Origin of the sequence: Beduini massiliensis (assembly GCF_000829905.1) — a bacterium.
Taxonomy (GTDB): Bacteria; Bacillota_I; Bacilli_A; order Erysipelotrichales; family Coprobacillaceae; genus Beduini; species Beduini massiliensis.
Genome location: NZ_CDPP01000002.1, coordinates 288,358 through 339,278 on the forward strand (window position 1 = coordinate 288,358; position 50,921 = coordinate 339,278).

The window sequence follows — 50,921 nt, forward strand, 5'->3', positions numbered from 1 at the left end:
AGAAATACAATAAAGTTGTTTTAACGTCAGCCAAGAAAACACAGCGTGTTTGTAAGGATCAAATCCCTTTTCTTTTTCAGCCACTAATTTTCTACCGTCATTATAAGCTTTTTCAAGACTCTCCGCTCCTTTTACATCTCCTGAAGCTCTAATAACTTCCATTAGATCTTCATAAGAATACAGCGACTTGTTGAAACCATCCTCCAAATCCGCGAAGGTATATGCTAAATCATCTGCTGCTTCTAAAATAAATGCCAGTGGATTACGACAATCATAACACCCCGTATTTTCTTTGATTTCATTGAAAATTAACTGTTCACTTTGAAAATAGCCGATTTTTTTTCTTAGTAAATTTCTTTCTTTTTTAGGCAGTTTATCTTCTTCCATCTTAACAAGAGAACTGGTTGGATATTTAATGATGGTATCCATGACACTTGATGTCAGATGCATTCCATTATTTCCTACTAAACGATGCAGTTTAGTGACAATACGCAAAGCTTGAGCATTCCCTTCATAATGAATTAAATCTCCATATTGCTGAGGGGTTAAATATTCTTTTAATATTTTATTATTTAATGTCAGCTTTTCCAAATTTTGCATAAACCAGTCACGTATCGCCGTTTCCCCAAAATGTCCAAAAGGTGGATTGCCGATGTCATGCAGCAGACATGCACAGTTCAATACTTCAATCACATTCAATGGGTCTGGTAAATCTTCTTCTAAATCATTCACCCTAATCTTTGTGCAAACTTGCTTTCCAATTAATTTAGCGATTGCCGCCACTTCTAACGAATGTGTTAAACGAGTTCTGACAAAGTCACTTTTATCAAGCGGAAAGACCTGTGTTTTATCTTGCAGACGGCGAAAAGAGGCACTGCGGATGATACGATGATAATCACTCTCTATCTCACTGCGTAATCCACTAAGATCCTGTTTTGAATTATTTTTCGGAATTCTTTCTTCACTCGTTATTTTGGTCCATTTTAATCGTTCCATCTGTTTATCCCCCCATAATTTCTATTCTTAGTATACCACAATCTTTTGGGGAACTGGTAGAGATTGCTTGCATTCAATCATGAACTTATGACCATATTATTATAAAAGCATTTTAATAGTATTTTAAGAAAGCTTTTCTTATAATCAGATTAGGAGTGTGATTTATATGAATAAAATCTATTTAGCAGGCGGTTGTTTTTGGGGAATGCAATCTTACTTTGACAATATTAATGGCGTTGTTTCCACTAAAGTAGGATATGCAAACGGAACCACGGCAAATCCTACTTATGATATTGTCTGTCATGATAACAGTGGCTTTGCGGAAACCATTGAGGTGCTTTATGACCCTCAAATCATCAGTTTATCATTTTTATTAACCATGTATTTTGAAGTAATCGATCCTATTTCCGTTAATCGTCAGGGCAATGATATTGGCAGTCAATATCGCACCGGAATCTATTACATTCAAGAAAAAGACCAAGACATTATTTTGAATGCTTTAGCCCATCTGCAAGTGGTTTACACCCAACCACTCGCAGTGGAATGTGGACCTTTAATTAATTTTTATCCGGCAGAAGAATATCATCAACATTATCTGCAAAAAAATCCCAACGGGTATTGCCACATATCACGTCAAAAGATTGAATCAGCAAAATACGCAAGACAAGAAAAGAACACCTTTTATAAACCTAGTATACACGTATTAAAAAAGCAATTAAGTGAGCTGGAATATCAAGTTACCCAAGAAAGTAAGACAGAACCGCCTTATCAAAATAAATATTGGAATCATTTTGAAAAAGGAATCTATGTGGATATCACAACAGGTGAACCCTTGTTTATCTCCGATGACAAATTTGATTCCGGCTGTGGTTGGCCAAGTTTCAGTAAGCCCATTGATCGCAAACTGATTAAAGAGCGTCGAGATACTTCTTTTAATATGGAGCGTACAGAAGTTAAAAGTCAGCTTGGCGATGCTCATCTGGGTCACGTATTTACTGATGGACCAATTGAAAAAGGGGGACTTCGTTACTGTATTAACAGTGCATCATTGCGTTTTATTCCCTTAGAAAAAATGAAAGAAGAAGGTTACGAAGCTTATATTCCTTTAATAAAACAATAAATGATATATTGGCATAAAAAAGAATCTCACGATTCTTTTTTGGTAGATAACAGGTACGCTTATGTTAGATCAACAACAGCCATAAAACGTTATTTTGGGTCATATATTATTTTATAAATCTTTATTATTCGCACAACAAATGATCGATATCATTTTAAAATCTTTGAAAAAGGGTTATGATATAGTTAGATATTAGATAAAGGAGGGATTTTATGCATACTATTTATTATAACGGTACCATTTTAACGATGGATTCCCATCAACAAACAGCAACTGCATTATGTGTGGAAGATGGAAAAATTATAAAAGTCGGAGATGATTCAATGATTCTCTCATTAAAAAAGGAAGAAACTCAAATCATTGATCTCCAAGGTAAAGTCATGATGCCAGGATTTATTGATCCCCACAGCCATTTTATTGGAGTCGCAAATTCACTTTCACAATGTGATCTTTCTGAAGCTGTTTCATTTGATGATATTATCAATAAAATGAAAGCTTTTATAAAAGAAAATCCAATCAAAAACGGGGAATGGATTTTTGGCACAAACTATGATCATAATTTTCTTAAAGAAAAAAGACATCCGGATAAATTTATATTAGATCAGATTTCAAAAGATTTTCCTGTTGTTCTTATTCATGCATCCGGACATATGGGAATTGCAAATTCCAAAGCATTAGAACTTCAGCATATTACCGATCAAACGAAAGATCCTGACGGCGGAAAATATGACCGTATTGACGGAACAAATGAACCCAATGGATATATGGAAGAAAATGCGTTTAATCAATTCCGTAATAATACCCCGATGATAGACATAGAGACCATGTTGAAGCTTGTATTAAAAGCTCAGGATATTTATGCCAGCTACGGAATTACCACCGTGCAAGACGGAATGGTTACCCCACCCTTATTCCAATTATTAAAATATGTTGCTGAATCTGATATGCTTCAATTAGATGTCGTAGGATTTGTTGATTTAGATCATTCCCATGACTTAATTCGTGAAAAAGAATATGTAAATCGTTATCATCACCGCTTGAAATTAGGCGGTTACAAAGTCTTTTTAGATGGTTCTCCACAGGGACGAACAGCCTGGATGAGTACACCTTATCAAAATGCTAAAGATGGTTACTGTGGTTATCCAACCCTTAAAGATGAACGTCTCTATTCTTTAATTGAGACAGCTTTATCCGAAGATCAGCAGCTATTAGCGCATTGTAACGGAGACGCTGCATCACAGCAATATATCGATCAATTTGAAAAAGTGCTGCAAAGCCACCCAAATTGGGAAGCACATCGTCCAGTAATGATTCATGCTCAATTAGTTAGAAAAGATCAGCTAGAAAGAATGAAAGAAATCGATATGATGCCTAGTTTCTTTGTTGCTCATACGTATTATTGGGGAGATATTCACATTGAAAATTTCGGTAAGGAAAGAGCAGACCATATTTCTCCAGCAAAAGATGCATTGGATTTAGGTATTCCTTTCACTTTTCATCAGGATAGTCCGGTTCTTCCACCGGATATGATGAAGACCGTTTGGTGTGCTGTAAACCGTCAAACTAAAAATGGTCAATCTATCGGAGACTGTGAAAGAATTGGTGTTTATGATGCTTTAAAAGCCATCACAATCAATGGGGCTTATCAATATTTTGAAGAAGATTCAAAAGGAAGTATCGAAGAAGGAAAACTTGCTGACCTTGTCATTTTAGATAAAAACCCATTGGAAATTGACCCTAAAGATCTTGCGAATATCATAGTTCTTGAAACGATTAAAGAAGGAAAAACCATTTTTAAAAGAAACAAATAAACAAAATGTCTTGCCATCTAAAAAGGCAAGACATTTTTATTTATTTTACTTTTTCTAGGGTTAAAAAACCTAATACAACCCCTACGACGGAAACAATTGCCCCTAAAAGCAAAGATTCATGAACACCGATCATATCTAATAAAATACCTCCCGCCAGACTGGCAAATACTCCCGCTAAAGTCATGGATGTAGTGAGGAAAGACTGTCCTTTAACCATATCATTTTTCTCGATGATCTGATTGACATAGTAAACCGATGCCGGAACAAATAACGCATAGGCTCCCATCTGTAAAACCTGTGCCATATAAATCATTGGCATGTTTGTTGCGACTAACGTAAGAATATGCTTCAATGCAAAACATACTAAAGATATTTTAATAAGCAATGTGCAGTTGACCTTTTCATTGAGTTTGTTGAACATAAACATGATTGGCAGCTCAAGCATTGCCGCTACAAAAACAGCATTTCCCATATCACTGCTGTTTCCACCTACATTGGTTACAATCTGAATAAAGAAGTTATTAATTATACTGTGGGCAAAATAAATACAGACAAACCCTAACAAGAAAACCATAAATTTAATGTATTTGTGTACAAATTGTCCGAATGATAACTGAGATTTCTGTTCTTCTTCATTTGTTTTACTGTCTTTATTGTCATCAACCACTGTATATAATTGAATAATGATGTACAGTAATGTATTAAATAAAACATATGCGAGTGGAATAATTGAACTGTTGATGGCACTTACAACATACCCCAATGCAATAGAGGTTAAAGCATAAGCGGCTGACCCTAATCCTCGGGCAACCCCGAAATTGATCTTATAACCAAACTTTTCAAATACAAAAGCAAACGAATTAATCAATGGCATTAATGAAGTCGTTAGTGAAAAGATAACGATAACAAAGAAAGCCAGAATCTGTTTATTCATAGGAATAAAATATACCGCAACAGAACAGATGATTGTCACTGCCAATAAGATACGAATAACTAGATTGATTTTTGCCGTTGAGGATTTATCAGCAATAGTTGCGATCAACGGCTGCAAGATCACCGCCACAATACTGCTTAGAGCTAAAGTGATTCCAATCAGTGAATTCGAAAACCCTTCTCCCAGTAAATAAACGGAAGCATAGCCCATCATTGCACAGATTGCTGCACAATAGAAAATCTGACTCAATGAATATTTTATATTTAAGACTCTATTCATTTTTCCTCTCCTTCTAAATAGAAAACATAATAGTCACTATTTTTAATATCGTTTATTAAGATAGTATCTCCTATGTTATAGCAGTTGATATTCTCTTAATTGTGCTTCAATCTCATGTTCATCAATTATACAGCGTGTTTCCCCAAGTTCAATAGCCGGTTTAGTTTTTCCATGGTAATCACTGCCACAAGTAATTAATAAATGATGTTCTCTTCCCTTTTTTAAAAAATAATTAACTGTATCTTCATCGTGATAATTACTGAATGCTTCTACTCCCTGAATACCTGCTTTGATCATCTCATCAAACACTTCAAATTGTCCCTTTAAATTATTTCCCGGATGAGCCAAGACAGCCACTCCACCATTTTCATTAATAATTTTAATCGTTTCTTTTAAAGAGGGGAATACCACTTCCGTATAACAAGGCTTTCCCTGAGCATAATAATCCCAATAAAAATTCACATAGGGGTTATCACTTCTCTCTCCGTTTTCTCGATAAGGTTTTAATAATGGATGATCTTGATAACGTGAATCGTTCAGTAATGCTTCAGCGAACATTTCTCCGGTGTAGACTCCATTTGCACTTAAAGCATCTAATTGACTTTTGTCTAGTGCAAAACCAAGCTGGTTTGTAAGCTTTAACTTTTCTTCACTGCATGCTAATTCCTGTTTTAAAATATTTTCTTCCAGTTCATTAAAAATTGGATTTTTATGATCAATTCCATACCCTAATACATGTAAATTAATCCCATTATAGGTGCAATCAATTTCTGTCGCATGAATATAATGTATCCCATACTCTTTTGCTGCTTTCTTTGCTTCATCAATGGCTTTGACACTGTTATGATCTGCTATTGCCATGATTGTGATTTTGGCAGCATGACATTTTTCAACTAATTGAGTGGGAGTAAATTCCCCATCATCACTATACATGCTGTGCATGTGTAAATCGATAAATTTATTCATTATTCTTCCCCTTTTCTTTTAAATTTCTAATCGCAATGCTGTATAACCCTTTCCAGATCATTTCATTCATATCTTTTATTTGTACTAGCTGCGGATAATGGTACTTTGGTATTTCACTGTTAAGATTCAAATTGCCAATTGATTCTACGACCTCACTGCATACACCGATTATTTCCGGATTAAACACACAGCATAAAGTTAAAATTTGTTTGGTCAACAATAACTCCGGATCTTTTCTTAATAACTGATCCTGCTGCTGATGTGTATAAAACGGCAAATAACGCAGCTCTCCGGCAAAATGTGAAAACCCATTGTATAATTTATGATCAATCATCATACCACACCCTACATAGACCACCGCCGGCTGATAAATAAAAGCCAAGTGCGGACTTTGGGGATACATATAAGATAATCCAATACAAGCATTATTCACATCATTTTCAATAATACAATTTATTCCATACCGTTGCTTTATCATTTCTCCTACATGGCATCCATTTAACTGTTCAAAGTCGCAGATATCTATTTTTCCGTCTTGACAGATTCCCGGTATACTAAAAACAAAAAGAGAGATTTTCTTATCATCCTTAATCAGCCGATCCGTTATAATCTTTAATTCATCTAAATTACCGATCTTACTTACCAGTTTTTCTTCGTCAAGGATCATCCCCATCAAGTCTATGGTTCTGCCAATAACCTGATATTGATCATAATCCCGTTTTAAAATAATCATTCCAATATGATAGTAATCCTTATTAAGTCTATACTGTTTTGATTTTCTGCCACCTGTAGATTCGGCTTCCCCAATGTACTCTATTTCTTTCTTTTCGATCAGGTCATGGAGAATATTCGTGATTCCCGCTAAAGACTGCCCAGTTTCTTCCGCCAATTCATTTTTAGTCCAAACTTTAATGTTGTAAAAGCATTCTCTGATCTGTTGAATGTTGCTAAGTTTTAGTTCATTTATTCTTGCCAAATGCTCGCCTCATTTCTTTCGTTACATTATGACGAATGTTACAGGATCAGTATACGCTGATTCAATTTGTAAGGCACTTTATTTTCACAAATTGAAATCATCCCCCCTTGTCAGATGTGACCTTTTCATACTATTATGAATTGAAAAATCAGAATTTCATACACTTATTAAATATTGACCGCCTATTGTTTCAAAGTTATACTAAATGAAATACAGCAAGGAGATCGGACAAATGAAAATCGAATTACATACGCATACCAGTGAAGGAAGTTCCTGTGCCAAAGCAAAAGCCAAAGATATTATCAAAGCCTATCAAGCATTTGGGGCAGATGGGGTTGTGATTACTAACCATTACTCAAAAAATACATATGAACGTTTTAAAGAGGATTTAAAAAACAATTATCTTAAAGGCTATAGGAATGCTTTAAAGCAAGCTGAAGCATCTTCTCTCAAAGTTTTCTTAGGCATGGAGCTTAATCTTTCTTCACATCCCAATGATTACCTAATCTATGGCATTGATGAAGATTTTATTGTTAAATATCCAACTATTTTTAATGAAAGTTTAGAAAGAGTCGCAGAAATTGTTCACCATGAAGGGGGTGTGATTTTTCAGGCACATCCTCTGCGAAAGCCCTGTGAAATAAAAGGCGCCGATGTATTAGATGGCTATGAATTTAATTACACTCCTTTTCACAACAACTATAACGATCACTTAACACAATGGGTCTTAAAACATCAAAAGGATTATCCTTCCTTACAGTATATTTGCGGAAGTGACTGTCATGGTTTAGAAAGTGTTGGCTGTAAACTATTTGAAATAGACGAACCTATCAACAACAACAAAGCACTTGTAAAGGCACTAAAAAATAAAAAATATAATTATTTCACTTTCCTAACAAAGAATGATGACTAAACAAGGAAACAAGACAGGATTGCGCAATTTAAGACAGGACAAAAAGCAGTACCTCTTTTAAAATAGAATTAAATCTAATTTTAAAAGGAGAATAGCATATGGAATTTAATGAAGTGATTCAAAACCGAAGAAGCATCCGTCATTTTACATCACAAGAGGTTGAATCGGATAAGATTAACCAGCTAATTGACTGTGCACGTTTATGTCAATCCGCCAAAAACAGACAGCCTTGGTATTTCATGATTTTAAAGGGACAAGAAAAAGACAAAACAGCAGATATTATGATGGAACCTTTTAGTGAAGAAACCAAAGAAATGATGGGTTATATAAATACTGTGAAATATTCAGCGGACACAATCAAAAGGGCACCGATACTGATTGTTGTTTTTCAGGAAAATGAAGAAGAATGGCTGGCTCCCGACCTTTTATCCGTGGGGGCTACAATCGAACATATTTGTTTAGAGTGTGTAAATCTTGGCTTGGGATCGGTATGGATCGGAGATATCTGTTTTAATGAAAGAGCAGTTTCCAAATACTTAGGACATGAGCACTTTCATATAGTGTCCGCAATCGCTATTGGGGATCCTGCAGAATCTCCTAAACAAAGGCCAAGAAAAACCAGAGAAGAAATTTTGATTCATAAAAAAGGATCAGGATCTGTCAATTGACAGATCATTTTTATTTACATTGCGGATAACTTTTATAAAAAATAATATATAATAGCTTTAAAGCAGAATAACTTAGTCAGAGGAATTGCAGAGGAAAATATGAAAGATTTTATAAGGGAAATCGTTGAACTATTGTTTGAAAACATCCCATTTTCAAAAGATTCAGAAGAAGCAAAATCAAAAATAACAGCAGCTTTAAAAAAAGAATATACAAAAGAAAATGAACGAAGCAGTGCTATTGAAGCCGTTGCCACGATCATCAATCGCTATCCTCATATTCGAGAGGCTGCTCATTTGATCGATTACGATCAAACAGAAATAGCGATGCTGCTTAATCACGATGTAGTATTCAATAAAGGAAGCTTCAAAAAGATATGGAAGAAAACAAAACGATTTATTTTTATGGAGTGCTTTCTTGTAACGTTTATTATTTCCGCTCTTTTGCAATGGATTTGCAATTTTCGAGTTACCCCCATTCTTTTTACTGTTCCCTTTGTCATCATGCTTAGCAGCGGCTTATTTTTTATCCATAAAAAACATAAAAAGTTTGCATCAATGTATGATTTTGAAAAGATAAAACTGGACTCCTCCGGTCGTGACTATGTCAAAACACAATATGATCGTTATTGTAAAAAAGAAATGAATATGATATTTGTATGCTTCACATTTTTATTTTATCTCATTTTTACTACACTATTGTCCGTTTTTAGTTCCTTATATTCATTTTATGATATCCTACAACAAATTACCTACAGTAGTTCTCTCATTAATATTTGTTTATATCTCTTATTTAAGAATATCTATTGCCGCCAGAATATTCGCAGTTTTTTCACAGAAGAGAAAGAAACAAACTATTTAAGCCATCTGCAAAAACTTTCTGTTTTCTCTCTAAGCTATTGGTTTATTACTACTATGGCATTATTTTTTGGTCGTTATTTTACCAAAACAATTATCAATTATTTTATAGCCGCAGCACTTTTATATTTCTTAATGATACTTATTTATAACTTAACGACACGAAAAAATTTAGTTTTTAAAAATATAGTCTTTAATCTAAGAAGAACCATTATGATTTCCCTGGCAATATCCGCTATTATGCTTTATCAGTTAATGTCGATGGATCTCTGGTTAACTCAGCCTTATATCAACACGATTGCCAGTATTCCACATGTTGAAAATACCATAGACTATAATGATGAAAATGGCGTTTATACGATAACTACCGAGAAAGAAGATTTTAAGATCTTGCAGTTAACCGATATTCATCTCGGTGGAAGCTTTTTATCGATCACAAAAGATATAAAAGCATTGGAAGCCATTTATACGTTACTTAAAGAGACAGAACCGGATTTCGTTATTGTCACCGGGGACCTCGTATTTCCAATGGGAGTTATGTCATTTTCACTAAACAATCGAGCTCCTGTAATGCAATTTGCTTCATTTATGCGTAACACAGGAATTCCTTGGGCATTTACCTATGGAAATCATGATACTGAAGCAATGGGATTAATTACTGACCATGAGTTTGATGAACTGTTAAAATCGTTATCATATCGAACTTCTCAGAACCTTCTTTATCCTTATATTCAGCCGGACATTTATGGCAGAAGTAATCAAATGATTGAAATTCGTCAAGTTGACGGCACCTTGATGCAAGCTTTGTTTCTTTTAGACTCCAATGATTATATGGACAGTTCAAAGATCAATGATTATGACTATATTCATGATGATCAGGTGGATTGGTATGAAAGACAAGTTCTTTATTTAAGTGATAAGGAGGGCTATACGATTCCATCCATGTTGTTTTTTCATATTCCTTTGCAGGAATATCGTGAAGCTAATGATCTGCTTGAATCAGGAAGCCATGAAGTTCAATATTTCTATGGAAAAATTGGAGAAACAATGCTCAACAAGATATGCAGTTCTGAATATCCAAGCAAACTTTTTGAAACAGCGGTAAGATTAAACAGCACGAAAGCAATGTTCTGTGGACATGATCATTATAATAATCAATCGATCGAATATAAAGGAATACGTCTTACTTATGGCTATAGTATTGATTATTTAGCTATGCCCGGCATTCAAAATGATATTGAGCAGCGTGGGGCTACTTTGATTACCCTTCATAAAGAGAGGGATTTCTCTATTGAGCCATACCGACTAATAGATATCTCTTAGACAAAATACCATCGCCATTATAACGGAGGTGGTATTTTTACTTTAAATACATAGATGACCGTATTTGAATATTAATAAATATTCTAAGCCGACCTTTTTGAGATTGGATTAATGCAATATTCTACATCTTACTAATGAGTCTATCCTAATATAAAATACAAAAGTTTTCAATTTATGAATAAGCAGTTGCACTTATTAAGTTATTGTAATAATATATAGATATAGAAATAATAAAAATAATTTTTATTATTTTATTTCATATCGATCGGGAGGCGATTTTATGAAAGACAATATCATCACCTTGCAAGAGGTGACAAAAGTTTATGATTTGAATGGTCCTAAGCCGTTTATGGCAATTGATCAACTTAATTTAAGGATTGATGCCGGTGACTTCATCTGCATTATGGGACCATCAGGAAGCGGTAAAAGTACGTTGATTAATTTAATTTCAACGATTGATTATCCTACTTCTGGAGAAGTGATCATTAATGGTAAAAGATCGACTGATTTAGATGAAGTAGCATTGAGCCATTTTAGGCAAACGGAAATGGGCTATATCTTTCAGGAACATCAATTAATCGATTCTATTACCCTATTTGAAAATATCATTATTAAACATCCTATCAGTCAAAAGAAAAAACTGATGGAACAAATTCATCATTTAGCTAAGATTCTTGATATTGATCAAGTGCTTTATCATTATCCAAGAGAATGTTCGAGCGGCCAAAATCAGCGTGCTTCTATTCTTCGAGCACTGCTTGACCAGCCAAAAATCGTTGTTGCTGATGAACCGACCGGCAATCTGGACAGTATCAATACAAGACAGCTGTTAGATCAATTCACTTTGATTAATCAACAGGGAACAACCATTTTAATGGTGACACATGATCCTCTTTGTGCAAGTTATGCTAATAAAGTCTATTACTTAGTCGATGGACGTTTTCAGCATATTTATAATAAAGATGATCTCACTAATGATGAATTCTACAAATTGCTTTTTAATGCCATTGTTCCGGATATGGAGGCGTTATTATGAGAGATTTATTTCATTTTTCCAAAGAAAATTTTATGTTGGATAGAAAAAAGAATCATGTGTATATGTTTATTCTCGCCTTTTGTACAGCTTCTGTTCTCTTGTTTTTCAATTATATGAACAATGATTCCTACAAGGTCGTAAGTATTGGCGGATCATTCTTTTCCGATAATAATGCTAATCTCTTTGTGATGACGGTAGGCCTGATTATGGTTTTAGCAATCGGAGGGTTAATGTATGTCATTTCAAATACTTTTCTAAAACAAAAAAATAAAGAAATCGCTATACTGCATCTTTCCGGTGTTAATCTTGTTAGAATCAGTGTTTATTTTTTAATGCAGATTATGCTGGTACTGATTAAAGCTATACCGCTTGGTATTGTTTTATTTATGATAATGAATCCTCTTTTTAATGGGGTCATAGGTCTGACTACCGGCATGAAAATTCCCCTTTTCTATATTTCCAGCGAAGCAGTTGTCTCAGGTTTGATGGTCATTGGTATTGTTGTTGTTACTTTAGCTATTGCCGCAGTTGGCTTTGCTTATCAAAGTGAACTGATTGATTTATTGAGTGGTCCATCTAAAAATAGTAAGCCATTACCGATATCTCATATACGTATGCCTAAAGTGGTTTGGTGGCTCCTATATGCAATAGCCATATATGAGATCACGACTGTTTCAGGTCAAAGCCGTGCTTTATGCCTTATGTGCGGAATGGGGGCTATCGCATTAAATAAAATTATTAAAAAGGCATTGCCAAAAGTCTTCATGCTTATTCGAACTAAATTCTGCATAAATAAAAAAGAACGTCTGATTGCCATTGGACGAGCTTCGGATTTAATTGTTTATTTAAGCGGTTATATCTGTATTACCTTTATTGCGATTACCTTTTTAATGGCATTCATGATTGAAACTATGTCCGATATAAAAATATTTTCTATTTTATGTATGAGTTATTTTATTATCATTGTATTAATGAACCTGGCTTTATTTTATCGCAATCTTGTTGAAACGCCTAACCAGCTGCATCAATTTAGAACACTCTATTATCTGGGTTTCCAACGTAAACAGCTAAATAAAATTAATCGTTTAGAATTATTTATCCTATTTATTATGATGACAATCTCACCTATTATTTTTGGAGGTGTAATGACAGCAACGAATTTATCATTTATGCCGTTATCTATGGGATTGATTCTTATTGGCTTTAGTATATTATGTACAATCGTCTCGCTGACTGCGACCTACTATTATCGTAAAAGATTATTAATGAAAGAAGGTGCCTTATCATGAGTTCACAAAAAGATGTTATTTTGGAGGCACGTCACCTCACTAAATCATTTGGCTTATATCGAACTAATCGTCATGATGTAATTAAAGGGATTGATTTAAAAATTTACAGTGGTGAATTTGTGTGTGTCATGGGTCCTTCAGGAAGCGGTAAAACAACACTCCTCAATTTATTATCCACAATAGATGCACCTACAACAGGCTCAGTTATCATCAACAATACCAGTGTAGGGAAATTAGGATTAATAGGGTTAGCCGATTTCAGGTATGAACATTTAGGCTTCATTTTTCAAGATTTCTATTTGAATGAACGTTTGAGTGTATTTAAAAATATTGCAACGCCCTTACTTGTAAACAATGTAGATGAAAAAGAAATAAGACATCGTGTTCAAGAGGTAGCCTATTTACTGCATATTGAAGATCAGCTCGATAAAATGGTGGATCAATGCTCCCGTGGTCAAAAGCAGCGTATAGCAGTTGCCCGTGCTTTAGTCACGAATCCAAAACTAATAGTTGCCGATGAACCGACTGGTAATTTAGATCAAAAGAATGCACATGAACTGCTTAAAATACTGCAAAAGTTAAACAAACGTTTAAATTTAACCATTCTTCTTGTTACCCATGATTTATTGGTGGCAAGCTATTCAAGCCGTTTCTTTTATTTGAAAGATGGGCAGATTACGACTGAGTTTGAACGGGGAGAATTAAGTCAGCTGGACTATTTACATCGTATCCGAGATTGTTTCGAAGACAGCGAAAGTTAATCTATCTATAAAAAAGCAGAACCATATTATTGAAAAGAGTACTCTTTTAAGATTCAATGTTGTATTAACATTATCTATTTGGAGTAATCAAATCATTACTGTTCTGCTTTTTTCTTGTTACATAAAGTAAATCTATTATATAATCTGGAAAATATAGAATTTTAAATAAGATGTTTCTTCCATTGTCCATAGAATAGGGTGATCGTGATTTTGCTGTGTAACTGAAACTTGTTTTAATGTAACCCCCACTTCATGGGCAGATTCTCTTAACATTTTTTCAAAATTAGCGGTTTCCATAAAACGTGAACAGCTGCATGTAATGAGGTAACCCCCTCTTTCAAGAAGTTTCATTGCTTTCATGTTGATTTTCTTATACCCATTATAAGCATGATCTATTGTTCTTCTTGATTTAGTGAATGCCGGTGGATCTAACACAATAATATCATATTGACCCGTTTTACATTCATCTAAATATTTAAACACGTCTGCCTGAACAAATTGAATCTTATTTTCTAAGTGATTCAACACTGCATTCTCAAAAGCCTGATCTAATGCTGTCTGTGACAAATCAACTGCAACCACTTCTTTAGCGTTACCGTAAGCCGCATTTAATGCAAATCCACCCGTATGAGTAAAACAATCCAGTACTTTTTTGCCGTGAGCCATTTTTCTTAATAGGACACGGTTTTCTTTTTGGTCTAAGAAATAGCCTGTCTTTTGACCATTTTCCACATCGACATTCAACAAAATACCATTTTCATTGATAACCGTTGCAGTAGGTAAATCAGCATTTTTCCAGTATCCCTTTTCTAAAGGAAGTCCTTCTTTTGTACGCACATTGATGTCATTTCTTTCATAGATGCCGTTTACTTCCTGTCCATCTTCCCGCAACACCTCAAGCAACACTTCATACAACATATCTTTTATTTTATCTAAGCCGTAAGAGCTAATTTGAGTCACTAAAATATCATTATAGCGATCAACAGTTAATCCCGGAAGCTGATCTGCCTCGCCAAAAATCAGTCGGCAATTTGTCATATTTTCAGATTCTAAAGTCTTCCGAAAATCATAGGCAAATTGAATTCTCTTTTTAAAGAAATCTCTTCCAAATGTTTCATTAAGATCTTTGGATAAAATACGAACTGTAATATGACTGTGTTTAGATAAAAAACCGGTTCCTAAATAACGGTCATTGGTTGTCATGATATCAACCAGAACCCCATTTTCAATCGATTCATCTAAATCAACTACATTATTTTTATACATCCACATTTGGCCTTGATCGAGCCATTTTTCACCTTCTTTTGAAATTGTCACTCTAGGATATTTTCTGTTCATTGATTTACCTCACTCTATTTTTTACGAGCTACGCTCTTTTGTGTTCATTTTACACTATCGAGGACATTCTCTCAATAAATTTCACTCTAAAAGAAGATGGATATTTTTGAATTATTGCTTATATGATTGAGATAACATTATTAAGTAAAAAAGATAAACATTATTTATTTAATAATTATTACAAACAAGAAGTTCGTAAGCTATCGGCAGTAAGTGTCTTTGCCTCTGCAATCATCTCTGTCGGTGTACCGGAAAATACTACTTCTCCACCATTTTTCCCACCATCGGGTCCAATGTCTATGATCCAGTCTGCCTGTTTGATCACATCTAGGTTATGTTCTATAACGATGAGTGTATTGCCCTGAGATACAATTGTATCAAACAATTTTAATATTTTTTGAATATCGGACATATGCAACCCGGTTGTCGGTTCATCCATGATCATAATACCGCTTTTCTTTCTCAAATGCTTAGCTAACTTTAGTCTTTGACGTTCCCCGCCGGAAAGAGTGCTTAGAGGTTGCCCTAAAGTTAAATAAGCGAGCCCAACTTGTTCCATTACTTTCAGCTTGTTTTTAATCTTACTGTTATCATTAAATACCGATAAAGCTTCTAAGACTGTCAGATTGAGTAACTCTACAATATTCTTTCCCTTATAAGTACATCTTAGTGCCTCTTGATTATAACGTACCCCATTACATGATTCACATTCTGTAACGATTGGGTCCATAAAAGCAAGTTCAGTCACAATAACGCCTTTTCCACTGCACACAGGACAAGCTCCGATAGAATTAAAACTGAATAATCCTTCCGGTTTTCTACTTTCTTTAGCTATTTGTTTTCTTATTTCATCAAAGAAACCTAGATAAGAAGCAGGGGTTGATCGATTCGTAACGGTAATAGGTCCCTGATCAATCATTACGACCTCTTTTTCGTATTCTTTTGCAAGTACTTGAGAAATTAAGGTACTCTTGCCTGATCCTGCCACACCGGTTACTACTGTCATGATGCCAAGTGGAATATCCACATCAATTCCTTTTAAATTGTGTAATCTGGCTCCTCGAATCGGCAGGCTTCCTGTGGGTTGTCTTGTTTTCTTTTTAATTGGCATTGCTTGCCGCAAAGCTTTGGCTGTTAGAGTATCTGCTTTAAGCAATTCCTGATAACTGCCTGTAAAAACAATTTCGCCACCATTCTTCCCAGCAAATGGACCTACATCGATAATATGATCGGCAATTGAAATTACATCTTTATCATGTTCTACAACCAAAACAGTATTGCCCTTATCTCTTAATTGTTTTAGTAAATTATTCATACGATAAACATCACGGGGATGCATACCGGTACTTGGCTCATCAAAAATATAGGTCAAACCACTCAAACTGCTTCCCATATATCGAACAAGTTTTAGTCTTTGTGCTTCTCCGCCGGATAGAGTCGGAGTTGTGCGGTTTAAATGAAGATATGACAATCCTATAGTTATCATTCGATCGAGTCCTGCTATCAAATTTTGTATCAAGATCTGTACCGTCGGTTCAGCTATTTGAGATAAAACATGACGCAATTGTGTAAGTTCCATATTACACATTTCGGCTATAGAATACCCAAGGATCTTACAATTAAGACTCACCTCATTCAATCTGTTGCCATGACAAGCATCGCATGCTTCTTCCACGATAAAGTGCTGTGACTTTTCTTTTGTGTGCTTACTTTTATCACTGATATCTCGATTCAAAAGTGTTTTTTCATATTTATGATAAATCCCTGTTACTTTAGAATTTTCAGGCTGACTTTTCCCATCACGAGATCCATATAATAAAAGATTGTATTCTTCCTGCGTATAATCCTTAATTGGTTTATCAAGGTCAAACAGACCGGACTTTGCATATTGTTTCCAATACCATGAACCGGGTAAATATAAAGAATCCTTTAAACACCCTTCATTCCATGATTTATTAAAATCGATAATAGCTTCGATATTAATTTTAGTGACCCTTCCCAGTCCTGAACATGTTTTACACATCCCATTAGGATCATTAAAAGAAAAATAAGAGGCTGTCCCCACATAAGGCTTTCCTATTCTAGAAAACAATAATCTCAGACTGGAATATAAGCCACTGATCGTTCCCACTGTTGAGCGTGCATTTCCACCTAAAGGAGATTGATCGACCACCACCGAAGCAGTCAAGTGTTCAATTTTCTCCACTGCCGGTTTAGGGTATTTTGGCAGCCTTGAACGTATATAAGCAGGATAAGTGGCATTCATCTGTCTCTGTGATTCTGCCGCTATTGTATCAAAAACTATACTGGATTTCCCCGAACCGGAAACACCGGTAAAAACTGTAATCTTTTCTTTTGGTATTGTAAAACTTACATGTTTTAAATTATTCTGAGTAAGCCCATGTATCCATATATCTGTCATATTCATAACCCTCTTTCCGTTCTTTTTAACTATAATCTTTACTTATTTTACTAAATCATGAGCAGTCAGACATGATACTTTTTGCTAAGCTGCGTGCACATAGCGATAAACGTGAAGGTATGGTATAATAAATGCATTTAAAGGTGGTGTTAACTTGAAAGAATTGTCTCCCTTAGAAAAAGCGATTGAATATATTGAAGACCATTTGCATGAGGATATTGGGTTAAGTGATGTATCAAAAGCAGCAGGTTATTCCTATTATCACATGACAAGGCTTTTCTCTTGTGTTTTAGGAGAATCAGTTGGAAAATATATGAATCGCCGCAGGCTCTATGAAGCTTCAAAAAAACTTATTTATACAAATGACCGCATTATCGATGTTGCTTTGGAATCTGGTTTTGAAACACCGGAAGCATTTAGTCGGGCGTTTAAATTAATGTTTCATTGCAGTCCTACAAGCTATCGTAAGGTTGGACTTGATCAAGTTACGTTAGCTAAAAGAAAAATACTGCCTGATGATGTCTGCCATATTGCCAATAATATTTCCCACACTCCAAAAATTTGTTGGATCGATGAAATTAGAATTATGGGAATCAGGGGAACCACAATGCTTTCCGATAATAAGATTCCTCAATTATGGGCACAGTTTTTATCCATTTATGATAAGTCTTTCACCCCTAAACGAGCAGGCTATGAAATTTGTGAGACACTGCAAACAACTTATACTAAAGATGGTGATGTATCCTTTTCCGTCATGATTGGAGTTTCAGAAGAAAACTTATATCATGTACCGGAGATGTTTATTGAAAAGAAAATAGCTGGAGGAAAATATGCGGTGTTTACTCATCAAGGAACCTTTGCCAACTTATTTCAATCTTACCAATATATTTATGGAACATGGCTCGCTTCTACCAAAGAAGAATTGGATGACCGTGAAGACTTTCAAGTATATGAACATGAAGTCATTGCTTTTGGTGATCCAAAGAATATAGTGAAAATATTTATTCCTATAAAATAAATAGAATATTATACTCAATAAAAAAATGTAGAGGATACACGAAAAGGTTCCTACTACATTTTTTACAAATACAATAAAACAATCATAGAACCCCTATAAATTGATTTTAGCTTATTGAATCAAACACATCTATAACGGTATATGAATATCTGCAACAGAGTAAATGACAGCTTTTCCACTTAGGATAACTCTGTCATCTTTCATATGGCAATACAACATCCCTCCTCTACTAGATGTCTGATAGGCGGTGATATAGTCTTTATTCAACTTTTTAGACCAATAAGGAATTATATGACAATGTCCTGAGCCACAGACTGGATCTTCTTGGACATTCAGTTTAGGAGCAAAGCTTCTTGATACAATATCTGTATTTTCACTTTGAGCCGTAACGTGCAAAAGCAGACCACCCAAATTCTTCACTAAATCCATTTGGGGATTCAAATTTTTAATCGTCTCCTCATTTTCAAAAACACAAAGTAAATCTCTGCCTATGTATGCCTCGATAGGTTCCTTTCCAATCGCTTCACTGATTTCTTTTGTTATTTGAACAGGTTTTAATGAATAAGCCGGAAAGTCCATTTCATACAATTCACCATTTTTTTGAACTTCTAATATTCCACTTTGGGTCAAAAACTTAATCCTTTGTTTATCTTTTTCATATTCGTTCATAATCACATACGCACACGCTAATGTGGCATGCCCGCATAAATCGATCTCTCCTCCCGGAGTAAACCATCTTAATCTATAGCTATCCGTACCTTTTACTGCAAACGCGGTTTCAGATAAGTTGTTTTCTTTTGCGATATTTAACATTAATTCATCATTCAACCATGTATCTAATATACAAATTGCTGCCGGATTTCCACTAAATATCTTATCTGTAAATGCATCTACTACATATTGCTTCATATTTCTTCCCCCATAAAGTTCAATAAATTAATTTCATATTTTTGCCAATATTGATATACCCTCAAAGTAATTGACAAGGTCAACTTTATATTAGTTTATACTTCCACTTGTATTATTCTTACAAATACCCATAAAAAGAAAAGCATATATTATATAATTTAGGTTACTTAACTTACAATCCAAATTATAAATATATGCTTTTTTTTTATTTTTTTATGGATAAAAAACGTCTTGTAACTTCTTATAAGTTTTTATAAAAACCGACAAAACTCTTGTAAATCAAGCTTTTCTCTACTTCTGCTTAAATCTTGCCATCTCTCTTTATAAGTCCTTTTTGTAAATGCAGGCATCAAAAAAAACGTTAATCGAAATTGTAATGTGACGTTGTCAAAATGCATTTCAAAAAGTCACATAGATAATGCGCTGCCGACATTAAAATCTATTCCAAAAGCCACCTGCAACACGGCTATTTCTCCTCCTACTTCAAAACAAGAAAACTACATAATTGCAGAGAGCAAAAGATTATGTTCATTAGGTTTATCTGTTATATTAGTAATTTGTTTTTGAATAAATTGACATGTTCAATAATATGCCCTATATTACCTTCACCTGCAAATTTACTGACATCAAAAAAATTACAATCTGTTGCTGACCAATACAAATCGTTCTCATCGCCTATGACTGTTATAAACTTATTTAATTTACCAACATAAACTTCAACATAACAATCATCTAAATAATAAGTAAAATCCATTAAATGAGTAAGAATTATATCATTTTGAGATATTGAAGTTTCTTCATACAACTCTCTATAAGCAGCACTAATTCCGTCTTCATCATCTTCTATCTTTCCTCCAACCAAATTAGATAATCCTTTATATGGATTTTTCCTTCTTGTGCACATTAATAATCGGTCAGCTGTTTCGTTATAAACAACAATCACGTTATATCCTTGCATATTGATACCTCCTCGTATAAATAACTTGCATTTTAACTACTATCTTAATAAAAATATGGTATCACATTTAATTTTACGGAAAAGGGTACTCTCTTCCTATGTTTACTCTTCGATTTCTTTGCCGCCAAAGTAGGAAGAGAAAATAGCAGAAGCGCCGAAGTCACATTCTATATGAACCGATGCGGATAATCGCACTCCACAAAAATAAGTAGCCGTATCTTCTTGTTTGTTTTTATAAGTCCTCATAGAGCACGGGCATCAAAAAAGCGTCAATCCACATTTTTAGGCTAACATTGCATGCCCTCACAAAGTCGCAAAAACATAGTATTTATGCGGCTTTTTAGCATTTCTCACTTTTCATAGCTCGAAATCAAATACAATTTTTTATTACTTTATAAAACTCAAAAATAACTTGATTATATCAATACTTTTATTTATTCTTCATATGCGGAAAAAGGATTACTTCACGGATCGATTCTTGTCCAGTTAACAACATTACAAGTCGATCAATTCCCATACCCATACCACCTGTTGGAGGTAAACCATACTCTAAAGCTTCTACATAATCTAAATCCATTTCGTTAGCTTCATCATTTCCTAACTCTTTTTCCTTCAACTGATTAGAGAATCTCTCATACTGATCAATTGGATCATTTAATTCAGTAAAAGCATTCGCATATTCATTACCGCAAATAAACAACTCAAAACGCTGTGTAAAACGTGGATCCTGCATATTCTTCTTAGCCAATGGAGAAATTTCAATCGGATGCCCATAAACAAATGTAGGCTCCACGATTGTTTCCTCTACATATTTTTCAAAGAAAGCATTCACGATATGTCCATAACCAAAATGAGCTTCTACTTCAATATGATGTTCATCAGCAAAAGCCTTTGCTTGATCAAAAGTCAATTCTTCAGCAAAATCAATACCTGTTTTCTCTTTGATCGCATCCGTCATTGAAACACGTTTAAATCCCGGTGCCAAAGAAATCTGATGCCCTTTATATTCTAATTCATATGTTCCACATACTTCCATAGCAGCATTTGAAATAATACCTTCTGTCAAGTCCATCATTCCTTCTAAATCACTGAAAGCTTTATAGACTTCGATCGTAGTAAATTCAGGATTATGAGTTCTGTCCATTCCTTCATTTCTGAATAAACGTCCGATTTCATAGACTGCATCCATTCCTCCAACAATCAATCTTTTCAATGATAGTTCCGTTGCGATTCTCAAATAGAAATTCATATCCAAGGCATTATGATGAGTAGTAAACGGTCTTGCCGCTGCTCCCCCTAAAATCGGATTCAACACCGGAGTCTCTACTTCCACATAACCTTTAGAATCTAAGAAATGCTGAATAGAACGAATGATTTTTGGTCTTGCAAAAGCAATCTTTCTTGCTTCTTCATTCATAATCAAATCAACATATCTTCTTCTATATCTTTCTTCTACATCACTTAATCCATGATATTTTTCCGGCAATGGACGTAATGCTTTCGTTAAATGAATAAATTGGCCAGCCTTAACAGATAATTCGCCTGTATTTGTCACAAAAACAGTTCCTTCGATACCAACAATATCCCCAATATCACTTTTGATAACAATTTCGTAATTTTCTTCACCAATGACATCTTTTCTAACATAGATTTGGATTTGACCATCTCTGTCTTGGATATGCATAAAGCATACTTTTCCTTTACGACGTTTTGTCATAATTCTTCCTGCTACCTTCACAGGTACAGCCATTTCCTCTAATTCTTCATGTGTTTTACCAGCAAACTCTTCCTTAATCTGGCTTGAAAAATGTGTAATATCAAATCTTTGTCCAAAAGGATCAATTCCGGCATCTGCTAATGCTTTGGCTTTTTCGCGACGCACTAATTCTTGTTCACTAAATTCTCTTTCCATAATTTCCTCCTAAAATATAAAAACTCTCGTCCTATGAAATCCTCATAGGGGCGAGAGTTGATTCGCGGTACCACCCTAATTTATTAATATGTCACCATATTAACCTTATTGACTACAAACATAGTCTAGTTCGTAACGTGAACAGACGGCATATCATCCCCCCCAAAGGTTCCTTATGCAGCTCCAAGTCTTTTTTCACTCTACTAGCTAATATCCATTCACACCATTTAGGACTCTCTTTTTTAGCGTCATAAGCTACTCTTCTCTTCATCGCTTTTTATTTCTACGTGTTTGATTATATATAATTTTCTTTCATTTTGTCAAGTAATTGTTTAAATAAACTTGACAATGCCAATGTTTTTTACTTTTTATCTTCTTTCCTTGTCACTCGTTTAAAATAAATATAGGAATCGATCGTTGCCCATAAAATAGTTCCCACTGTCACTCCAACCATAACAATATACGCTATATTCCCCCGCATAAACCCTGCAATCATGGTCACAATCCCCGAAATCACCATCGCCAATCCACCCATTCTTTGAGTACGAATCCAAACTTTTTCATTATCCAAAGCCCAAGGAATCCTAAAACCTAAGAAATAATTTTGAGGAATACGCGGCATATAATTCCCCATTACAATCAGCATCACCCCAATAATAAATGGAACAATCATAGAAATATCAATTCCCTGATTACAAGTACCAATAAGAATAACTGCGTTTAATACGATAAAAATACTGCTGGTCAATACTCTGAAAAACTCATAGACTTCCGGTCTTTTATCAATCTTAGCTTTCTTAGGATCAATTTTCCGAGTAAATCCCATACCAATATAGATAATCATTGGCATTGCCGCAAGAAAAAGCAATGTCCATTTTGAACCATACCCATCAATTTCTCCCGATGCATTCCAATGAACAGGTACAATCGCTGGTAATTGCAGTATAACTGCTAAGGATATAATAAATGAAATTGCAGCAATCAGAATAAACAATTTACTTCTATTCATTTTCGTCCCTCCCCATGAAATCGTAAAACCATTTTATCACATCTTGAAAGATAGTACTATTCAAAGAATACACGATATTTTGACCTTGCCTCTCATCCATGATCAAATCGCAATTTTTTAATATAGATAAATGGTGAGAAATAGAGGGTTTTGTTATATTAAAATATTCGGCTATCTCACCCGCGTTCATTGGCTGTTCCTTTAAGAGTTCTAATATCTGACGTCGGGTAGGATCACTTAATGCCTTAAAAATATTATTCATTTTTCCCCCACCTTTCTTATTTAGATGATCGTCTAAATATCTATTATAATAATACCGATAAAAAAAGGGTTAGGCAACCCTTAAACTCATTTATTTGGAAATAGACTTAAAATTAAGACGTAAATGTTCATCCATTGCCTCATAGGCCGCATTTTCATTATGTGCCTTAATCGCCTCGTAAATTTTACGATGTGTTACTACAGTTTCCTTTGTCAGTGCTTTCTTGTTGGTTTCCATCAATAAAGCAATCGATCCATGAATAATAGGTAAAAGGTTAGAAATAACCAAATTATCTGAACTTTCTGCGATTTTTGTATGAAACAAGCGATCTTCATTCAAGTAATCCTCTTTATTATTAATCTTTTCTTCAACTAAATCGCATAGATGCCCAATTTCACTGATTTGCTGTTTTGTTGCATTTTTTGCTGCTTTTGCCGCTAAACTTGGTTCAATCAACATACGCAATTCGAGGGTATCTAATACAATCTTATATTTATCTTCAATATATTGAAATCCTAAGGGATCTTCGCTGACACCCATATTCTCACAAACAAATGTACCTACCCCTCTGCGAATCTCTACCACATGTAAAGAGGCAAGAATTTTGATGGCTTCACGAATTGTTCCCCTGCCAACACCTAGCATCTCCATCAATTCTCCCTCACTGGGAAGACGTTCTCCTTTTTTCACCGTTCCATGCATAATATATTCTACAATATGATCTGCCGCTATTTGTGCCAACGGTTTGCTTCTCGCTATTTTATCCATATGTTCACCTTATTTCAATTTATCTTTAATGTTAATCTGCTGATTGACAAATTATTCCTCCATGATACAATGATAACAGATAAGACGTCATATGTCTAGGAGGAGAATAATGAGAAGTCAAGAGATCAGAAAAATTGCTCCGGAAATGGACCCACTAAGAATTGGCATGGGTTGGAGTGTAGAAGATTTAGCAAAACCGCAAATTATGATTGAAAGCACTTATGGAGATAGTCACCCCGGAAGTGCCCATTTATTCGAATTAGTATTAGAAGCAGAAAAAGGAGTCAGTCAAGCAGGTGGAAAAGCTGCCAAATATTTTACGACAGATATCTGTGACGGGCAAGCTCAGGGACATGATGGAATCAATTATTCATTAGCGCACCGTGACATGATTGCCGGAATGGCAGAGATCCATGCAAACGCAACACCATTTGATGGCGCAATGTTTGTTTGCAGCTGTGATAAAGGTGTCCCTTCTCACTTAATGGCTGCCGGTCGTATTAATATCCCTTGTATTTTTGTAACCGGTGGAGTGATGGAGGCTGGACCGGATTTGCTCACCTTAGAACAAATCGGTAAATACAGTGCGATGTATTTACGTGGTGAAATCACTAAAGAAAAATTTGAATACTATAAACATCATGCTTGTCCAAGCTGCGGAGCATGCTCATTTATGGGAACCGCTTCTACGATGCAGATCATGGCAGAAGCATTAGGGTTAATGCTTCCTGGCAGTGCTTTAATGCCCGCAACATGTGAAGATTTAAAAACAGTATCCCAAAAAGCTGGCGAACAAATCGTTGAACTTGCGAAAAGAAATTTAACGCCAAGGGAAATTGTGACAATGAAATCGTTTGAAAATGCCATTATGGTGCATGCCGCAATATCCGGAAGTACCAATACATTACTTCATATTCCAGCCATTGCAAAAGAATTTGGGATTGATTTAGATGCCAGAAAGTTCGATGAACTGCATCGCGGTGCCCATTATTTATTGGATATTCGTCCAGCTGGCAAATGGCCTGCCGAATATTTCTATTATGCAGGTGGTGTACCGGCAGTTATGGAAGAAATCAAAGATCAGCTTCATTTAGATGTCATGACTGTCACAGGAAAAACATTAGGTGAAAACTTAGAAGAATTAAAACAAAACGGTTACTATGAAAAATGTCAGCGTTATTTAGATAAAACAGGGTTAAAACGTACAGATGTTATTCGAGATTTAGATCACCCAATTGGAACAGATGGAACGATTGCGATATTAGAAGGAAATTTAGCTCCTGATGGATCTGTCATCAAGCATTCCGCTTGTCCAAAAGAAATGATGAAAGCAACATTAAAAGCACGTCCGTTCGATAGCGAAGAAGACGCCATTGATGCCATTATTCATAAACGTATACAGCCCGGAGATGCAGTATTTATTCGCTATGAAGGGCCAAAAGGAAGTGGAATGCCGGAAATGTTTTACACATCCGAAGCCATCAGTTCTGACCCTGAATTAGCTGCCAGTATTGCATTAATCACAGATGGGCGCTTCTCAGGAGCAAGTAAAGGACCTGTGATTGGACATGTATCACCGGAAGCCCAAACCGGAGGACCCATTGCATTAGTCGAAGAAAATGATTTAATTCAGATAGACGTTGAAAAGCGTCTGCTCGCTATTATTGGGATCAATGGCAAAGAAGAAAGTCCTGAAACTATTGCAAAAATTTTGGCAGAAAGAAAAAGCAAATGGCAGCCAAAACCAGCTAAGTATAAAGAAGGAATTTTATCGATCTATACCCGTTTAGCTGATTCACCAATGAACGGCGGACGAATGATATAAGGAGGAAGCAACATGTATCCAGTTGTAGAAAAACTAGCAAAATACGGAATTGTTCCGGTAATTAAAATAGAAAATTTAGAAGATGCCGTCCCTTTGGCAAAAGCGCTTTGTCAAGGAGGACTGCCAGTAGCCGAAGTAACCTTTAGAACAGATTGTGCCGCCGAAGCGATCAAAGCCATGAAGCAAGCTTGTCCTGATATGCTGATTGGTGCCGGTACTGTTTTAAATGCAGCACAGGTTGATGAAGCGATGAAAGCGGGAAGTGAATTTATTATCTCTCCCGGCTTCAATCCCAATACCGTCACCTATTGTATAGAAAAAAACTACCCCATTATACCCGGTACCTCATGTCCAAGTGATATGGAAAAAGCAATTGAGTTCGGATTGGATGTTGTGAAGTTCTTTCCGGCTGAAGCAAGTGGCGGTTTAAAAAGCATCAAAGCCATGTCCGCACCATATGGACAGTTAAAATTTATGCCTACAGGCGGGATTAATCCAGATAATTTAAACAGTTACCTTGATTTTGAAAAAATAATTGCCTGTGGGGGAACTTGGATGGTACCTGATACCTTAGTAAAAGAAAAACGTTTTGATGAAATTGCGGAATTGACACGTTCAGCGGTTAGAAAAATGTTGAATATTCAATTTGATCATGTCGGTATCAACTCTCCAAAAGATCAATCCAGTTCACAAGTAGCACATCATTTCAGTCAGTTTTTAGGTGCACCATTAGATCCTAAACCAGCTTCCGTATTTGTCGATCGATTAGAAGTCATGCCAGCAGGTTCCCCTGGAAAGAACGGACATCTGGGATTTAAAACGGATGATCTTCAAAGAGCGATCTTTTTCTTGGAAAATGCAGGGTATACCTTTAATTATGATACGGTACGTAAAAATGAATTAGGACAGATTACCTTTATTTATCTAAAAGAAGAAATCGGCGGGATGGCGTGTCACTTAATGGATAAGCAGGTGAAATAATGGCAAAGATACTATTATTTGGCGAACCAATGGCACTTTTTACTGCAACTGAATATGGTTCATTAAAAGATGTCAAAACATTTGAACGTAGTTTAGCCGGTGCTGAGATTAATGTTGGAATTGGTCTTGTTCGTCTCGGACACGAGGTTACTTACTTGACAAGGCTTGGAGAAGACCCTTTGGGTTATGGTATCAGTCAAAGACTTGTAGAGGAAAATATTGATACTTCAATGATTACTTATGATCCGATTTATAAGACTGGCATGATGATGAAGAATATCGTTAAAACAGGAGACCCTGAAATTGCATATTATCGTAAAGGATCTGCTTTTTCTCATATGCATCCTAACATTATTAATACATTAGATCTAAGTCATTACGATTTGCTTCATGTGACGGGCATCCCTTGTGCATTAAGCGAAGATTGTCGCGAAGCTACATTGCGTCTTGTTAGAAAAGCCAAGACAAGCGGATTAAAGATTTCATTTGATCCTAATTTACGTCCGTCTTTATGGTCCAGCGAAGAAATAATGATAGAAACAATTCATGAAATCGCAACTTATGCCGACATGATTCTGCCGGGAATCAGTGAAGCTGAAATATTGATGGGTAGTGATGATCCTGATCAGATTGCCGATTATTATCTTCAAATGGGCATTCAACAAGTCATTATTAAATTAGGAAGCAAAGGCGCTTTTGTTAAAAGTGAGCAAGAACGTTTCATACAGCCGGGCTATAAAGTTGAAAATGTCGTTGATACTGTTGGAGCCGGAGATGGTTTTGCGGTGGGTATGATTAGTGCTGTACTTGAAGGACTTTCTTTAAAAGAAGCCAGTGATCGGGCAAATGCCATTGGCGCAATGCAGGTCAGTGTTCTGGGTGATAATGAGGGTCTGCCAACAATCGAGCAGTTAAAAGCCTATATGAATAAATAAAAACAAGGGATCATTTTGATCCCTTTTAGTCATATAATGTCTCTAACAATTCTAATATTTCCTGTTTGCTTAATCCGCATAGTTTTGCTTTTTCCACGACTTTATTCAAATATTGTTCAATAATTCGGTAACTTTCTTCTTTGAGAAGTTCCGGATTTTTTGCTGAAACAAAACTGCCTTTACCGGTAACCGATTCTATAAACCCTTCTCTTTCAAGTTCTTCATATGCTCTTTTGGTCGTGATAACACTAATCTTTAATTCTTTCGCCAACAAACGCATAGAGGGAAGTGCTTCCCCCTCTTTTAAAACATTGGAAATGATTAATTGCTTAATCTGTGTGACAATCTGTTCATATAATGGCTGATTGCTCGCATTATTTATGATAATATCCATTTCCACACCCCAATCCTTTCTTTAATACAACCAAATATTCTACTTTTTGTCAATTAAAATTCTTTCTTATCAAAAATTTTAAGCGAAAACATATAGGAAATTCCTATCGCAATAATAATCACAAAAGGATAAATTATAGGGTATTTAGCAAGTATTTCAATGAATTGAATGACACTTTCCATCGACACATTCATCGCATTTAGCAAAGCTGCAAATCCAAGTGGAATAACTATAATAGACATCATCACATAACGCCCTTTTTCACTGCCGTATTTAAACGTAAAGGGAATTACCACTGCGATCACTAAACTTATTATTGAAGCAATCAATAGATTTGCCAACATATTTCCATCAGCCATAATATCTTTATTTTGAATTAAATTGACAACAGTGACAGTCACAGCACCGATAATTGTCATGATCAGTACCATACTGTAAGCAAGAATATATTTAGATTTAACAATATCATTTCGTTTGATTGGTAAAGTCATCGCATAATGATCCCACTCTACCTTTTCATCATAACCAAATGTCGCCAGAATAATAACGATACTCAACATTTGGATATAGCCAGTAAAGAAAGCCGGTGACTCATTCATAATACTGATGACTAAAAAAACAGCACACATTAAAGCGATTGATTTAATGTAAGATTTTAAATTTACCAAATCTTTAAATATTAAACCTGTCATTTTATTTTCCTCCCTTACTATGGTATCTCATGATCTGATCCAAATTTACACGTTCAAATATTAATTCCGGATAAGCTTCTTGAATTTCGGATTTATTTTCAACTAAGGCTTCTACACCAAATTGATTTTTCTCATACCCCAAACAAAGCTGTGGATCAAAATGGCTGAATTGTTCTACTGTCATTTTAACAATCGCAAAATTATCTCTGATTTCATCTTTTTCTTTATTAAAAACAATCTGCCCATGATCAATATACACTACATAATCCGCAATCTGTTCTATATCACTGGTAATATGACTTGAAAAGATAATGCCATGTTCCTCATCACTGACAAAATCTGAGAAAATATCTAAGATTTCACCACGTACTACAGGGTCTAATCCGCTTGTTGGTTCATCTAGTATAAGCAATTTCGGATCACAAGCTAAAGCAGTGACAATTGACAATTTCATTTTCATCCCCTTAGAAAATGTTTTTATTTTCTGTTTTCTTGGTAAACCAAAATGCTCAATATAATCATAAAATTTAGCTTCATTAAATTTAGGATGAATTTTTTTAATAATATCGGCAACATCTTTAATTTCTATGTGATCTCCGAATGGACACTGTTCAAAAACAACTCCTAGATCTTTTTTCACATCTTTTTCAGAGTTATTCATATTTTGTCCGAGCATTAAAACTTCACCACTGTCTATATGCATCATATTTAAGATGCACTTTAAAAAAGTCGTCTTACCGGCACCATTTTCACCAATCAATCCTAAAACCAATCCGCCGTCCAACTCTACGTTTATATTTTTTAACTGAAAGTTAGGAAAACGTTTGTTTAAATTTTTCACTGATAGTAGTTGTGTCATTTTTATCTCTCCTCATATATTGTATATATCGTATATATACAATATAACGTCATATCTATTATTTGTCAATAACTTTATATCATAATTCCTATTTTTTTATAAAGGGATTATCTCAGCCTATTGACTTCTAATTAAAATTATATATATTAAAGGAAAGGAGACTCCTATGATAGAAATTAGAAAAGCTACTATAACCGATGCGGAGGATTTAAAAGACTTATATCTTAAACATTTAACTAAAACACCCCAAGAAACACAGGATATACAGGTTTGGAAAGATATGATAGCCGCATTTGAACAAGATCCTAATTACCACTTATTAGTTGGAATTAAGAATCAGCACGTCGTATCATCAGTCACGCTTATTATCATTAAAAATTTAACCCATCATAACCGTCCGTATGCACTTATTGAGAATGTGGTTACGCATAATGCTCACCGTGGTCATCATTATGCCTCAATGCTGATTGACCAAGCTGTTTCGATTGCTAAAGAAGCAGATTGCTATAAAATAATGCTGATGACAGGGTCAAAAGAGGAAAGCACATTAAATTTTTATAAAAACTGTGGTTTTGATCCGAATGCAAAAAAAGCTTTCTTAAAAAAGTTATAAAAAATTGAAACCTACTTACTGCTAGGTTTCAATTAATAATAGAAGCTGCTGATAAAAATAATCGTCATCTTCTCGAGTTCGTTTTTTTGGTCCACGTAAGTGGATTTTTTGTTTTGACTGACGCTGTTTTTTACTCACATAGCGTCCAAACAGCATTTCTTCAATATTATCATTATTATAGAGACGCCCATCAGGATGCAGTGCTTTTGCCTCTTTCGTTAAGACAAGCGTAGCTAAGCCGTAATCCTGTGTTATCACAATATCCCCTTTACTTACTGCCTTTAACAACGCAAAATCAACAGCGTCAGCACCTTGATCGATGATATGCACTTTCCCGATATCACTGTATAAGGCATGGTTCATATCACAGAAAATGTCTAATTCCAATTGTTTAGCTCGTGCTACCTTTTCTATAATGCCTAATACCGGACAGGCATCTCCATCAACTAAGAGGCGCATTGTTTATCCCATTTCTCAATAATGCTTTTATCCCCTGTGGTTAAATACTGTGAATAGTCATTTAAGATTTCTTCTAATTGCTGATAAGTTTCAATCTTTGACAATTGATTTTTTACATAGCTTGCTGATTTTACCCCTTTTATATACCATGGTGCATGTCCTCGCATTTCTCGAATCGCCAAACGCTCTCCCTCAAAATCAATTAATTCCCGAGCATGTTTTAAACATTGGTCAATTCTTTCTTCGTAAGTCGGATCGGCAAGTTCAATCCCATTTTCTACGTAAGCTACCATTTGTCGAATCACCCACGGATTTCCTAAAGCTGCACGGCCCACCATGACAGCATCAACACCGGTTTCATCTAACATACGCTGTGCATCTTGGGCTGTTTTCACATCACCATTGCCAATGACAGGAATACTGACTGCCTCTTTAACCTGTTTAATGATCCCCCAGTCTGCTTTTCCTTCATACATCTGAGAACGTGTACGTCCATGAATCGCAATAGCACTGGCTCCTGCTTTTTCAATAAGCGTTGCTATTTCTACAGCATTAATATGTTCAAAATCAAAACCACTGCGAATTTTTACCGTTACTGGTTTATTTACCGCTTCGACCGTCGCTTTAACAATATCATATATTTTATCAGGATAAAGCAAAAGTTTGCTGCCGGCCTCTGATTTTAAAACTTTATTGACCGGGCATCCCATATTAATATCAATAATATCACAGTTTGAATGCTGATCGATAAATTTAGCCGCTTCAACAATCGATTCCTTATCGCCCCCAAACACCTGCATGCTGATTGGGTGTTCACTCTCATCAACTTGAAGCATTTCCAGCGTTTTTTTATTTCCATATAAGATTGCTTTATCACTTACCATTTCTGAATAAACAAGTCCGGCTCCGAATGATTTAATGATCTTACGAAACGCAATATTTGTAATTCCTGCTAAAGGTGCCATAATAATTCTATTTTTAATCTCAACATTGCCAATAAACAATTTTCTCACTTCCTTTATTTTGAGTCTTAACAAATTATAATATATTTTTAAAAATATGCAAAAACAAATGTATAATAACTTTTCAATCCGGACATAATTAGTACAGATAACTTACCGATTCCCCTCTATTTTTCCTCCCCCAATTTAAAATAGACGTAAGTTATCTAATCATTAGTTTATTCCTAATATAGTGCAAAACCAGCTTAATGCTGGTTTTGTATTTTTTTATTTAATTGAATCTCGAATGGCTGATAGTTCTTCTTCATTAAACTGATAAGCAGTATTACAGAAATGACATTTAATTTCACATCCATGATCTTCATCGATCATCGCTGTTAGTTCCGCTTTGCCAATACTATATAACGCTTCTGCCATTCTTTCTCGCGAGCAGTCACATTCAAAAGAAAGATCTTGATGATCCAATATTTTAACATCAGGAAAAATCATCTCTAAGATTTGTTCTGGGGTCTTTCCATCATGGATCAAAGCAGAAACCGCAGGAAAATCTTTCATTTTTTCTTCAATATACTCAATATCCTCATCTGTCGCATTAGGCAGTAATTGAATAATAAAACCACCGCTAGCTAATATTTCATTTGTATCATTCACTAAAACACCCACAGAAACAACAGAAGGAACCTGTTCGCTGGCTGCGAAATAATAAGAAAAATCATCTCCAATTTCACCAGTCTGTAAAGCTACACGACCACTAAACGCTTCCCTAAGCTGCATATCGCGAACCACTTCCAAATAGCCTTCTTTTCCTACAGCCACACCTACCGCTAACTTACCGGTATCATTATACGTATAATGAACTTCCGGATTGGCAACAAACCCTTTAATTTTACCATCACCTTTGGTACTACAGATCATTGTTCCAATCGGCCCGCCGCCATTAATAGTACAAGATAAGCTCTTTTCACTTTTCATCATACTGCCCATCATTAAAACTACGGACATCATTCTTCCTAGTGCCGCCGAAGCCGTAGGCCAAAGTCCATGTTTTTTTCTTGCCTCTTCTAAAAGGTCAGTCGTAGAACAAGCAAATACACGAACGTTTTTACTATCTACAATTCCTCTTACTAAATAATCTTTCATACTAACCTCCAAATAAGATAATCAAAGCCGAAATCAGGCTGGGAACAACCATTGCGAAAATGATCATGATTACTAAAAATTTATTTACTTTTTTACGATTGTTTTTTGTCATTGTTATCACCTATCTCATTATATACAAAAGTTCATGTAAAAAAAAGTCATTATTGAAATTAATAAGGAGCTGGCTTCGCCAACCCCAAATCTATTATTTCATATCATCAATAAGATCATCTAAATCTTCATAAGAAACAGGTTTGCGTACTCTTGGTTCCTCAGCCGGAGCCGGTTCGCTTTCTTCCGCCTTTTTTTCTTCTTCCTGATCATTAAATCTAATTTCAGCAGGTAAGATAACATCTGTACCATTTGTAGTTTTGCCACTGACTTCCGGCATTTTTCCTGTTGTATATAAAGCTTCGATTTGTTCATTTGCCAATGTTTCATATTCTAGTAAAGCAGCAGCAATTAACTCTAATTTATCTTTATTTTCTGTAATAATACGTGTACATTCCTTATAGCATTCGTCAATAATCTTGCGCACTTGCTGATCGATTTCAAATGCCACCTGTCCTGAATGATCATTGTTCGTTGAAGTATAATCTCTTCCTAAGAATACAGAATCCTGACCACTTCCATATTTGATTGGTCCTAATTCTGACATTCCTAATTCAGTCACCATCAAACGAGCTAAACGGGTAGCCTGCTCAATATCATTTTGAGCACCCGAACTCACATCGCCAAAGAAGATTTCCTCAGCAACACGACCACCCATAAATCCGGTGATACTTGCTTCCAGTTGTGTCTTTGTTTGGAAATAAGTTTCTTCTTTAGGTGTCATCAGATTATATCCACCGGCATTCCCACGTGGAATAATCGTCACTTTTTGTACCTTGTTGGCATCTTCTAAAGTTAACCCGATGATAGCATGTCCAGCTTCATGATAGGCAACTAGTCGACGTTCTTTTTCAGTGTATTTACGAGACTTTTTAGCCGGTCCGCCAATCACACGGTCAATCCCCTCATCAATGTCATCCATAGTAATAACATCGCGTCCTAAACGAACTGCCAATAAAGCCGCTTCATTTAATACATTCTGTAATTCGGCTCCGCTAAATCCTGGTGTACGCGCCGCGATATTATCAAAGTTCACATCCGCTGCAAACTTTTTATTTCTGGCATGGACTTGCAGAATTTGGGCACGGGCACGCTTATCCGGATTGGCAACCTGAATCTGACGGTCAAATCGTCCCGGTCTTAATAATGCAGGATCTAATACATCTGCACGGTTTGTTGCCGCTAAAATGATAATTCCTTCATTTCCGGCAAACCCGTCCATTTCAACTAATAATTGGTTCAATGTTTGTTCACGTTCATCGTGTCCGCCACCGATACCACTACCTCTTTGACGTCCTACTGCATCAATTTCATCAATAAAGATGATACATGGTGCGTTTTCTTTTGCTTTTTTAAACATATCTCTGACTCTTCCGGCACCAACTCCGACGAACATTTCGACGAATTCAGAACCTGAGATAGAGAAGAACGGTACATTCGCTTCTCCCGATACCGCTCTGGCAAGCAATGTCTTCCCTGTACCCGGCGGCCCTACTAATAATACCCCTTTAGGGATTTTTGCACCCATTGCCGCAAATTTCTTAGGGTTTTTAAGGAATTCTACCAATTCTCTTAATTCTTCTTTTTCCTCATCAGCACCCGCTACATCTGTAAAACGTGTCTTTTGATCTTTTTCTAACTTCGCTCTGGAGTTTCCAAATTCAAAGGCTTTCGCATTTCCGCCGCCTCCCCCGATTTTAGTCATCATAAAGAACATAACCCCAATCAGCAAGATCGTTGGCAAGAAAGTCATAATGACTGACATGAACATTCCATCACCGGAAGCATCACGTACTGTATACAACGTTCCGCTTTCTGCCAATGCTGTCTGCAATTCATTCATTTGAGTTTCTGTATTTGGTAAAGTGACAGAGAATTTTACAGGCTTCCCGTCTTCTTTATATACCCCCGTCATACTGATTACGAGATCGCTCGGTGTAATTTCCGCCTCTTCAATCTTTGTTCCGCTATTCACCAATGCTTCATATTCGCTAGTCGTTAAAGTTTTGCTTGTACTAGGATTAAGCATGGTGTATGCAGCGCCAATTAAGATCAAGAGCAACAGCCAAGGCAATATCGTTTTAATTAAACTCGTTGGTTTACTTTTCATACACTTCTCCTTTACTTATAACATGACTCTTTTAATACCCCTACGTAAGGTAATTGTCTATAATTCTCATTAAAATCCAAACCGAATCCGATAACGAATTCATTTGGGCAAACAAAACCATAAAAATCTGCTTTAAAATCGAATGTACGTCCTTCTACTTTATCCAATAAAGTCACTACCGTTACATCCTTTGCACCTCGTTCAACCAGTAATTTTTTCACATTTGATAATGTTTTACCAGTATCCAAGATATCTTCAATAATTAAAACATGTTCACCTTCAACACTCGCTTCTAAATCATGTTTAATCTTTAATTCTTTAGATTCTACACCATCATAACTGCTTGCTTGCATGAAATTCATCGTTAATGGTGTCTGCAAATGTTTACACAGCTCTGCCATAAATGGAATCGATCCTTTTAATAAGCCTACTGTGAAAATATGATCTGCATCTTTATAAAAGTCATCTATCTGACATGCAAGTTCCTTACATTTTTCAATTATTTGTTCTTCCGAGAATAAAATACGCTCTACATCTTTATGCATCCCTAAAAATACCTCCAGTAAATTTATTATTCATTTTACCACAAAAACGTTTGCTTTTGTATCCATATACCTCAAGTTTTTCACAATATGAGGAATTAGTAATATCTCGCCATTTTTATTTACTAAAATTGGCCAAGTTGTCCGTTGAACCTGTGGTATTTTATTATCAATGAATAACCGGCTGACTTTCTTATGTCCAAACTTTGTATGAACGATGTCACCTGGTCTAAAGTTACGAATCGTAATAGGGAAATCCTCTTTAGATAAATAAATTCCTTCATTAAGCTGTCCACTTGCTGCCAACATAAAATAGTCGCATTCAAACTCATAAAAATGAGTAAAATGATACTCATAGTCTGCCTTCTGGCTACTTGTTTGAATGTATCCATTATCGTACTCTTTTATGAACCTAAGATTAACTGGTAAAGTTATTTTTAAATTTGGACGCTTATTTTTTAATGCTCTATACACTTCATCAATCAATGCCCTAGAAATACGCTGATCAGGCAGATATATTTCTAAATAACGATGAATAACTTCGGGTAAATCCGCTTCATTCAAATCTTTGAAATAGAAACGTCCGTCAATCAGATGCATATCTAATAAGGCTTTGCTTCGTTCCCTTTTCAAACGTAATGTTTGATTATGTTCTTCGGCTTCAATCAACAGTGATTCTTTTTCCTGATCACTCATTTTACACAAAACAACATTACGAATATAATCACGCTGATAATGCGTTTCAAAATTAGTATAGTCATCATGATAGTCAATATTATATTTATGACAATACTCTATAATTTCCTTTTTTGTCACCTCTAAAAAAATGCGATATACCTGATTGCCGCGAACTTCACTCTCATTTTTGATGCCCCAATAAAGTTCTTCTCCGCCACGCTTTTTCTGCATGAGGATCGTTTCGTAGACATCATCTTTATGATGACCCAAAAATACTTTATTAGTATGGTAAATTTTACCAATTTCAAAATAAAAATCATAGCGAATATGGCGGGCTGACTGCTGAAAATTATCTTTTTGACAACGCTTTTCTTCTTTATAGTAAAAAGGAATTTGACGCAATTTGCAGTATTCACTGACAATTTGATAATCCCTGTCAGTCTCCGCTTTAGGCCGCAAACGATAATTTACATGACAAACGATAACTTGATATCCTTCTTTGTATAAAATATCTAATAAACACATCGAGTCACATCCCCCCGATACCCCCACAATATAGGGAATATTTTTAGGATATTGTTTTAAATGCTGTTTTACCTTTGCTTCCATAGTCTCTCCTTACATCAGCCAAATGATCGCTGAATCTGATTTTACTGCTCCCACCTTGTTATGTAAACGCACAGATACTTCATTTTGTATTTCTACCTGTGAATACGCTGTCCAGCCCCTTTTTTGGTATTGCACACACATAAAGTTCAGTAAATAGGTTGCATAATGCTTACGCTGATATTTAGGCAGGATTTCTAAAAGTCCCATACTTCCATCCGTATGACGCCCAATAAACCCTGCCAATGTTTTATTTTCATAAAGTCCAAACATCCAGCCACCAGAAATAATTTCTTCAATATATTCCAAATCACTATGATGACTATAATAGTTGCAAATCATCTTTGCATCTTCCAATACCATTGGTCTTATTTCCAATTGCCCGGGCAATGACATTAGCTCCGCTTTAGGAAATATCTCTTGATAACATTCTAATCGTTCACTTACTTTAAAATAGTTTCTAACCACAGGCTCTAATGCACTTTGATGAATCACTATCCCTGTCCCAGCTTTTAAATGTTGTTTAATTAACGCTTCTCCGAGATCTAAATCATCTGTAGACAACATATAAATGCGTGCTGTTTCATTAAAAAGCATAACGCCTTGATCACTGGCATATATCAATTGACAGGGTTCATGACGTATTGTTTCCAGCATATCAATATGTAATTGTTCATTTCTTAATAAATAATCTAATACGATCTGTTCCATCATTACCTCCGAGCATTGCTTCTATTATTATAGTCGATTAAGCAAGGGAATAAAAGAAAAAGTAGAGGTTAGCCCTCTACTCTCATAACCAGCAGTGTCACATCATCGATTGCCGAAGCTTCTTCTAGGGAGGTAGAGAAAGTGGAAGCAATCATTTGTGGATTTTGCTTATTATGTTCAATGATATAATCGATAATACGCGTTTCTTCGCCTTCATCAATTCCATCACTTAACATCACAATATAGTCACCGATACGTAATTCATATTTCTCATGCTTGGTTTCAACTTCACTCATGATCCCAATCGGTAATGTACGGCCTTCAATTTCTACAATCGCTTCATCTCTAATGATGAAGGAATGCATACTGCCGTTTTTATAGAATTCTATCTCATTTTTATACGGATTAAACACAGCTAAATCTAAGGTTGTAAACATATCTGAGCGGTTTTTAATTTTTAGAAGCGCATTCATTGTAGTAATACTTTTTTCAATTCCTACCCCCGTCTTAATCAGTTTCTGCAGAACGTCAAGCAGGAACGAACTTTCATCATAAGCTACTTTTCCATGCCCCATCCCATCACTGATCGCCAATATATTTTTATTGCCATAGTCAAACACGGCATATTGATCACCACAGAATTTATCGTCCTTTGAAGATTGGAATACTCCATAAGTTAAATAAGACAATGTTTTATTTTCCAATACTAAATGAACATACCCCTTATGTTTTGGAATCGTTTGTTTTTTCAGACGGAAAGTCGTATTGTACCCCAAATTTAACAATGGGATCAGATCGTCAATCACCTCATTGGCAGTAATGTTTTTAACACCTAAATCAAGTTCATACTGATTATTCGCAATGGTTTCACAATGCAGATATTCCACATCAAAATGATAGCCTTTCAATAAATCCATCACGTAGTCATCTTGACTCGTATATTGATTGGTCAGATTATTTTGAAAATCTGTCAGCATGCTAGAAACAACCATCAGCTGTTCATATAGATTTTTCTTTAGCAGATCATATTCTTTATTCATTTTTTCTTGCTGTTCAAATAAAGTGGTTTCTACTTTCAGCTGATCCTTATACTGCTTTGCATTTAAACAATAGTTCTGCACATATTTCATCTCATGAAGTTGCAGTTTTGTATCTAAACCTTTCATAAATAACTTAATTAAACGATGGTTTCCGTTATATCGATCGAAACATTGATCTTTACAAGTACATTCCTTACACACTTCATCATATAAGTGTCCCACATATTGTTTGGTGTTGGTCGGTGTTGTCTCGATTTGGAAAGAAGAGGTGATTTTATTGAACAACTCACTAAATTCCAATACTTTTCTTTTCATTTTTCCACGATCGTTTTCTAACTGCGCAGATGTTGATAAACGTGCTTCAAGAGCGCTGTTTTTAATTGCTGGAACGATCAGAAATATTAAGGTGGCAATACCGATTTTTATAGCTTGTATTCTTAAGGTTTCTATTGATAAAAATGGAATCCATGCATTTGATAAGATGAATAAGAAAGCAAATATAAATTTGTTTTTTGGTTTATAAACATTAAATACAATCATTGGGAACATCATTGTGACTAAGTCATAAACGCTTCCCAACTGCATAAAGATAAATAGGAATAAAGAAAATAATCCCAAATACGATGCGCTTGTTAAAGAGAGACTGTAAGCTGAATAAAGAATAATGGCATAAACGAGTGTTAAAACCAGATTTGCATTATAAGGAACTACATTCATTAACGCTACAATTAATAGTGACAGCAGTAATGTATATTCCCGTTTTGTTACCTTTCTTGCATGGGTATGTACAAAGAAATTAGTAAGTTCTAAATTTATGGTTTGTAACATATATTGGGATAAGAGAATAAGTAAACTCTCACTGATACCCGCAATCGAGAAATCAAAATACATTAAGTTGACATAGATCCCGATTAATAACGATACTACAATAGGCACTAAAAAACTTTTTAATAAATGAAGCAGATTCGTTAACTCCAATAATACATATATTCCTACGCTTAGGATAACTAAAGGAACATTAAAAGATAATCCCATCGCTACAAAATACATTAATACAAATTCATAACCTGATACATAAGCGATAGAAAGCATGGTCATCCCTAATAACCCTTTTATCCCAAAAAGCGGTACCTGGCTAAGTAATCCGACGATAATAAAAAATATACCCTTTCTTATTAGATTTTTGACTTTTTTCATCTCAATAGACTTTGTTAGTTGCATGATTCTCACCTCAACTTGAATTATATAGATATGGTTCGTAGTTATTTGTCATATTAAGTAAGAAATAAAAAAAAACTATGAAAATTTTCCATAGTTAGATTAATTTGAGTTTTTTTAGGTGTTTATAGATGCCATCATGATCAGGTTCTTCAAAAAGATCATCAGCCAATGCCTTTAATTTATCAGAAGCTTTTTCAGATACGACACTGTATCCTGCCACCTGCAGCATCTCATAGTCATTCATACTGTCACCATAGCCAATACTGTCTTCCATCGGCAAATTATAATATTCAGTTACAAACTTTACCCCGTCGCCTTTGGTACAATGTTTTAAAATGATTTCACCATTGATGTAACTCTCTTTTGGATCACTAAAAATAACGATATTAAAGAATTCTTTCAAAAAGGACTCACATTGGTAAAAACGTTCTTTATTTGGTGAAATAAAACACATTTTCATGACCGGCGTTGTCATGATATTGAAATCTTTTAATGTTTTGCGTCTGAAATTTTTCTCACGATCCTCAAAAGTACGTGCTAATTCAAGATTATCTTTAAATTTTTCTTTATTGATGGTATCAAAGAAATTTTTAATTCCCGGTGCTTGGTAAATCGCTTCTTTTGTTTCTAATGAAAATAAAACCTGATGATTAGTAAACAACAACATAATTTCACTTAACAAATATTGGTTAATAAAATTTTCAAAGACATACTCATCACCGATTTTAATTAATCCCCCAGCTGATGCCACTACTCCGTCAAATCCAATATCGGTGAGTGAAGGCTCAATCGAAGCAGGTGCACGTCCTGTACATAAAAAGGCTAAGTGCCCATTTTCTCTTAGTAAATGAATAGCTTCCTTATTTTTTTCAGTTATTTTTCTGGAAGCCCCAACTAAGGTTCCATCGATATCAAAAAACACGATCTTTTTATTCATGGAATTCCCCCTTTTTTATTATTATAATCAATTTTATTTTTTTCTTGTCGCTTTTTTATGATATGAAAATTAACAACTTTTTAATCAAAAAAAGTTTATTTTAAAACCTTTTATATCGGATTAGTTTCTTATATTAATTTATTTATTATATTTACTATTTCCATGTTTGACAAATTTATCATTTATAGTGATAATTATAGTATAATAAAGATATATAGGAGGAATTAACAAGATGAAAAAAGGATTCTCATTATTACTTGTTGCAGTATTGTTGTTGGGAACAATAGGATGCAGTTCAAAAGATGATGGAAAGAAAGAGGGAAATGGGGATACCCCAACAAAGGAAGAAGTCAAAAAAGAATTATCTTTTGCTACGATCAAGAAAGCTTTTCAAGATAATGGTTATGAAATCAGCGAAGAAACTGAAATGGCAGCATCAATGATCGGGGCTAAGAATGGAATTAAGTATAAAACAGATAAGGGCAGTTTAGAATTTTATGAGTTTGATAAAACAAGCGAAGCTTATAAAAAAGCGGAATCAGATGGTTTAATTACGTTGGAAGGTTTTGGTGATTTTGAAATAGTGGTAAATAATGGTTTCGCCATGATGAAAACGGAATATAATGATGAGGCTGTAAAATTATTTTTGTCTCTATAAAAATCTTAAAAGGTACTCCATATTATAACTGAATGATGGAGTGCTTTTTACTATATAAAAATTATATACACTATTCAAAAACAACATAACTATATTTGTTTAATTCAAATTTAAGTTTTGTCAAAATGTTCAATAATAAAAAAATAAAGCGCCATTATACAGCGCTTTTATCTTTTTTCAGGTATTATCTCAAACCAGTAATCATCAGGGTCATGAATAAAATATAAGCCCATCGCCGTGTTTTCAAAACAAATGCAGCCCATTTTTTCATGTAGGGCATGAGCGGCATCATAATCCTCTACGGTAAAACAGATATGACTTTCATTTTCTCCTAATTCATAAGGTTGTGGATGATCATTCAGACACGTTAACTCCAAACTAAACGGTGTGACACCATCACCTAAATAAACAAGAGTGAAATGTTCTGTCTCTTTTCTTCTTATTTCCTCTAGTCCCAGTGCCTCTTTATAAAAAGCAAGACTTCGGTCTAAATTAGTAACATTAATATTGCAGTGATTAAAGATTGCTTTCATATTTTATCGTCCCGGCATATTGTGATTGATTCCATAAATAGTCATAAATCAATATACCATCTCCTCCTTTTTTCATAATAGCAAGATTAATCACAATTTAAAAGTATATTGAATAAAAAAATTACAACTACAATATATCGGTGTTCAACGATGACTAATATCCTTCTGTTAACTTTATTTCCGCTATAATGATCTCGAGGTGATAAAGATGATAACAATGTATATTTCCAACAACCGTTCTTCAAGAAATGCACGTCAATTTTTTGACGAATACCAGATTCCTGTAATGCAAATTAAAATCAGTTCTAAATTGACTGAGGATGAGATGATTGATATTTTAGAAAAGAATCCAGATGAAGTGACTTCGATCTTATCCATAAAATCGGATAGTGTACGTTCTTTAGTTCATCGCTTTGATCATTTACGTTTGAGTGAACTCGTCAAAATTTTGATCAGTGATCCAAAACTAATAAAAACCCCGATTATATTTGATGATAAACGTTTTTTAGCCGGTTATAACAGTGAGGATATTCGTGCTTTTCTGCCAAGATAACAAAAACCAAGCAATCGCTTGGTCTTTTATTTATGATAAGTTTGATTGTTCATAATTTTAAACGAACGATAGATTTGTTCTAATAAAAACAATCGAATCATTTGATGTGTAAACGTCAGTTTGGAAAAACAAAGACGAAAGTTACTGCGTGCAACAACATCTTTTGCTAATCCCAGTGAGCCCCCGATCACAAAAGTAATGGTACTCTTTCCTTCAATCATTTTAGTTTCAATATGTTTAGATAATTGAACAGAATCTATTTCTTTTCCATGCAGATCTAAGAGAATTACATATTCATCGTCTTTTATTCGATCTAATATCTTTTTTCCCTCTTTATCTAAGACTAGCTGTTCATCTGCCAAAGAAGCTTTATCCGGAATCTTTTCGTCTTCCAATTCTACCATCTCTATTTTAGTGAAAGCGCCTAAACGCTTTTTATATTCATCAATCCCCGCCAACAAGTACTTCTCTTTGATCTTGCCAATACTGACGATCCTGATTTTCAATAGTATCTCCTCCACTTACAACTTCTACTTGGCTCGCTATTTTTATATTATAATTTTCAATATTAATCTGGCTGTATTCAAATACTTTACAATAACAATCCATGGCTAATTCAGGCGTATTCGCTTCTTGGGACAAATGGGCTAAAACAATATCTCGTGTCTGATCCCCTAAAACTTTACACATTAAACGAGCACTGTAATCATTAGATAAATGTCCCACATCGGATAAAATACGCTTTTTCAAATAGATTGGACGAGCACTGTTCATCAGCATATCGATATCATGATTACTTTCAATAATATAATAATGAGCATTTTCTATAAAGCCCATGTTTTTCTTGCTTACATAGCCTGTATCGGTCATGTAGACAAGCTTTGAAACCGTATCGTTTACTACAAATGCCAATGGACTAGTTGCATCATGTGAGATAGATAAAGGAGTGATCTCAATATTTTCAAATCCAATTGGTTGATAAGGCTTAAGAATATGGCGAGATGATAATCCCTCCAAGCATCCTAATCCCGCATACACCATAGAGGGGTCAAAAATATGAATATTTTTTTTATGATCGCTATGATCGTGAGTCAATAATACACAGTTTATGTCTGATTCACTGTATCCTACTTGATTCAATCGAGTCAATAACTGTTTTTTTGAAATACCGCAATCAATCAATATTCCAAAACCATTACTATATATAAAGGTACTGTTGCCTTTTGACCCACTCGCTAAAACATGATATTCCATCTTATCGCTCCTTCCATTTATTCATTATATCACGAAAAAATAAAAAGTGGCAAATCTGCCACTTTATTATTTAAGACCGTATTTTTTGTTGAATTTATCGATACGTCCATCAGCACTTGCAAAACGTTGTTTCCCTGTATAGAAAGGATGACAGTTTGAACAAGTATCCACACGAATTTCGTTTAAAACTGAACCAGTTTCAAATTCAGCTCCGCAAGATGTACATACTGCTTTTACTTTTTTATAATCTGGATGAATTCCTTTTTTCATTTCTCTTTCTCCTTCCGCCTTGAAATTTTTTGTCTAACTTCAAAGTAAGTTACTGAATTATAATAGCATCTTCAAATAAATTTTACAAGTATTATTCAGTATTTTTTATGATAAAGATAACGATTAATTATCTTCACGTTCAATTCGGGTAATACGTGCCCCTAACATAATCAATTTATGATCAATATTATCATAGCCACGGTCAATATGATAGACATTGCCGATCTCCGTTTCTCCTTCAGCGATCAAAGCTGCAATAACCAAAGCTGCTCCACAACGAAGATCCGTTGCACAAACATTAGCTCCTTTTAATTTTGTCTTTCCATTAATATTTGCATAGCCCGAATGAATATCAATATCAGCACCCATTTTATTCAATTCTGCGCAATGTTTAAACCTTTCAGGATAAATGGTTTCCTCTATGATAGATTGTCCTGTAGCCTGTGTTAAAAGCGTTGTTAGAGGTTGCTGCAAATCAGTCGCAAACCCCGGATAAGGCTGTGTTTTAATATCTACCGCTTTTAAAGAAGATTCTAATCCGTAAACAACAACACTATCTCCTGAAACCTCCATTTTTACACCCATCTCTTTCAATTTAGAAATCAATGAATCTAAATGCTGAGGAATAACATTCTGTACAACGATTCTTTCACCTGCCGCAGCAGCTAAAATCAAAAAGGTCCCAGCTTCAATACGGTCAGGAATAATCTCATGATAGCAGCCTCCTAAATGATCTACACCTTCGATTGTAATCGTATCCGTTCCGACACCGCGAATCTTAGCTCCCATTTTTGTCAGCATGTTTGCCACATCAATAATTTCAGGCTCCTTAGCAGCATTTTCTATTTCTGTTTTACCCTTTGCTTTTACCGCAGCCAGCATAATATTAATCGTTGCACCAACCGAAGCAAAATCCAAATATATTTTTGTTCCTATTAGTTCTTCTGCATAAATTTCATAAGTTCCATCTTCATCACAAGTAATTTTTGCACCTAAAGCTTCAAATCCTTTTAAATGTAAGTCAATCGGACGAGGCCCTAAATAGCATCCTCCGGGCATTTTCATTTTGACATAACTAAAACGCCCCAACAACGCTCCCATAAAGTAATAAGAAGCACGTAATTTATTTACTGCATCACTTACTAAAGGCACACTTTGTAAATGAGTAGGATCCACTATAATATGATTTTCAAATGTTTCTACATTGCAATTTAATTCTCTTAACAATGTAGCTAAAGCTTCTACATCTGATATTTCAGGCACACCAAAAACAGTTACCGGTCCTTCGGCTAAAACAATTGCAGGAATTAATGCAACAGTTGCATTCTTAGCACCGCTCATCATTACCGTACCATTTAATTTATGCCCACCCTCTATAATAATCTTTTCTGACATAGTAATCTCCTCAATCCTGTCTCTCTATATTTATCACATATAATATTTTTTATACTCTTGACTATTATAAATGAAATAGTCAAATAAAACAACTTTATTACTTATTATATGCGCTACTTACATTTGTGATAAAGAAAAAGGAGGAACTCCTCCTTCTCTTACCCGGCAATCTGCTATTTTCGCGATCGCTCACTATCTTCGCCGTTGATATGCTTAACTTCTGTGTTCGAGATGGTTACAGGTGTCTCCATATCCCCATCATCACCGGATTCCTCTGAGCTCTCACTCAAAACTGGATAATAAGTTCTTTCTTCTTCTAGGTTAAGTTCTCGACCTATTAGTATCAGTCCGCTCCATATATCACTATACTTCCACTCCTGACCTATCTACCTTATCGTCTTTAAGGGGTCTTCCAACTTGCGTCCGGAAGTCTCATCTTGAAGGGGATTTCACGCTTAGATGCCTTCAGCGTTTATTCCTGCCACACTTAGCTACCCAGCTGTGCCACTGGCGTGACAACTGGTCCACCATTGGTGTGTCCATCCCGGTCCTCTCGTACTAAGGACAGCTCTTCTCAAACTTCCTGCGCCCACGACAGATAGGGACCGAACTGTCTCACGACGTTCTGAACCCAGCTCGCGTACCGCTTTAATGGGCGAACAGCCCAACCCTTGGAACCGACTTCAGCTCCAGGATGCGATGAGCCGACATCGAGGTGCCAAACCTCCCCGTCGATGTGAACTCTTGGGGGAGATCAGCCTGTTATCCCCAGGGTAGCTTTTATCCGTTGAGCGACGGCCCTTCCATTCGGTACCGCCGGATCACTAAGCCCGACTTTCGTCCCTGCTCGACTTGTCTGTCTCGCAGTCAAACACCCTTTTGCCTTTGCACTCTGCGCTTGATTTCCATCCAAGCTGAGGGTATCTTTGGGCGCCTCCGTTACTCTTTGGGAGGCGACCGCCCCAGTCAAACTGCCCACCTGACACTGTCCCGTTGCTTGCTTCAAAGCATCCGGTTAGAACCCCAATCAAGGAAGGGTAGTATCCCAACGTCGACTCCTCACACACTGGCGTGCATGTATCCCTGTCTCCTACCTATTCTGTACATCCTTCATCAAAGTCCAATATCAAGCTACAGTAAAGCTCCATGGGGTCTTTCCGTCTAGTCGCGGGTAACCTGCATCTTCACAGGTACTAAGATTTCACCGAGTCTACAGCCGAGACAGCGCCCAAATCGTTACGCCTTTCGTGCGGGTCAGAACTTACCTGACAAGGAATTTCGCTACCTTAGGACCGTTATAGTTACGGCCGCCGTTTACTGGGGCTTCAATTCATTGCTTCGACCTTACGATCTTACAACTCCTCTTAACCTTCCAGCACCGGGCAGGCGTCACCCCATATACTTCGCCTTGCGGCTTCGCATAGAGCTGTGTTTTTGATAAACAGTCGCTTGGGCCGTTTTACTGCGGCTTATTTTCATAAGCACTCCTTCTCCCGAAGTTACGGAGTCATTTTGCAGAGTTCCTTGGCCATAGTTCTCTCGCTCACCTTAGGATTCTCTCCTCACCCATGTGTGTCCATTATCGGTACGGGCTAATAAAAATTTGCTAGAAGCTTTTCTTGGAAGCTTGCTTCGACAGCTTCTGTACTTGGGTCGCCCCTTTCCATACGCTTCACGTCTTCTCCTTGCGGTATGCGCATTTTTCTACACACCAGATATCCCGCTTGCTCCGGCTCTTCCATCCGCCGGACCTGTCTAGCCTTCTCCGTCACTCCATCACTCTTTATTAGGTACAGGAATCTCCACCTGTTGTCCATCGACTACGCCTTTCGGCCTCGCCTTAGGTCCCGACTTACCCAGAGCGGACGAACCTTCCTCTGGAAACCTTGGGTTTTCGGTGCGTGGGATTCTCACCCACGTTCCGCTACTCACACCGGCATTCTCTCTTCTATCCTCTCCACATGTCCTTACGATCATGCTTCTCCGATGATAGAACGCTCCCCTACCACTCACATTTTTCAATGTCAATCCATAGCTTCGGTATATTGCTTAGCCCCGGTAAATTTTCGGCGCAGAGTCATTCGACTAGTGAGCTGTTACGCACTCTTTAAAGGGTGGCTGCTTCTGAGCCAACCTCCTAGTTGTCTGGACATCTCCACATCCTTTTCCACTTAGCAATAATTTTGGGACCTTAGCTGATGGTCTGGGCTGTTTCCCTTTTGACAATGGACCTTATCACCCACTGTCTGACTGCCAGGTATGTTTTCGTGACATTCGGAGTTTGATTATGTTCAGTACCCCGGGATGGGGCCATCACATATTCAGTGCTCTACCTTCACGCTACTTTACCCTGACGCTAGCCCTAAAGCTATTTCGGGGAGAACCAGCTATCTCCGAGTTCGTTTGGAATTTCACCCCTAGCCACAACTCATCCGCCAACGTTTCAACGGGGGTCGGTTCGGTCCTCCATCGGGTTTTACCCCAACTTCAACCTGGTCATGGCTAGATCACTCGGTTTCGGGTCTATGACATCCAACTATTCGCCCTTTTCAGACTCGCTTTCGCTTCGGCTCCGCATCTCCTGCTTAACCTCGCTGACTATCATAACTCGCCGGTTCATTCTACAAAAGGCACGCCATCACCCCTTAACGGGCTCTGACTTCTTGTAAGCATATGGTTTCAGGTTCTCTTTCACTCCCCTCCCGGGGTTCTTTTCACCTTTCCCTCACGGTACTGGTTCACTATCGGTCACAATGGAGTATTTAGCCTTTCGAGATGGTCCTCGATCCTTCCGACAGGATTTCTCGTGTCCCGCCGTACTCAGGATCAGTCTTGGCTTCGCTCTACTTCGAATACGGGGCTCTCACCCTGTCTCGCATACCTTCCCATGTATTTCTTCTGTAAAGTGTCTTGCCTTTCTTGACTGTCCTATAACCCCAAGATAACTCTTGGTTTGGGCTCCTTCCCTTTCGCTCGCCACTACTCAGGAAATCATTCTTTATTTTCTTCTCCTACAGGTACTTAGATGTTTCAGTTCCCTGCGTCTTGCTTCCTATGCATTATGTATTCATGCATGGATACTATCTCGTAGATAGTGGGTTCCCCCATTCGGATATCAGCGGCTCTTGCGTGTGCTTACCACTCGCCGCTGCGTTTCGCCGTTTGCTGCGTCCTTCTTCGCCTCATTGTGCCTAGGCATCCTCCATACGCTCTTCTTTTCTTATCCTAGATTTGCTTTTGTTACTTTTTCTTAGTTTTTTCGACTATTAGGAAAGATCCTTGATTTCTCCTGATCTTTCTAATATTTCTTTTCATCTTATTATCCAGTTTTCAATGATCTCTTTTCCTTGAGTGTCTCCACTCAAAACTGAACAGAACCTTTTTCTCCTTAGAAAGGAGGTGATCCATCCCCACGTTCCCGTAGGGATACCTTGTTACGACTTCACCCCAATCATCGATCCCACCTTAGACAGCTCTCTCCTTTCGGTTAAGCCACCGGCTTCGGGTGTTATCAACTCTCATGGTGTGACGGGCGGTGTGTACAAGGCCCGAGAACGTATTCACCGCGGCATGCTGATCCGCGATTACTAGCGATTCCATCTTCATGCAGGCGAGTTGCAGCCTGCAATCCGAACTGAGAACGGGTTTTTGAGTTTCGCTCCAAGTCGCCTCTTCGCTTCCCTTTGATCCGTCCATTGTAGCACGTGTGTAGCCCAGGTCATAAGGGGCATGATGATTTGACGTCATCCCCGCCTTCCTCCGGCTTGTCACCGGCTGTCTCGTTAGAGTCCCCATCTTACTGCTGGTAACTAACGACAAGGGTTGCGCTCGTTGCGGGACTTAACCCAACATCTCACGACACGAGCTGACGACAACCATGCACCACCTGTCTTGGATATATCTATCCCTCTATCTCTAGAGTCTTTATCCAGATGTCAAGACCTGGTAAGGTTCTTCGCGTTGCTTCGAATTAAACCACATGCTCCACCGCTTGTGCGGGCCCCCGTCAATTCCTTTGAGTTTCATTCTTGCGAACGTACTACTCAGGCGGAGTACTTATTGCGTTAACTGCAGCACTGAGGCTTGTCCCCCCAACACTTAGTACTCATCGTTTACGGCGTGGACTACTAGGGTATCTAATCCTATTTGCTCCCCACGCTTTCGGGACTGAGCGTCAGTTACAGACCAGATCGTCGCCTTCGCCACTGGTGTTCCTCCATATATCTACGCATTTCACCGCTACACATGGAATTCCACGATCCTCTTCTGCACTCTAGCTATTTGGTTTCCATGGCTTACTGAAGTTAAGCTTCAGCCTTTTACCACAGACCTCCATTGCCGCCTGCTCCCTCTTTACGCCCAATAATTCCGGATAACGCTTGCCACCTACGTATTACCGCGGCTGCTGGCACGTAGTTAGCCGTGGCTTCCTCACAAAGTACCGTCACTCTAATACCATTCCCTGTATTAGCCGTTCTTCCTTTATAACAGAAGTTTACAACCCGAAGGCCTTCTTCCTTCACGCGGCGTTGCTCGGTCAGGGTTCCCCCCATTGCCGAAAATTCCCTACTGCTGCCTCCCGTAGGAGTCTGGGCCGTGTCTCAGTCCCAGTGTGGCCGTTCACCCTCTCAGGCCGGCTATGCATCGTCGCCTTGGTAGGCCTTTACCCCACCAACTAGCTAATGCACCATAAGCCCATCTGTTCCCTATCCCTTAGGATATTTAACTTTATCTAAATGCTTAGTTAAAGCCTATGCGGTCTTAGCGCATGTTTCCACGCGTTATCCCCCTGGTACAGCCAGGTTGCTTATGTCTTACTCACCCGTTCGCCACTCATCACCAAGGTGATGCGTTCGACTTGCATGTATTAGGCACGCCGCCAGCGTTCATCCTGAGCCAGGATCAAACTCTCCATGATA

Annotated in this window: 45 protein-coding genes and 3 rRNA genes (1 of these 48 running past the window's edge); 15 read left to right on the forward strand and 33 right to left on the reverse strand. The window is 36.4% G+C overall.

Annotated elements, in window-relative coordinates; genetic code table 11:
• Positions 1 to 996, reverse strand: partial view of a deoxyguanosinetriphosphate triphosphohydrolase gene (locus BN1225_RS01485; protein ID WP_041138053.1) — the 5' portion only. 426 nt of this gene lie to the left of the window's left edge; only the first 996 of its 1,422 coding nucleotides appear in the window; the start codon lies at positions 994 to 996; its stop codon lies off the left edge, out of view.
• A 166-nt stretch (positions 997 to 1,162) separates the two neighbouring features.
• Between BN1225_RS01485 and msrB the strand changes: the two genes are divergently transcribed.
• Both msrB and BN1225_RS01495 read left to right on the forward strand, forming a co-directional pair.
• Entirely contained in the window at positions 1,163 to 2,116 is a 954-nt protein-coding gene (gene msrB, locus BN1225_RS01490) for a peptide-methionine (R)-S-oxide reductase MsrB (protein WP_041138054.1), read from the forward strand.
• Positions 2,117 to 2,328: 212 nt separating this feature from the next.
• Entirely contained in the window at positions 2,329 to 3,927 is a 1,599-nt protein-coding gene (locus tag BN1225_RS01495) for an amidohydrolase (protein WP_041138055.1), read from the forward strand.
• 40 nt (positions 3,928 to 3,967) lie between these two features.
• Here BN1225_RS01495 and BN1225_RS01500 read toward each other — a convergent pair whose 3' ends face one another.
• The 3 genes from BN1225_RS01500 to BN1225_RS01510 all read right to left on the reverse strand — a co-directional run bounded on the left by BN1225_RS01500 (position 3,968) and on the right by BN1225_RS01510 (position 7,082).
• Positions 3,968 to 5,140, reverse strand: a complete 1,173-nt coding sequence (locus BN1225_RS01500; RefSeq protein ID WP_041138056.1) for an MFS transporter — start codon at positions 5,138 to 5,140, stop codon at positions 3,968 to 3,970.
• Positions 5,141 to 5,215: 75 nt separating this feature from the next.
• Complete coding sequence (locus BN1225_RS01505) at positions 5,216 to 6,106, reverse strand: PHP domain-containing protein (RefSeq protein ID WP_041138057.1); 891 nt, start codon at positions 6,104 to 6,106, stop codon at positions 5,216 to 5,218.
• Positions 6,099 to 7,082 carry an ROK family protein gene (locus tag BN1225_RS01510; protein WP_041138058.1) on the reverse strand — a complete coding sequence of 328 codons (984 nt, stop codon included), beginning with the start codon at positions 7,080 to 7,082 and terminating at the stop codon, positions 6,099 to 6,101. Before BN1225_RS01510 ends, BN1225_RS01505 begins: the two co-directional genes overlap by 8 nt.
• Before the next feature lie 232 nt (positions 7,083 to 7,314).
• On the opposite strand from BN1225_RS01510, the gene BN1225_RS01515 reads away from it, so the two are divergent.
• From BN1225_RS01515 to BN1225_RS01540, 6 genes are all read left to right on the forward strand, one after another.
• A complete protein-coding gene (locus tag BN1225_RS01515; protein ID WP_041138059.1) occupies positions 7,315 to 7,995 on the forward strand; it encodes a PHP domain-containing protein in 681 nt (226 codons plus the stop codon).
• Between the two features lie 98 nt (positions 7,996 to 8,093).
• Positions 8,094 to 8,663, forward strand: coding sequence for a nitroreductase family protein (locus BN1225_RS01520; protein WP_041138060.1), 570 nt, complete (start codon positions 8,094 to 8,096; stop codon positions 8,661 to 8,663).
• Between the two features lie 99 nt (positions 8,664 to 8,762).
• On the forward strand, positions 8,763 to 10,841 hold the full coding sequence (locus tag BN1225_RS01525) for a metallophosphoesterase family protein (protein WP_041138061.1): 2,079 nt from the start codon (positions 8,763 to 8,765) through the stop codon (positions 10,839 to 10,841).
• A 280-nt stretch (positions 10,842 to 11,121) separates the two neighbouring features.
• A complete protein-coding gene (locus BN1225_RS01530) occupies positions 11,122 to 11,877 on the forward strand; it encodes an ABC transporter ATP-binding protein (RefSeq protein WP_041138062.1) in 756 nt (251 codons plus the stop codon).
• Positions 11,874 to 13,166, forward strand: a complete 1,293-nt coding sequence (locus BN1225_RS01535) for a hypothetical protein (RefSeq protein ID WP_041138063.1) — start codon at positions 11,874 to 11,876, stop codon at positions 13,164 to 13,166. Before BN1225_RS01530 ends, BN1225_RS01535 begins: the two co-directional genes overlap by 4 nt.
• On the forward strand, positions 13,163 to 13,927 hold the full coding sequence (locus BN1225_RS01540; RefSeq protein ID WP_041138064.1) for an ABC transporter ATP-binding protein: 765 nt from the start codon (positions 13,163 to 13,165) through the stop codon (positions 13,925 to 13,927). Before BN1225_RS01535 ends, BN1225_RS01540 begins: the two co-directional genes overlap by 4 nt.
• A gap of 135 nt (positions 13,928 to 14,062) precedes the next feature.
• Here BN1225_RS01540 and BN1225_RS01545 read toward each other — a convergent pair whose 3' ends face one another.
• Together BN1225_RS01545 and BN1225_RS01550 are read right to left on the reverse strand one after the other, a co-directional pair.
• Positions 14,063 to 15,265 carry a class I SAM-dependent rRNA methyltransferase gene (locus BN1225_RS01545; RefSeq protein ID WP_041138065.1) on the reverse strand — a complete coding sequence of 401 codons (1,203 nt, stop codon included), beginning with the start codon at positions 15,263 to 15,265 and terminating at the stop codon, positions 14,063 to 14,065.
• A gap of 178 nt (positions 15,266 to 15,443) precedes the next feature.
• The gene (locus tag BN1225_RS01550) at positions 15,444 to 17,687 is read right to left on the reverse strand and encodes an ATP-binding cassette domain-containing protein (protein ID WP_041138066.1); all 2,244 of its coding nucleotides are present in this window, start codon (positions 17,685 to 17,687) and stop codon (positions 15,444 to 15,446) included.
• Between the two features lie 154 nt (positions 17,688 to 17,841).
• Here BN1225_RS01550 and BN1225_RS01555 point away from each other — a divergent pair, with 154 nt between their 5' ends.
• On the forward strand, positions 17,842 to 18,705 hold the full coding sequence (locus tag BN1225_RS01555; protein ID WP_041138067.1) for an AraC family transcriptional regulator: 864 nt from the start codon (positions 17,842 to 17,844) through the stop codon (positions 18,703 to 18,705).
• Positions 18,706 to 18,834: 129 nt separating this feature from the next.
• Here BN1225_RS01555 and BN1225_RS01560 read toward each other — a convergent pair whose 3' ends face one another.
• The 7 genes from BN1225_RS01560 to BN1225_RS01585 form a co-directional block, all read right to left on the reverse strand.
• The gene (locus BN1225_RS01560; RefSeq protein WP_041138068.1) at positions 18,835 to 19,614 is read right to left on the reverse strand and encodes a PhzF family phenazine biosynthesis protein; all 780 of its coding nucleotides are present in this window, start codon (positions 19,612 to 19,614) and stop codon (positions 18,835 to 18,837) included.
• Positions 19,615 to 20,158: 544 nt separating this feature from the next.
• The gene (locus BN1225_RS01565; RefSeq protein WP_041138069.1) at positions 20,159 to 20,572 is read right to left on the reverse strand and encodes an NUDIX hydrolase; all 414 of its coding nucleotides are present in this window, start codon (positions 20,570 to 20,572) and stop codon (positions 20,159 to 20,161) included.
• A 102-nt stretch (positions 20,573 to 20,674) separates the two neighbouring features.
• A complete protein-coding gene (locus BN1225_RS14675) occupies positions 20,675 to 20,818 on the reverse strand; it encodes a hypothetical protein (RefSeq protein WP_156133041.1) in 144 nt (47 codons plus the stop codon).
• Between the two features lie 184 nt (positions 20,819 to 21,002).
• Complete coding sequence (gene lysS, locus BN1225_RS01570) at positions 21,003 to 22,487, reverse strand: lysine--tRNA ligase (protein ID WP_082029236.1); 1,485 nt, start codon at positions 22,485 to 22,487, stop codon at positions 21,003 to 21,005.
• A gap of 358 nt (positions 22,488 to 22,845) precedes the next feature.
• Positions 22,846 to 23,493: an SdpI family protein gene (locus BN1225_RS01575; protein WP_041138071.1), complete on the reverse strand. Its 648-nt coding sequence runs from the start codon at positions 23,491 to 23,493 to the stop codon at positions 22,846 to 22,848.
• Positions 23,486 to 23,755: an autorepressor SdpR family transcription factor gene (locus BN1225_RS01580; RefSeq protein WP_041138072.1), complete on the reverse strand. Its 270-nt coding sequence runs from the start codon at positions 23,753 to 23,755 to the stop codon at positions 23,486 to 23,488. The genes BN1225_RS01575 and BN1225_RS01580 overlap by 8 nt, the downstream gene beginning before the upstream one ends.
• Positions 23,756 to 23,845: 90 nt before the next feature.
• Complete coding sequence (locus BN1225_RS01585; RefSeq protein WP_041138073.1) at positions 23,846 to 24,523, reverse strand: FadR/GntR family transcriptional regulator; 678 nt, start codon at positions 24,521 to 24,523, stop codon at positions 23,846 to 23,848.
• Between the two features lie 109 nt (positions 24,524 to 24,632).
• On the opposite strand from BN1225_RS01585, the gene ilvD reads away from it, so the two are divergent.
• From ilvD to BN1225_RS01600, 3 genes are read left to right on the forward strand one after another with little or no spacing between them, the layout of a single operon-like run.
• The gene (gene ilvD, locus BN1225_RS01590; RefSeq protein ID WP_041138074.1) at positions 24,633 to 26,348 is read left to right on the forward strand and encodes a dihydroxy-acid dehydratase; all 1,716 of its coding nucleotides are present in this window, start codon (positions 24,633 to 24,635) and stop codon (positions 26,346 to 26,348) included.
• A 12-nt stretch (positions 26,349 to 26,360) separates the two neighbouring features.
• Positions 26,361 to 27,329 (forward strand): bifunctional 4-hydroxy-2-oxoglutarate aldolase/2-dehydro-3-deoxy-phosphogluconate aldolase, encoded by a 969-nt coding sequence (locus BN1225_RS01595; protein ID WP_041138075.1) that lies wholly within the window; start codon positions 26,361 to 26,363, stop codon positions 27,327 to 27,329.
• Positions 27,329 to 28,264: a sugar kinase gene (locus BN1225_RS01600; protein ID WP_041138076.1), complete on the forward strand. Its 936-nt coding sequence runs from the start codon at positions 27,329 to 27,331 to the stop codon at positions 28,262 to 28,264. Before BN1225_RS01595 ends, BN1225_RS01600 begins: the two co-directional genes overlap by 1 nt.
• A 25-nt stretch (positions 28,265 to 28,289) precedes the next feature.
• On the opposite strand, the gene BN1225_RS01605 is transcribed toward BN1225_RS01600, so the two are convergent.
• The 3 genes from BN1225_RS01605 to BN1225_RS01615 are packed head-to-tail and all read right to left on the reverse strand — an operon-like array spanning position 28,290 to position 30,209.
• Positions 28,290 to 28,658, reverse strand: a complete 369-nt coding sequence (locus BN1225_RS01605; RefSeq protein WP_041138077.1) for a GntR family transcriptional regulator — start codon at positions 28,656 to 28,658, stop codon at positions 28,290 to 28,292.
• Positions 28,659 to 28,711: 53 nt separating this feature from the next.
• On the reverse strand, positions 28,712 to 29,350 hold the full coding sequence (locus BN1225_RS01610; protein WP_041138078.1) for an ABC-2 transporter permease: 639 nt from the start codon (positions 29,348 to 29,350) through the stop codon (positions 28,712 to 28,714).
• Position 29,351: 1 nt separating this feature from the next.
• Entirely contained in the window at positions 29,352 to 30,209 is an 858-nt protein-coding gene (locus BN1225_RS01615) for an ABC transporter ATP-binding protein (RefSeq protein WP_041138079.1), read from the reverse strand.
• A gap of 166 nt (positions 30,210 to 30,375) precedes the next feature.
• On the opposite strand from BN1225_RS01615, the gene BN1225_RS01620 reads away from it, so the two are divergent.
• Entirely contained in the window at positions 30,376 to 30,822 is a 447-nt protein-coding gene (locus tag BN1225_RS01620) for a GNAT family N-acetyltransferase (RefSeq protein ID WP_041138080.1), read from the forward strand.
• 21 nt (positions 30,823 to 30,843) lie between these two features.
• On the opposite strand, the gene BN1225_RS01625 is transcribed toward BN1225_RS01620, so the two are convergent.
• From BN1225_RS01625 to BN1225_RS01665, 9 genes are all read right to left on the reverse strand, one after another.
• Complete coding sequence (locus BN1225_RS01625) at positions 30,844 to 31,281, reverse strand: DUF188 domain-containing protein (protein WP_041138081.1); 438 nt, start codon at positions 31,279 to 31,281, stop codon at positions 30,844 to 30,846.
• On the reverse strand, positions 31,269 to 32,285 hold the full coding sequence (dusB, locus tag BN1225_RS01630; RefSeq protein ID WP_041138082.1) for a tRNA dihydrouridine synthase DusB: 1,017 nt from the start codon (positions 32,283 to 32,285) through the stop codon (positions 31,269 to 31,271). The genes BN1225_RS01625 and dusB overlap by 13 nt, the downstream gene beginning before the upstream one ends.
• Before the next feature lie 225 nt (positions 32,286 to 32,510).
• Positions 32,511 to 33,383 carry an Hsp33 family molecular chaperone HslO gene (gene hslO / locus BN1225_RS01635; RefSeq protein ID WP_041138083.1) on the reverse strand — a complete coding sequence of 291 codons (873 nt, stop codon included), beginning with the start codon at positions 33,381 to 33,383 and terminating at the stop codon, positions 32,511 to 32,513.
• Between the two features lie 205 nt (positions 33,384 to 33,588).
• Positions 33,589 to 35,604 carry an ATP-dependent zinc metalloprotease FtsH gene (gene ftsH / locus BN1225_RS01640; protein WP_041138084.1) on the reverse strand — a complete coding sequence of 672 codons (2,016 nt, stop codon included), beginning with the start codon at positions 35,602 to 35,604 and terminating at the stop codon, positions 33,589 to 33,591.
• An 11-nt stretch (positions 35,605 to 35,615) separates the two neighbouring features.
• A complete protein-coding gene (hpt, locus tag BN1225_RS14825; protein ID WP_041138085.1) occupies positions 35,616 to 36,149 on the reverse strand; it encodes a hypoxanthine phosphoribosyltransferase in 534 nt (177 codons plus the stop codon).
• Between the two features lie 30 nt (positions 36,150 to 36,179).
• Entirely contained in the window at positions 36,180 to 37,433 is a 1,254-nt protein-coding gene (gene tilS / locus BN1225_RS01650; protein WP_052466193.1) for a tRNA lysidine(34) synthetase TilS, read from the reverse strand.
• A 9-nt stretch (positions 37,434 to 37,442) separates the two neighbouring features.
• Positions 37,443 to 38,141, reverse strand: coding sequence for a GNAT family N-acetyltransferase (locus BN1225_RS01655; RefSeq protein WP_041138086.1), 699 nt, complete (start codon positions 38,139 to 38,141; stop codon positions 37,443 to 37,445).
• Between the two features lie 68 nt (positions 38,142 to 38,209).
• On the reverse strand, positions 38,210 to 40,402 hold the full coding sequence (locus BN1225_RS01660) for a SpoIIE family protein phosphatase (protein ID WP_041138087.1): 2,193 nt from the start codon (positions 40,400 to 40,402) through the stop codon (positions 38,210 to 38,212).
• Between the two features lie 94 nt (positions 40,403 to 40,496).
• Positions 40,497 to 41,339: a Cof-type HAD-IIB family hydrolase gene (locus BN1225_RS01665; protein WP_041138088.1), complete on the reverse strand. Its 843-nt coding sequence runs from the start codon at positions 41,337 to 41,339 to the stop codon at positions 40,497 to 40,499.
• Positions 41,340 to 41,571: 232 nt separating this feature from the next.
• On the opposite strand from BN1225_RS01665, the gene BN1225_RS01670 reads away from it, so the two are divergent.
• Positions 41,572 to 41,997 carry a hypothetical protein gene (locus BN1225_RS01670; RefSeq protein WP_041138089.1) on the forward strand — a complete coding sequence of 142 codons (426 nt, stop codon included), beginning with the start codon at positions 41,572 to 41,574 and terminating at the stop codon, positions 41,995 to 41,997.
• Positions 41,998 to 42,164: 167 nt separating this feature from the next.
• Here BN1225_RS01670 and BN1225_RS01675 read toward each other — a convergent pair whose 3' ends face one another.
• The gene (locus BN1225_RS01675; RefSeq protein ID WP_041138090.1) at positions 42,165 to 42,530 is read right to left on the reverse strand and encodes a VOC family protein; all 366 of its coding nucleotides are present in this window, start codon (positions 42,528 to 42,530) and stop codon (positions 42,165 to 42,167) included.
• Between the two features lie 208 nt (positions 42,531 to 42,738).
• On the opposite strand from BN1225_RS01675, the gene BN1225_RS01680 reads away from it, so the two are divergent.
• Positions 42,739 to 43,083 (forward strand): ArsC/Spx/MgsR family protein, encoded by a 345-nt coding sequence (locus BN1225_RS01680; RefSeq protein ID WP_041138122.1) that lies wholly within the window; start codon positions 42,739 to 42,741, stop codon positions 43,081 to 43,083.
• Positions 43,084 to 43,109: 26 nt separating this feature from the next.
• On the opposite strand, the gene rlmH is transcribed toward BN1225_RS01680, so the two are convergent.
• The 7 genes from rlmH to BN1225_RS01715 all read right to left on the reverse strand — a co-directional run bounded on the left by rlmH (position 43,110) and on the right by BN1225_RS01715 (position 50,920).
• Complete coding sequence (gene rlmH, locus BN1225_RS01685) at positions 43,110 to 43,589, reverse strand: 23S rRNA (pseudouridine(1915)-N(3))-methyltransferase RlmH (RefSeq protein WP_041138091.1); 480 nt, start codon at positions 43,587 to 43,589, stop codon at positions 43,110 to 43,112.
• Positions 43,528 to 44,337 (reverse strand): MBL fold metallo-hydrolase, encoded by an 810-nt coding sequence (locus BN1225_RS01690; RefSeq protein ID WP_052466195.1) that lies wholly within the window; start codon positions 44,335 to 44,337, stop codon positions 43,528 to 43,530. The genes rlmH and BN1225_RS01690 overlap by 62 nt, the downstream gene beginning before the upstream one ends.
• 66 nt (positions 44,338 to 44,403) lie before the next feature.
• Positions 44,404 to 44,607, reverse strand: a complete 204-nt coding sequence (rpmE, locus tag BN1225_RS01695; protein WP_041138092.1) for a 50S ribosomal protein L31 — start codon at positions 44,605 to 44,607, stop codon at positions 44,404 to 44,406.
• A 123-nt stretch (positions 44,608 to 44,730) separates the two neighbouring features.
• Positions 44,731 to 46,002, reverse strand: a complete 1,272-nt coding sequence (locus BN1225_RS01700) for a UDP-N-acetylglucosamine 1-carboxyvinyltransferase (protein ID WP_041138093.1) — start codon at positions 46,000 to 46,002, stop codon at positions 44,731 to 44,733.
• A 160-nt stretch (positions 46,003 to 46,162) separates the two neighbouring features.
• Positions 46,163 to 46,271, reverse strand: a 5S ribosomal RNA gene (gene rrf, locus BN1225_RS01705).
• 48 nt (positions 46,272 to 46,319) lie between these two features.
• Positions 46,320 to 49,228 (reverse strand): 23S ribosomal RNA (locus BN1225_RS01710).
• Between the two features lie 166 nt (positions 49,229 to 49,394).
• Positions 49,395 to 50,920, reverse strand: a 16S ribosomal RNA gene (locus tag BN1225_RS01715).
• The 16S, 23S and 5S rRNA genes sit together here, the layout of an rRNA operon.
• Position 50,921: the final 1 nt, after the last annotated feature.

Coding starts and splice junctions, on each gene's coding strand:
- msrB (WP_041138054.1), top strand. CDS start 1,163: ATGAATAAAATCTATTTAGCAGGCGGTTGTTTTTGGGGAATGCAATCT.
- BN1225_RS01495 (WP_041138055.1), top strand. CDS start 2,329: ATGCATACTATTTATTATAACGGTACCATTTTAACGATGGATTCCCAT.
- BN1225_RS01500 (WP_041138056.1), bottom strand. CDS start 5,140: ATGAATAGAGTCTTAAATATAAAATATTCATTGAGTCAGATTTTCTAT.
- BN1225_RS01505 (WP_041138057.1), bottom strand. CDS start 6,106: ATGAATAAATTTATCGATTTACACATGCACAGCATGTATAGTGATGAT.
- BN1225_RS01515 (WP_041138059.1), top strand. CDS start 7,315: ATGAAAATCGAATTACATACGCATACCAGTGAAGGAAGTTCCTGTGCC.
- BN1225_RS01520 (WP_041138060.1), top strand. CDS start 8,094: ATGGAATTTAATGAAGTGATTCAAAACCGAAGAAGCATCCGTCATTTT.
- BN1225_RS01525 (WP_041138061.1), top strand. CDS start 8,763: ATGAAAGATTTTATAAGGGAAATCGTTGAACTATTGTTTGAAAACATC.
- BN1225_RS01530 (WP_041138062.1), top strand. CDS start 11,122: ATGAAAGACAATATCATCACCTTGCAAGAGGTGACAAAAGTTTATGAT.
- BN1225_RS01535 (WP_041138063.1), top strand. CDS start 11,874: ATGAGAGATTTATTTCATTTTTCCAAAGAAAATTTTATGTTGGATAGA.
- BN1225_RS01540 (WP_041138064.1), top strand. CDS start 13,163: ATGAGTTCACAAAAAGATGTTATTTTGGAGGCACGTCACCTCACTAAA.
- BN1225_RS01545 (WP_041138065.1), bottom strand. CDS start 15,265: ATGAACAGAAAATATCCTAGAGTGACAATTTCAAAAGAAGGTGAAAAA.
- BN1225_RS01550 (WP_041138066.1), bottom strand. CDS start 17,687: ATGACAGATATATGGATACATGGGCTTACTCAGAATAATTTAAAACAT.
- BN1225_RS01560 (WP_041138068.1), bottom strand. CDS start 19,614: ATGAAGCAATATGTAGTAGATGCATTTACAGATAAGATATTTAGTGGA.
- BN1225_RS01565 (WP_041138069.1), bottom strand. CDS start 20,572: ATGCAAGGATATAACGTGATTGTTGTTTATAACGAAACAGCTGACCGA.
- BN1225_RS14675 (WP_156133041.1), bottom strand. CDS start 20,818: ATGAGGACTTATAAAAACAAACAAGAAGATACGGCTACTTATTTTTGT.
- BN1225_RS01575 (WP_041138071.1), bottom strand. CDS start 23,493: ATGAATAGAAGTAAATTGTTTATTCTGATTGCTGCAATTTCATTTATT.
- BN1225_RS01580 (WP_041138072.1), bottom strand. CDS start 23,755: ATGAATAATATTTTTAAGGCATTAAGTGATCCTACCCGACGTCAGATA.
- BN1225_RS01585 (WP_041138073.1), bottom strand. CDS start 24,523: ATGGATAAAATAGCGAGAAGCAAACCGTTGGCACAAATAGCGGCAGAT.
- ilvD (WP_041138074.1), top strand. CDS start 24,633: ATGAGAAGTCAAGAGATCAGAAAAATTGCTCCGGAAATGGACCCACTA.
- BN1225_RS01595 (WP_041138075.1), top strand. CDS start 26,361: ATGTATCCAGTTGTAGAAAAACTAGCAAAATACGGAATTGTTCCGGTA.
- BN1225_RS01600 (WP_041138076.1), top strand. CDS start 27,329: ATGGCAAAGATACTATTATTTGGCGAACCAATGGCACTTTTTACTGCA.
- BN1225_RS01605 (WP_041138077.1), bottom strand. CDS start 28,658: ATGGATATTATCATAAATAATGCGAGCAATCAGCCATTATATGAACAG.
- BN1225_RS01610 (WP_041138078.1), bottom strand. CDS start 29,350: ATGACAGGTTTAATATTTAAAGATTTGGTAAATTTAAAATCTTACATT.
- BN1225_RS01615 (WP_041138079.1), bottom strand. CDS start 30,209: ATGACACAACTACTATCAGTGAAAAATTTAAACAAACGTTTTCCTAAC.
- BN1225_RS01620 (WP_041138080.1), top strand. CDS start 30,376: ATGATAGAAATTAGAAAAGCTACTATAACCGATGCGGAGGATTTAAAA.
- BN1225_RS01625 (WP_041138081.1), bottom strand. CDS start 31,281: ATGCGCCTCTTAGTTGATGGAGATGCCTGTCCGGTATTAGGCATTATA.
- hslO (WP_041138083.1), bottom strand. CDS start 33,383: ATGAAAGATTATTTAGTAAGAGGAATTGTAGATAGTAAAAACGTTCGT.
- ftsH (WP_041138084.1), bottom strand. CDS start 35,604: ATGAAAAGTAAACCAACGAGTTTAATTAAAACGATATTGCCTTGGCTG.
- hpt (WP_041138085.1), bottom strand. CDS start 36,149: ATGCATAAAGATGTAGAGCGTATTTTATTCTCGGAAGAACAAATAATT.
- tilS (WP_052466193.1), bottom strand. CDS start 37,433: ATGGAAGCAAAGGTAAAACAGCATTTAAAACAATATCCTAAAAATATT.
- BN1225_RS01655 (WP_041138086.1), bottom strand. CDS start 38,141: ATGGAACAGATCGTATTAGATTATTTATTAAGAAATGAACAATTACAT.
- BN1225_RS01660 (WP_041138087.1), bottom strand. CDS start 40,402: ATGCAACTAACAAAGTCTATTGAGATGAAAAAAGTCAAAAATCTAATA.
- BN1225_RS01665 (WP_041138088.1), bottom strand. CDS start 41,339: ATGAATAAAAAGATCGTGTTTTTTGATATCGATGGAACCTTAGTTGGG.
- BN1225_RS01670 (WP_041138089.1), top strand. CDS start 41,572: ATGAAAAAAGGATTCTCATTATTACTTGTTGCAGTATTGTTGTTGGGA.
- BN1225_RS01675 (WP_041138090.1), bottom strand. CDS start 42,530: ATGAAAGCAATCTTTAATCACTGCAATATTAATGTTACTAATTTAGAC.
- BN1225_RS01680 (WP_041138122.1), top strand. CDS start 42,739: ATGATAACAATGTATATTTCCAACAACCGTTCTTCAAGAAATGCACGT.
- BN1225_RS01690 (WP_052466195.1), bottom strand. CDS start 44,337: ATGGAATATCATGTTTTAGCGAGTGGGTCAAAAGGCAACAGTACCTTT.
- rpmE (WP_041138092.1), bottom strand. CDS start 44,607: ATGAAAAAAGGAATTCATCCAGATTATAAAAAAGTAAAAGCAGTATGT.
- BN1225_RS01700 (WP_041138093.1), bottom strand. CDS start 46,002: ATGTCAGAAAAGATTATTATAGAGGGTGGGCATAAATTAAATGGTACG.